We start from the raw sequence: 57215 nt of genomic DNA, 5'->3' as shown, positions 1-57215 counted from the left end.
CGGAGAGCCGCACCACGACCTCGGCCCGCAGGATCGCCCGCGCGAACTGCGCCGCCCGCTCCTCCCAGAAGCCCGGCAGGTCGAACTCCTCGTCCCGCGCGAACCGCTCCTCACCGGCCTCCACCGCGGTGAACCGGTCGATGCGGTACACGCGGTACGCCCCGGAGTCGGGCACCCGCGCGCACAAGTACCAGACGCCCGCCTTGAGCACGAGACCGTACGGCTCCAGCTCCCGCTCCACCTCGGTCTCCTGGCGGCGGTAGCGGGCGGTCACGCACCGGTCGTCCCAGACCGCGTCCGCCACCGCGGGCAGCAGCTCCGGGGCGGGCGTCTCCTGGAACCAGCCCGGCGCGTCCAGATGGAACCGCTGCGAGGCGCTCTGCGGGGCGTCCCGCAGCGACGGCATGAGCGCCGCCGACACCTTGAGCCGGGCCGCGGACGCCGCGTCCGCGAGCCCCATCTCCCGCAGCGCGCCCGGCACCCCGGACAGGAACAGCGCCTCGGCCTCGCTGCGGCCGAGCCCGGTGAGACGGGTGCGGTAGCCGCCGATCAGCCGGTAGCCGCCGGTGCGGCCCCGGTCGGCGTAGACGGGCACGCCCGCCTCGGACAGCGCCTGCGCGTCGCGCGTGATGGTCCGCTCGGACACCTCCAGCTCGGCGGCGAGCTCGGCGGCGGTCATGGAGGGCCGTGCCTGGAGCAGGAGCACCATCTTGATGAGGCGGGCAGCGCGCATGGCCCCATGATGCCGGTGCGGACATACGGGTGCGGCCCCCGCCGTCAGGCAGGGGCCGCACCCGTATGTCGAGCCGGAGACTCACAGGCCGTACTTGGCCCGGGCCTCCTTCACCGCGGACGCGGGCACCTCGCCACGGCGGGCGAGCTGCGCCAGCGCGGCGACGACGATCGACTCGGCGTCGACACCGAAGTGGCGGCGCGCGGCCTCACGCGTGTCGGAGAGGCCGAAGCCGTCCGCACCGAGCGAGGAGTAGTCCTGCTCGACCCACTGCGCGATCTGGTCGGGGACCTGACGCATGTAGTCGGAGACGGCGAGCACGGGGCCCTGCGCACCCTCAAGCGCCTTGCGCACGTAGGGAGTGCGCTCCTCGCCGCGCAGCAGCGCCTCGTCCGCCTCCAGGGCGTCACGGCGCAGCTCCGTCCAGGAGGTGGCGGACCACACGTCGGCGGCCACGCCCCACTCCTCGGCGAGCATCTTCTGGGCCTTCAGGGTCCAGTGGATGGCCGTGCCGGAGCCGAGCAGCTGGATGCGCGCGGCGTTGGCAGCCGGGGAGAGGCCCGCGGACTCCGCCGTGTTGAAGCGGTAGAGGCCGCGCACGATGCCCTCGTCGACGCCCGCGGGCTTCGCGGGCTGCGGCATGGGCTCGTTGTAGACGGTGAGGTAGTAGAAGACGTTCTGGTCCTCGCCCTCGTGGGCCTCGCCGTACATGCGGCGCAGCCCCTCCTTGACGATCGCGGCGATCTCGTAGGCGAACGCCGGGTCGTAGGAGAGCGCGGCCGGGTTCGTCGCGGCGATGACCGGCGAGTGGCCGTCCGCGTGCTGCAGGCCCTCACCCGTCAGCGTCGTACGGCCCGCGGTGGCGCCGACGAGGAAGCCGCGGCCGAGCTGGTCGCCGAGCTGCCACATCTGGTCGGCCGTGCGCTGCCAGCCGAACATCGAGTAGAAGATGTAGAAGGGGATCATCGCTTCGCCGTGCGTCGCGTACGACGTGGACGCGGCGATGAAGTCCGCCATCGAACCGGCCTCGGTGATCCCCTCGTTGAGGATCTGGCCGTCCTTGGCCTCCTTGTAGTACATCAGCTGGTCGCGGTCGACCGGCTCGTACGTCTGGCCCTTGGGGGAGTAGATGCCCAGGGACGGGAAGAGGCTCTCCATGCCGAAGGTGCGCGCCTCGTCGGGGACGATCGGCACCCAGCGCTTGCCGGTCTGCTTGTCGCGTACGAGGTCCTTGACCAGGCGTACGAACGCCATGGTCGTCGCCACCGACTGCGACCCGGAGCCCTTGTCGAAGGAGGCGAACGTCTTGTCCGCGGCGGCGGGCAGCGGGGCCAGCGGCTGCGTGCGGCGGGCCGGAGCCGGGCCGCCGAGCGCGGCACGCCGCTCCTGGAGGTAGCGGACCTCGGGGGAGTCGGCGCCCGGGTGGCCGTACGGCACCTGGCCGTCGGCGAAGGCGCTGTCCGGGATCGGCAGGCCGAGCAGGTCCCGCATGTCCTTGAACTCGTCCACCGTCAGCTTCTTCATCTGGTGGTTGGCGTTCTTGGACTCGAAGCCCTTGCCGAGGGTGAAGCCCTTGACCGTCTGCGCGAGGATCACGGTCGGCGCGCCCTTGTGGGTGAGCGCCGCACGGTAGGCCGCGTACACCTTGCGGGCCTCGTGGCCGCCGCGCGAGAGGTGGAAGCACTCGCTGATCTTGTCGTCCGTGAGCAGCTTGCCCAGCTCGACGAGCGCGGGCTCGGAGCCGAAGAAGTGCTCGCGGATGTAGGCGGCGTCGCGCGTCGCGTACGTCTGGAACTGCGCGTCCGGCACCTCGCGGAGGCGGCGGACCAGGGCGCCCGTGGTGTCGAGCTGGAACAGCTCGTCCCAGGCGTTGCCCCACAGGACCTTGATGACGTTCCAGCCGGCGCCGCGGAACTGCGCCTCCAGCTCCTGCACCACGCGGAAGTTGGCGCGGACCGGGCCGTCGAGGCGCTGCAGGTTGCAGTTGATGACGTACGTGAGGTTGTCGAGACCCTCACGCGCGGCCAGTGCGAGGGCCGCCGTCGACTCGGGCTCGTCCATCTCGCCGTCACCGAGGAACGCCCACACGTGCGAGGCGGAGACGTCCTTGATGCCGCGGTTGGTGAGGTACCGGTTGAAGCGCGCCTGGTAGATGGCGGAGAGCGGGCCCAGACCCATGGAGACGGTCGGGAACTCCCACAGCCAGGGCAGGCGGCGCGGGTGCGGGTAGGAGGGCAGGCCGTTGCCGCCGGCCTCCTGGCGGAAGTTGTCGAGCTGCGCCTCGTTCAGGCGGCCGTCGAGGAAGGCGCGGGCGTAGATGCCGGGGGAGGCGTGGCCCTGGATGTAGAGCTGGTCGCCCGATCCGTCCCCCTCCTTGCCCTTGAAGAAGTGGTTGAAGCCCGTCTCGTACAGCCAGGCCGCCGACGCGAAGGTCGCTATGTGGCCGCCGACGCCGTGCTTCGAACCGCGGGTGACCATCGCGGCCGCGTTCCAGCGGTTCCACGCGGTGATCTTCCGCTCCATCTCCTCGTCACCGTCGACGGACGGCTCGGCGGAGGTGGGGATCGTGTTGACGTAGTCGGTTTCGAGGAGCTTGGGCAGCGCCAGGCCCGCGCCCTCGGCACGCTCCAGCGTGCGGCGCATCAGGTACGCGGCACGGTGCGGCCCGGCCGCCTGAGTAACGGCGTCCAGGGAGGCCTGCCATTCGGCGGTCTCCTCGGGGTCGCGGTCCGGGAGCTGGTCGAGCTCGCTCGGCTGGATTGCGGAGGGGTCGGTCATTGCGCCGCCTTCCTGAGTCGGAGGGGGTCCCCTGTTTCGGTAAGGGGTGGGGGTGCCCGATGTCTTTGGCAGGACAGGGCGTGAGGCTCTGGTGAGAGCCATCGACGACTGTAAGCCCGTGATCGATGATCGATCAAAGCGTTGAGCGAAAAACTTCCCCAGATTGCGAAAGTCGGCATCCGGTGCCAGTAAAACGGGCACGCGGTGCCTTCGATTTGAAGGGTTTACGCAGGTGGGAGCACGTCTGCCGGCACGTCTGCGGGCCCACGGACACGGATGAGCGCGGGATCAGGCCCGCGGCGCGCAGCCCAGGACGTGCGCCTTCACCAGGTCGGCGATGGCGGGGTCGCGGCGGCGGAAGGCGGAGACCAGGGCCTCGTGCTCCTCCGCGTACGACTGCTGGACCGTGCCGAGCCAGCGGATGGACAGCGCCGTGAAGACCTCGATGCCGAGGCCCTCCCAGGTGTGCAGGAGGACGGAGTTGTCCGCGGCCCGCACCAGCTCCCGGTGGAAGCCGACGGTGTGCCGCACCTGCCCGGTGCCGTCCGACGCGCGGTCCGCCTCGTACAGGGCCGCGACATGGGGCTCAAGGGCCGAGCAGTCCGCGGCGAGCCGCTCCGCGGCCAGCTCGGCCGCGATGGCCTCCAGACCGGCCCGGACGGGGTAGCTCTCCTCCAGGTCGGCGGCCGTCAAGTTGCGTACGCGTACACCCTTGTTGGGCGCGGATTCGATGAGCCGCAGCGTCTCCAGCTCGCGCAGCGCCTCGCGGACCGGGGTCTGGGAGACCTCAAGCTCGACGGCGATCCGGCGCTCCACGATGCGCTCGCCCGGCTTCCAGCGCCCGCTGACGATCCCCTCCACGATGTGCTCGCGGATCTGTTCGCGCAGCGAGTGAACGACGGGCGCGGTCATGAGAGCTCCTCCGGCAGGGGCTGCGGACCCCAAGGGCGTGTGACCCCTAGACAATACGGCGACGCCCCCGCCCGGAAGACTCCGGACGGGGGCGTACGCGCTGATGAGACGAGTGTTACAGCCTCACGCAAGGGGCGGACTACAGGCCGAGCTCGACCTCGAACTCGCCCGCCTCCAGGATCGCCTTGACCGCGGTCAGGTAGCGGGCGGCGTCCGCGCCGTCCACCAGACGGTGGTCGTAGGAGAGCGACAGGTACGTCATGTCACGGACGGCGATGGTCTCGCCGAGGTCCGGGTGGTTGATGACGACCGGGCGCTTCACCGTGGCACCGATGCCGAGGATCGCGGCCTGGTTCGGCGGCACGATGACCGTGTCGAACAGGGCGCCGCGCGAACCGGTGTTGGAGATCGTGAAGGTGGCGCCGGACATGTCGTCCGGGGTGAGGCCACCGCCACGGGCCTTGCCGGCCAGCTCGGCGGTCTTCTTGGAGATACCGGCGATGTTCAGGTCGCCCGCACCCTTGATGACCGGCGTCATCAGACCCTTCTCGGCGTCCACGGCGATGCCGATGTTCTCCGAGTCGAAGTACGTGATGGTGCCTTCGTCGTCGTTGATCCGGGCGTTGATGACCGGGTGGGCCTTCAGCGCCTGGGCGGCGGCCTTGACGAAGAACGGCATCGGCGAGAGCTTGACGCCCTCGCGGGCCGCGAAGGAGTCCTTCGCCTTGGCGCGCAGCTTCATCAGCTTGGTGATGTCGACCTCGACGACCGAGGTCAGCTGGGCCTGCGAGTGCAGCGCCTTCATCATGTTGTCGCCGATGACCTTGCGCATGCGGGTCATCTTGACGGTCTGGCCGCGGAGGGGGGAGGCCTCCAGGGCCGGAGCCTTCGACGACGCGGCCGGCGCGGCGGCGGCCGGCGCGGGGGCCGACTTCTTGGCCTCGGCGGCGGCGATGACGTCCTGCTTGCGGATGCGGCCGCCGACACCGGAACCGGTGACCTCGGAGAGGTTCACGCCGTTCTCGGACGCGAGCTTGCGGACCAGCGGGGTGACGTAGGCACCGTCGTCGGCCGGGGTGGCCTGCGCCGGGGCGGCCGGAGCGGCGGGCTGCGCCGGAGCCGGGGCCTGAGCCGCGGGCCGGGCCGGAGCGGCCGGGGCCTGGGCGGCGGGCTGCGCGGGAGCCGGGGCGGCCTCCTGCTGGGGAGCCTCCTGCTTCGGGGCCTCCTGCTGCGCGGGGGCGGCCGGGGCCGGAGCCGGGGCCTCGGCCTGCGCCGGAGCGGCACCGGGCGCACCGATGACGGCGAGCTTGGCGCCGACCTCGGCGGTCTCGTCCTCACCGACGACGATTTCGAGCAGTACGCCCGCGACCGGCGACGGGATCTCGGTGTCGACCTTGTCCGTCGAGACCTCCAGGAGGGGCTCGTCGGCCGCGACCTCCTCGCCGACCTCCTTCAGCCAGCGGGTGACGGTGCCCTCGGTGACGGACTCGCCGAGCGCGGGCAGGGTGACCTCGGTGCCCTCGGCGGAGCCGCCGGACTGGGCCGGGGCCGCCTGCTGCTGGGGGGCCTCCTCCTGCGCGGGGGCGGCCGGGGCCTCCTCCTGTGCGGGGGCGGCGGGGGCCTCGGCCTGCGCCGGGGCGGCCGAGCCGCCCGCGTCGCCCGAGCCGTCGTCGATGACGGCGAGCTCGGCGCCGACCTCGACGGTCTCGTCCTCGGCGACCTTGATGGAGGCCAGGATGCCCGCGGCGGGGGAGGGGATCTCGGTGTCGACCTTGTCGGTCGAGACCTCCAGCAGCGGCTCGTCGGCCTCGACGCGCTCGCCCTCGGCCTTCAGCCAACGGGTGACAGTGCCCTCGGTGACGCTCTCGCCGAGCGCCGGAAGGGATACGGAAACCGCCATGGTTTCAGTTGCTCCTTACGAAAATTGCGGAAAGTCTGGTCGTCGCGCCCGTGTGACTGGGTCAGTCGTGGGAGTGCAGCGGCTTGCCCGCCAGTGCCAGGTGGGCCTCGCCGAGCGCCTCGTTCTGCGTCGGGTGGGCGTGGATGAGCTGGGCGACCTCGGCCGGCAGCGCCTCCCAGTTGTAGATCAGCTGGGCTTCGCCGACCTGCTCACCCATGCGGTCGCCGACCATGTGGACGCCGACCACGGCACCGTCCTTGACCTGGACGAGCTTGATCTCGCCCGCGGTCTTCAGGATCTTGCTCTTGCCGTTGCCCGCGAGGTTGTACTTGAGGGCGACGACCTTGTCCGCGCCGTAGATCTCCTTGGCCTTGGCCTCGGTGATGCCCACGGAGGCGACCTCGGGGTGGCAGTACGTCACCCGGGGCACGCCGTCGTAGTCGACCGGGACGGTCTTGAGGCCGGCCAGGCGCTCCGCCACCAGCATGCCCTCGGCGAAGCCGACGTGCGCGAGCTGGAGGGTCGGCACCAGGTCGCCCACGGCCGAGACGGTCGGGACGTTGGTCTGCATGTACTCGTCGACGAGGACGTAGCCGCGGTCCATCGCGACGCCCTGCTCCTCGTAGCCGAGGCCCTGCGAGACCGGGCCGCGGCCGATGGCGACCAGGAGGACCTCGGCCTCGAAGGTCTTGCCGTCCGCGAGGGTGACGCGCACGCCGTTCTCGGTGTACTCGGCCTTGTCGAAGAAGGTGCCGAGGTTGAACTTGATGCCGCGCTTGCGGAACGCGCGCTCAAGAAGCTTGGAGCTGTTCTCGTCCTCGACGGGCACGAGGTGCTTGAGGCCCTCGATGACCGTGACGTCGGTCCCGAAGGACTTCCACGCCGAGGCGAACTCGACGCCGATGACGCCGCCGCCCAGGATGATCGCGGACTCCGGGACGCGGTCCAGGGTCAGCGCGTGGTCCGAGGAGATGATGCGGTTGCCGTCGATCTCCAGGCCCGGCAGCGACTTCGGCACGGAGCCGGTCGCGAGGAGGACGTGGCGGCCCTGGACACGCTGCCCGTTCACGTCCACGGAGGTCGGCGACGAGAGCTTGCCCTCGCCCTCGATGTACGTCACCTTGCGGGAGGCGATGAGTCCCTGCAGGCCCTTGTAGAGGCCGGAGATCACGTCGTCCTTGTACTTGTGGACGGCCGCCATGTCGATGCCCTCGAAGGTGGCCTTCACGCCGAACTGGTCGGCCTCGCGCGCCTGGTCGGCGATCTCGCCGGCGTGCAGCAGCGCCTTCGTGGGGATGCAGCCGTTGTGCAGGCAGGTGCCGCCGACCTTGCCCTTCTCGATCAGGGCGACGTCCAGGCCCAGCTGCGCTCCGCGCAGCGCCGCGGCGTAACCGCCGCTACCGCCGCCGAGGATCACTAGGTCGAAAACGGTGCTGGCGTCGTTCGCCACGTCACGTCCTCCATGCATGTGCGCCGTACGCCGGACCCCTTTTCGCGGGGGACGACCGGTCGGTCGGCTGGTATTCGGCCGCTCTTGTTTCGGCCCTTTGGTGGGGGCCCTGTCCTGCCGAGAACCCATCTTCGCACTTGTCGCCGGGAGACGGGACGCCGGGCCAGGCTGTGAGACGTTCGATCGACCGTCTCCAGGGCCTTGTGTTGCGTACGAACGTACGGATTTCGTCGAGGGCGAAATCACGCAGGGGCCCCGGACACCAGACGGGTCCGGGGCCCCTGTGCGCGTACGTGGATCAGCCGAGGTCGCCCGCGGCGGTGTGCTCGGCGAGCCGGACCAGGGTGCGGACGGCGGAGCCGGTGCCGCCCTTGGGGGTGTAGCCGTAGGGGGCGCCCTCGTGGAAGGCCGGGCCCGCGATGTCCAGGTGGGCCCAGGTGATGCCCTCGCCCACGAACTCCTGGAGGAAGAGACCGGCGACCAGGCCGCCGCCCATGCGCTCGCCCATGTTGGCGATGTCGGCGGTGGGGGAGTCCATGCCCTTGCGCAGGTCGGCGGGGAGCGGCATCGGCCAGGACGGCTCGCCGACCTCCTCGGCGATCTCGTGGACCGACGTACGGAAGGCGTCGTCGTTCGACATGATGCCGAAGGTGCGGTTGCCGAGCGCCATCATCATGGCGCCGGTCAGCGTCGCCACGTCGACGATGGCGTCGGGCTCGTCCTCGGAGGCCTTGGCGATCGCGTCGGCAAGGACCAGGCGGCCCTCGGCGTCGGTGTTGAGGACCTCGACGGTCTTGCCGCTGTACATGCGCAGGACGTCGCCGGGGCGGGTCGCGGAGCCGGACGGCATGTTCTCGGCGAGCGCCAGCCAGCCGGTGACGTTCACTTCGAGGCCGAGGCGCGCGGCGGCGACGACGGCGGCGAAGACCGCGGCGGCGCCGGCCATGTCGCACTTCATGGTCTCGTTGTGACCGGCGGGCTTCAGCGAGATGCCGCCCGAGTCGTACGTGATGCCCTTGCCGACGTAGGCGAGGTGCTTCTTCGCCTTGGAGTGCGTGTACGACAGCTTCACCAGGCGCGGCGGGGCGTCCGAGCCGGCGCCGACGCCGAGGATGCCGCCGAAGCCGCCCTTGGCGAGAGCCTTCTCGTCGAGCACCTGGACCTTGATGCCGTGCTCCTTGGCCGCGGCCTGGGCGACGGCGGCGAAGGCCTCGGGGCTGAGGTCGTTCGGCGGGGTGTTGACCAGGTCGCGGGCGCGGTTCAGTTCCTGGGCGACGGCGGTGGCGCGCTCGACGGCGGCCTTGTACGCCTTGTCGCGGGGCTTGGCGCCGAGCAGCACGGCCTCGGCCAGCGGGGCCTTGGCGTCCTTGCCGTTCTTCTTCGTGGCCTTGGTGTCGGCCTGGTCCTTGTACGCGTCGAAGGAGTACGCGCCGAGCAGGGCACCCTCCACGATGGCACCGGCGTCGTCGGCGTCCTCGACGGGCAGCGCGAACGCGGCCTTCTTCGCACCGGTCAGCGCGCGGGCGGCGGCGCCGGCGGCGCGGCGCAGCGCGTCCGTGCCGTACGTCTCGTCCTTCTCCGGGACCCCGCCGAGACCGACCGCGACGACGACCGGCGCCTTGAAGCCGGACGGCGCGGGGAGCTTCGTCACCTCGCCCTCACCGCCCGAGGCGCCGAGGGTCTCCAGGACGGACGCGAGCTTGCCGTCGTACGCCTTGTCCACGGCCTCGGCGCCGGGGGCGACGACCAGGCCCCCCTTGGATCCAGCGCCCTTCGCGACACCGACGACGATCGCGTCGGCGCGCAGGCCGGTCGCGGCGGCGGTGCTGAGAGTCAGAGCAGTCACGGTGGTGAGGTCCTCTTTCAGTGAGTTTCGTCGGGCTGTGGGGTGGTGAGCCCGTCGCGAGCCTACGCCCGTGAGCGCTGCGGTGCGCCTCACTGTGTGTGTTCGGCGCGGTGTCAGCCCAGGGCGAGCACGATCAGGGCACCGGTCGCCGACGTCTCCGCCAGGGCGCCGAAGACGTCTCCGGTGACCCCGCCGAACCGTCGTACGCAGTGCCACAGCAGCAACTCCGCGGCGCCGAGCGCGAGGACGACGGCCGCCGTGCCCCGCACGGCGTCGGCCGCCCCGAGCGGCAGTCCGACGGCCGCCGCCCCGCACACCACGACGGCGGCGACGGCCCACGCGCGGCCGCGCGGCACCACCCCGGCGACGGCGGCGCCGAGCCCCTCGGGGCGGGCCGGCGGCACCCCGTCGCGGGCGGCCAGAGTGAGGGCGAGGCGCGCGACGGTCGCCGAGACGACGGCGGCGACGGCGCCGCGGGCCCACGACGCCTCGTACAGCTGGCAGAACACGGCCACCTGGGCGAGCAGCACGAAGAGCAGGGTGATGACGCCGAAGGGGCCGATGTCGGACTGCTTCATGATGCGCAGCGCGTCGTCGGCAGGCTTGGCGCTGCCGAGGCCGTCGGCGGTGTCGGCGAGGCCGTCGAGGTGCAGGCCGCGGGTGAGGGCGGCGGGCGTCGCGGCGGTCGCGGTGGCGGCGAGGAGCGGCCCCGCGCCGAGCGCCGTCAGGACGCCGCCGGCGCCCGCCGCGCAGACGCCGATCACCAGACCGGCGAGGGGCGCGCACTGCATGCCGCCGCGCGCGGCCTCGCGGTCCCAGCGGGTGACCCGGACGGGGAGCGCGGTGAGGGTGCCGAAGGCGAAGCGGATGCCGTCGGACGAGGGGGTTCTTGGCACCGGCGAAGGTTACCCGGGGCCGGTGCCCCGCCGGTCGGCACCCGGGTGCGGTGCGTCCGGCCGCCGCCGAGGATGGGGGCATGAACGACTGGTGGTACCGGAACGTCGTCGAGCCGGGGAAGCTGCCGCTGCTGCTCGCGCTGCTCTCCTTCGTGGCGTCGTTCGTCGTCACCAGGACCATCACGCGGCTGATCCGGGCGGGCAGGGGGCCGTTCCGGAACATCCGCACGGGCGACGTGCACGTCCACCACGTCGTGCCGGGGATCTTCCTCATGCTGGTCGGCGGGTTCTGGGCGGTGGCCGCGGGACGGCACGGCGCCGGGCCGCTGTACGCCGCCGTCATCTTCGGGCTCGGCGCGGGACTCGTGCTCGACGAGTTCGCGCTGATCCTCCATCTCGACGACGTGTACTGGAGCGAGCAGGGCCGCAAGAGCGTGGAGGTCGTGATGCTCACCGCCGCCCTGGTCGTCCTCGTGCTCACCGGCTTCACGCCGCTCGGCGTCAACGACCTGACGCCCGTCGAGCGGCAGAACCGCGCCCTGTTCGCCCTGAACGTCGGTGTCAACTGTGCCTTCGCCCTGATCGCGCTCCTCAAGGGCAAGCTGCGCACGGCCCTGATCGGCATGGTGATCCCGTTCGTCGCGCTGGTCGGCGCCGTCCGGCTCGCCCGGCCGGGATCGGCGTGGGCGCGGCGCTTCTACCGCAACCGGCACCGGGCACGCGCGCGTGCCGGGCTGCGGGCCTTCCACCACGACCGCCGCTGGACCGGTCCGCGCCGCAGGCTTCAGGACTGGATCGGCGGCTTCACGCCGGGCCCCTCGCCCTCCGAGCCCGACCCTTCGGAGCGTGTGCCGCCGCGCCGGTGACGTACCGCAGAGAGCACGCACAGCACGAGCACGGCGGCGATGGCGGCCAGGTGCTCCTTGCCGGCGAGATTGTCCTTGACCAGCACCTCGACGACCATCAGGGCGGTGACCAGGGCGGCGGTGAAGTACGCCCGGTAGCGCCAGCACACGAAGACGGCGAGGCCGACGACGGCCGCCGACGGGCCGGTGTCGACGACCTGGGCGTCGGACGCGGGGAGCCCGAAGGGGTTCCCGGGACCCCACTCGATGCCCACGCGCGCGTAGAGCGTGCCGGCGAGTGTGGCCGCGTACGCGATGAGGAGCGTCCGCCACCGGCCCAGGCAGATCTCCGCGATCCCGAAGACGATCAGGAGCTGGACGAGCGCGCCCCACACCGGCAGGTCGAGGGCGGGCACGAAGAGGGAGAGCGGGGTGCGGAGCAGGGCGAGCCGGAGCGGGTCCTCGGCCCGCACGCAGCCGATGTTCTGGACGAACTGGAAGCCCCACGGCTGGTTCTGCACGTACTGGAAGAGCGCCGTGAGGCAGACCGCCGCCAGCGTCATGGGCACGGCCCGCCACCGCCGGGCGGCCAGCGCGTCGCGCACGGTGGAGAAGAGCGGCCCCCACTCGGCGCGTGCGGAGCGGGCCAGGGCTCTCATCGTCTCGACTCCAGATGTCTGCGGTGCAGCCACTTCGGCAGGCCCGGCGCTTCCAGGAAGCCCTCCGCGCGGGCGGCCGCGATGCCGATGCGCGGCAGGTCGACGCTCTTCTCGAAGAGGAGGAAGCGGGGTTCCCAGATCGGCCGGTACTTGGCGTTGGCGCGGTAGAGGGACTCGATCTGCCACCACCGGGAGAAGAAGCTGAGCAGCGACCGCCACAGGCGGAGGACCGGGCCCGCGCCGAGCCGCGAGCCACGTTCGAAGACCGACCTGAACATCGCGAAGTTCAGTGACACCTGAGTGATCTTGATCTCGGGGGCGTGCTGCAGGAGTTCGATGACCATGAACTCCATCAGGCCGTTCTCGGAGTCGCGGTCACGCCGCATCAGGTCCAGGGAGAGCCCGTGCGGCCCCCACGGGACGAAGGAGAGCACCGCCCGCAACACGCCGTCGCCGTCCCGGCATTCGAGCATCACGCACCGCCCGTCCGCCGGATCGCCCAGCCGGCCGAGCGCCATGGAGAAGCCGCGCTCGGTCGCTCCGTCGCGCCAGTCGTCCGCGCGCTCCAAGAGGGTCGCCATCTCGTCGGCGGGGACGTCCTCGTGGCGGCGGATGCGGACCGTGTAGCCGGCGCGCTTCACCCGGTTGTACGCCTGCCGGACGGTACGCATGGCCCGCCCCTCCAGCGTGAACTCGGCCGTGTCGACGATCGCTTCGTCGCCCAGTTCGAGGGCGTCCAGGCCGTGCCGCGCGTAGATGGTGCCCGCCTCCTCGCTCGCGCCCATCACGGCGGGGATCCAGCCGTGTTCGCGCGCCTCGGCGAGCCACGGCTCGATCGCGCCGGGCCAGGCCTCCGGGTCGCCGATGGGGTCGCCGGAGGCCAGCGAGACGCCGCCGACGACGCGGTATGCGACCGCCGCCTTGCCGGTCGGTGACCACACGACGCTCTTCTCGCGGCGCAGCGAGAAGTACCCGAGGGAGTCACGGTCGCCGTGCCGGTCGAGCAGCGCGCGCAGCCTCTCCTCGTCGTCCTCGGTGAGCGGGTCCACGGCCCGGCGGGAGCGGAACGCCGCGTACAGCACCGCGCAGACCAGCAGCGCGCTGAGGACGTTGATGACGACATCGACCCAGCCGGGTGTGGCGATGCCCTCGAAGCGCTGGTCGTCGGCGGCCAGCGAGACGAGGCGCATGGTGCCGTAGCGCCAGCGCTCCAGGAAGGTCGAACGGTGGCCGTCGTGGGCGTTGTTGGTGGCGGTGACCAGCAGCGCCGCGAGCAGCGAGGTCACCAGGAGCCCGCCGACGGCGACGGCCGACGCCAGCTTCGGGTTGGCGCGGTCGCCCTTGGCGTAGAACTCGCGGCGGCCGGCGACCAGGGCCGCGACGAACGCGGCGGTCAGGGCCAGGGAGATCCAGTTCTGCGCGTGCGCGCGGATCTCCGGGAAGACCATCGCGAAGGCGAAGAGCAGCAGGAAGAGGCCGCCGAGCACGAGGTTGAGGATCCACGCGGCGCGCTTGCGGCGCCGCATGGTGATCGCGAGGAACAGCGTGAACGCCCCGGAGGCGAAGCCCGCGGTCAGCATGTACGGCGTGAAGTAGTTCTCCGTGTTGTGCTGCCGCAGGTCCTGCCCGAGGGAGAACCAGACCGCGCTCAGGAAGTTGACGAAGGCGACGGCCCGGAGATACCAGACCGTGAACCCCGCGGCGCGGCGCTGTATGACGGTGCGTGTTTCCTGTCGCCCGGCGACGACCTGCTCATCTCCCATGAAAAGGGATCATATGGGTCTTGGCCCATGGGGAATGATCAGGGATGATCCGGGGCTTCTGTGGCTTCTGTCCCCTGGGCGGCGGCCCGCTCGGGCAGCTCCGCCGAGAGCGCCGCCGCGGCCTGCACCAGCGGCAGGGCGAGCAGCGCTCCGGCACCCTCGCCGACCTTGACCCCGTGCGTCAGGAGCGGTTCCAGCGCCATCCGGTCGAGCGCCTTGGCCTGGGCCGGCTCCCCGCTGTCGTGCCCCGCGAGCCACCAGTCGGGCGCCCGGAAGGCGACCCGCTGGGCGACCAGCGCGGCGGCCGACGCCACCACGCCGTCGAGGATCACCGGCGTACGCCGTACCGCGCACTGCAGCAGGAAACCCGTCATCGCGGCGACGTCGGCGCCACCCACTGCGGCGAGCAGCTCAAGCTGGTCGCCGAGCACAGGGCGCGCCCGCCGCAGCGCGTCCCGCACCGCCGCGCACTTGCGCATCCACGCCAGGTCGTCGATGGGCTCCCCGCCCCGCCCCGTCACCACCGACGCGTCGGTCCCGCACAGGGCGGCGACCAGCGTCGCCGCGGGCGTCGTGCCGCCCACGCTCACATCGCCGAGCACGACCAGATCGGTGCCGGAGTCCGCCTCCTCGTCGGCGACGGCCATGCCCGCGCGCAGCGCCTGCTCCGCCTCTTCGGCGGTCAGCGCGTCCTCGATGTCGATACGCCCCGAACCGCGCCGCACCCGGTGCCCCGCGACCTCGGCGGGCAGTTCGTCCGGCGCGCAGTCGAGCGCCATGTCGACGACGCGGACGGGCACGTCGAGGCGGCGGGCGAGGACGGCCGCCGGGCTCTCGCCGGCCAGCACGGAACGCACGAGATCGGCGGCGCTCCCCGCGGGGCGCGCCGAGACGCCGAGTTCGGCCACCCCGTGGTCGCCCGCGAACAGCACCACGCGCGGCCGCTCGACCGGCCGCACCGGCACCGACGACTGGGCCGCCGCGAGCCACTCGCCGAGTTCGTCGAGTCGGCCCAGCGAGCCGGGCGGCACGGTCTGCCGCTCCCTGCGTTCCTCGGCGTCGCGGCGGACCCCGCCGTCGGGCCGCTCGATCAGGTCGGTGAAGTCGTCGAGATTCAGCGAGCTCATTCGCCGAACAGTACCGGGAGCGAGGGCGCCGCCGCTCGAACGCCCCTGCGGCCGGCGCCATGCGTAGCGTCACTACTTGTGGGGGAGTGTCCCTTTACGTTCCCGTTTGTATCGGCTTCCTCCAGGAGTACGCCCATGACCACGGACGCCGCCCGACAGGTCGCCGCCCGGCGCCCCGCCTACCTCGCCGAACTCGCCCAGGGCACCGAGCGGTTCCACGAGCCCCGCCGCACCGACTGCCCCTGGTGCGGCTCCGGGCGGCTGCGGACCAGGCTGCGCACCACCGACCTGGTCCAGCGCAAGCCGGGCAGCTTCCGGGTCGACCGGTGCGCGGATTGCGGCCACTGCTTCCAGAACCCCCGCCTCACCGCCGAAGGCCGGGACTTCTACCGCAGGGACCCGCGCTTCGGGCAGCTGTTCGGCGCGGCCGCGCGGGCGGGCACGAAGCGCCGGCTCGCCGGCGTCCGCGCGGTGCGGGCCTTCGACGAGCCCGAGTGCTGGCTCGACGTCGACACCGGCGCCGCGCACTTCCCCGCCCTGGCCAAGCAGGTCCTGCCCTACACGTCCTTCGACGGCACCGACCGGGGCCGCGGCGTCGCGGAGGGCGTGCGGCGCGGCCGCATCGAGGAAGGCCACCGCGGCACTCTCACGGGGCTCGCCGGCTCCCTCGCCGGCCGCTACGACGCGCTGAGCATGTTCCACTGCCTGCAACGCGGCCCGGACCCCCGCGCGGAACTCAGAGCCGCGAGAACCGTGCTGCGCCCCGGCGGCCACCTCCTCATCGAGGCCCCCGACCCCGAGTGCCGCTACGCCGGACTGCTCGGCAGATGGTGGCTCTCGTACCACCAGCCGCAGCACCTGCACCTCCTGCCGCTCGCCAACCTCCGCGCGGAACTGGAGCGGCTCGGCTTCACGGTCGTCGGCGTCGAGCGGCGCGCGGCACACGTACCGGTCGACCTGAGCGCGGCGGTCGCCCTCTTCCTCAACGCCCGCACCCCCGGACCCGACGTCCCCTGGCGCGCCAGGCCCGCCTCCCCGCTCCAGCTGACGCTGCGGCGGGCCGCACGGTGGGCGTCCGTCCCGCCGGTGGCACTCGCCCGCGCCCTCGACGTACTCCTGTCGCCCCTGCTCACCCGCGTCGGCTTCGCCAACACCTACCGTGTCGTCGCGCGCCGGGGCCCGGCGTAGGCAGCCCGGGCGGCGGCCCGGCCGCGGAGCCCGGGTCAGCCGCGCAACGTCAGGGCCTGGCCCGCCACCACGAGCAGCACGTGCTCGCACTCGGCGGCGAACGCCGTGTTCAGACGGCCCAGTTCGTCGCGGTAACGGCGGCCCGACGCGGTCGCGGGGACGATCCCGGAACCGACCTCGTTCGAGACGGCGACGACCGTACGCCGGGTGGCCCGCACCGCCCCCGCGAGCTCGGCGACACGGTCCCGCAACGCTCGCTCCCCGCCGCCCGCCCACTCGGCGTCGTCCCACGCCTTCACCTCGTCCATGACGTGGGTCAGCCACAGCGACAGGCAGTCGATGAGCAGCGGCGGCCCGCCCTGCGCGAGCAGCGGCACCAGGTCGCAGGTCTCGGCGGTCCGCCAGGAGCCGGGGCGCCGCTCCCGGTGCAGGCTGACCCGCTGGGCCCACTCGGTGTCACCGTTCCTGGTCCCGCCGGTCGCCACGTACAGCACGTCGGGGAAGGCCTCCAGGCGCCGCTCGGCCTCCACCGACTTGCCCGACCGCGCGCCGCCCAGGACGAGGGTGCGGCGCGGCACGTCCGGTACGTCCTCGTAGGCGCCGACCACCAGCGTCGACCCGTCCGGCACGGCCCGCGCCCCCACGGCGGCGAGCCGGCGCGTCAGCTCCCCGCCGGGCGGCGCCTCGTGGCCGATGTGCACCGCGAGCACGTCGGTGGTCGGCCCGACGGCCCCGGCCGCACGCAGCCGGGCGAGCCCGTCGGGCCGCCCGAGGACGTCACCGACGACCATCTCGTACGTCACCTGCCCGCCGTTCCCGTCGGCGAGCCCCGCGGGAGCCCCGCCCGGCGGCAGATACAGCAGCCGCTCCCCGTCCGGCCCCGTCACCTCGTACCCGGTGCCCGGCGCGTCCAGCGCCACCGCACGCACCCGGTGCCCGGTCAGCAGCGCCAACTCCCGCCCGTCCGCGACCCGCCCGGGCTGCGGCAGCCCCGCCGGGACCTCGACGGGCGGCCCGTCGTGCGGATGGGAGAGCAGCACCTGGCGGACTCCGCTCAGCGAGTGCCCGGCACGGGCGGCAGCGAAGGCCGCCCCGGGGGTGAGGTCGAGGAGCAGGACGCCGTCCACGAGAAGCGCGGTCGCGGCACGCGCCGCGTCACCGAGGGCGGTCGCGCAGACCGCGCAGGGGCAGTCGGGGAGGGGCAGCCCACCGGGGGCGCCGGTGCCGAGCAGAGTCAGTTCCACACGAAGATCCTCCCGCGTCGGGTCGAGCGCCGCGCGCCCGGCTAGGCTTCAAGCGGATTCAGGCGGATACCACACCGCCACGGGACCTCGGGAGGCTGACATGGCGGCATGGACGTGGCTGTTCGAGAAGGCGGACGGGACGGAGGTCCGGCCCGCGGTACAGCCCGAGGAGTTCACCACGCAGGGCGACGCGGAGTCCTGGGTCGGCGAGTACTGGAAGGAACTCGCCGAGGGCGGCGCCGACCAGGTGACCCTCTTCGAGGACACGAACAAGATCTACGGCCCGATGAGCCTGCACATGGAGGCCGCGGGGGAGGACGCCGAGGCTCCGGCTTAGGAGTGGGAGGCGCCCGCACCGCGGGCGCCTCCCCGTCGCGACCGCCGCTCTACATCTCCCCGAGCGTGACGTCCGCCGTCTTCTCGGCGTCGTCGCGCACGTACGTGACCCGCCTCTTCTGGCCGGGCTCGGCCGGAGCGAGGGCCTCGCTGAGCGAGTTGATGGTGGTGATCTCGTCGTCGCCGAGCCGCGTGATGATGTCCCCGGCCGTCAGCCCCGCCTTCGCCGCCGCGCCGCCCTCCTGGGTCTCGACGACGGCCACGCCCGCGGGCCGGTAGTCGTCACCGAGGACGGTACGGCCGGTGATGCCGAGTGCGGCCCGGCCCGAGTCGGTGACCCTGCCGCTCTCGATGATCTGGTCGGCGACGGTCTTCACCATCGAGGACGGGATCGCGAAGCCGATGCCGGGTGCGGCGCTGTCGCCCATCTGCGGATCGCTCGCGGCGAGCGTGGGGATGCCGATGACCTTCCCGTCGAGGTCGACGAGCGCGCCGCCGCTGTTGCCCGGATTGATCGCGGCTGAGGTCTGCACCATGTTGGCGATGGTGGCCCCGGTCCCGCCGCCCGAGCGGCCCTCGCTGACCGTCCGCCCGGTCGCCGACACGATGCCCTGCGTCACGCTGGACGACAGACCGAGCGGAGAACCCATGGCCAGCACGATCTGGCCGACCTCCGCCTTCGTGGAGTCGCCGAACTCCGCGGCCTTCAGCCCCTTGGGCACGTCACCCAGCTTGATGACGGCGAGGTCCTGCTCCGGATAGGCGGCCACCAGCTCGGCGGTCAGGGCCTCTTCGCCGGTCGCGGTCGTCACCTTGAAACGCTGCCCCTTGCCCACGACGTGGGCGTTGGTGACGATGTGCCCCTTGGTGTCGTAGACGACTCCGGAGCCGAGACCGTCGTCGGCGTCGATCTGGACGACGGACGGCAGAACGTTCTTGATCACCTTCTGGTAGTCCTCCTGCAGATCGTTCGCGGCGGCGGGCGCGGCCTGCGTGGTGGATCTGCCGGAGTCACCGGAGCTGGACCCGGACCCGGAACCGGACCCGGACCCCGATGAGCAGCCGCCGACGAGCGAGACGGCAGTGAGAACGGCGAGGAGGGACAGGGCGGCGGCGGACGGCACGGCACGCGTACGAGAGACACTCATGCCCCGAGTGTCGGTTTCGCCGAACGGCGTCGCCCTGACTTAGGGGGCCGAACAGGCGGCGCTCCCCAGGCTCCGGCCCCGCCTGGTCCCGCACCCAGGCTCCGCCTAGTCCCGCACCCCGCACAGATGCAGCAGCGCGGCGACCCGCCGATACGGATCGGTCCGCCCCGCACGCTCCTCCGCGGCGAGCAGCGCCTCCAGCTCCCGGTCCGGGGGGAGCGCCGCTCCGTCGGCCACGGTGTCCGTGAAGACCCGCACCCCGTACCAGGCCTGGAGCGGCGCGGCGAGCCCCGCCAGGGAGGAGGTCAGCGCGTCGAGCCGGTCCGCGCGGGCGTCGATCCCGAGCCGGTTGCGGTACGTGACGGAGTCGAAGGCGGCGAGCGCCCCCGCCCAGTCACCGGCGATGCCGGGCCGCATGGCCAGCGCCTCCGCGTTGCGCACGAGGAGCGAGAGCAGCCCTCCGGGTGCCAGCATCCGGGCGAGCCCGGCGAGGAGCGCGTCGGGCTCCTCCACGTACATCAGAACGCCGTGGCACAGCACCACGTCGAAGCTGCCGGGCATGAAGTGCACCCCGGTCTGGTGCCCGTCGCCCTCGACGATCCGCACCCGCCCCTGGATGCCCTCGGGCTCCTCGGCGAGCGCCGCGCGGGCGGCGGCGATCATGGCGGGGTCCTGCTCGACACCCGTCACCTTGTGCCCGGCACGGGCGAGCCGCAGCGCCTGCGTGCCCTGCCCCATGCCGACGTCGAGCACCCGCAGCCGCTGCCCCACGGGGAAGCGCCCCGCTATCTGCTCGTCGAGCTGCCGGGCCACCAGCTCCTGTCGCACGGCGTTGCGCAGGCCGCCCAGCTTCTCCAGCCAGGCCCCGGCGCCGCCGGTGAATCCGGTCAGGGCCGCTCTCCGCGCTTGACCTGCGGCTTGGGCAGCCGGAGACGGCGCATCTGGAGCGTGCGCATCAGGGCGTACGCGACGGCGCCCTTCGTGTTCTCACCCGGGAAGCGCTCCTTGAGGCGCTTCTTCAGGCGGAACGCGGTGGCGACCGAGTCCACGACGATCAGCACGATCACGACCAGCCAGAGCAGCAGCGAGATGTTCTGCAGCTGGGGGATCTGCACGATGCTCATGACCAGGATGATCACGGCGATCGGCAGGAAGAACTCGGCGACGCAGAAACGCGAGTCCACGAAGTCGCGCGCGAACTTGCGCACGGGACCCTTGTCACGGGCGGGCAGGAACCGCTCGTCACCGCTCGCCAGCGCCTCGCGCTGCTTCGCCATCTGGGCGCGGCGCTCGTCGCGCTGCCGCTTGGCGGCCTCCTTGCGCGACGTCGGCGTGTTCGTCACGCTGCGACGCTGCGACTGCGCCATGGCGCGCTTGGGGGTGGGGCGGCCCTTCGGGGCCTGCGGGTCACGGGGCTGGTTGGAGTCGGTCACCGGCGCCTGCGCGGCCGGGGCCTTCTCTTCCTTGGATCGGCTACGGAACACAAAAGCCAAGGGTACGGGGTGCGGGGGCATGGACGTCGGCCAGGCCGGGAACGATCCGGCAACACCGAGCGTCTTGATTTATGTGCCTAAGGGGACGTAGTAGGCGGTATGCGGCCGGTTCGGCGTCTGCCGCCCCTGACGGCCTCGGGGTCGGTTCACAGGGGTGCACCTACTCCTTACGCCGGAGCGGTGCCGGAGGCAGTCGTCCTTGGGGATGAGCGCATCCGCCCGCGAACAGTGCGGTAATGGATGCAGGGCCCGTACTGTGGGTTCTGAGCAGTACCTGGAGCTGGAAGTCCGTCAGAAGGGGGCGCGCGAAGCCCATGAGCGGTGTCATGAAGCGTATGGGGATGATCTTCCGCGCGAAGGCGAACAAGGCCCTTGACCGGGCCGAGGACCCGCGCGAAACCCTCGATTACTCGTACCAGAAGCAGTTGGAGCTGCTGCAGAAGGTGCGCCGCGGCGTTGCCGACGTGGCGACCTCCCGCAAGCGCCTCGAACTGCAGCTCACCCAGCTCCAGAAGCAGTCGTCCACCCTGGAGGACCAGGGCCGCAAGGCGCTGGCCCTCGGCCGCGAGGACCTGGCCCGCGAGGCCCTGTCCCGCCGCGCCGCGCTCCAGCAGCAGGTCACGGACCTGGAGACGCAGCACCAGACCCTCCAGGGCGAGGAGGAGAAGCTCACCCTCGCGGCGCAGCGCCTCCAGGCCAAGGTCGACGCCTTCCGCACCAAGAAGGAGACGATCAAGGCCACGTACACCGCGGCCCAGGCGCAGACCCGCATCGGCGAGGCCTTCTCCGGCATCTCCGAGGAGATGGGCGACGTCGGCATGGCGATCCAGCGCGCCGAGGACAAGACCGCGCAGCTCCAGGCGCGGGCCGGCGCGATCGACGAACTGCTCGCCTCCGGGGCCCTCGACGACTCCTCCGGACTGGCCAAGGACGACATCCAGACCGAGCTCGACCGCCTCTCCGGTGGTACAGATGTAGAGCTGGAACTGCAGCGCATGAAGGCGGAGCTCGCCGGGGGCACCGGCGGCGGACAGCAGGCGATCGAGGGCGGCCAGGGCCGGCCGCAGTCGCAGCAGCAGCCGCAGGACACCCCGCGCTTCGACAAGCAGTAGCAAGCAGTAGAAGCAGGAGCAACAGCCCTACGTACGTCCGAGGAGGGCGACATGATCGTACGGATCATGGGGGAGGGGCAGGTGAAGCTGGCCGACAGCCACTTCGCCGAACTCAACAAGCTGGACGACGAGCTGCTTGAGGAGATGGAGGGCGGCGACTCCGCCGGCTTCCGCCAGACACTGCACGAGCTCCTGGACAAGGTCCGGGAGCTCGGCGACCCCCTCCCGGACGACGCCCTGGAACCCTCCGAGCTGATCCTCCCGTCCCCGGACGCCACCTTGGACGAGGTCCGCACCATGCTGAACGACGACGGCCTGATCCCCGGCTAGTACGCATGGGCGCCCGGCAGGGGCGCCCTCCAGGGGCGCGGGGAACTGCGCGCCCAGCCACAACGCGCCCGCAGCCGACCCAGAACCCCGATGCCCGAGTTCTGGTCAGGGCCCCCGGCCAGCCCCCGTACCGTTTAGCGGGTGACCACTCTCGTACGAGGCCGCGGCTGGGCCAGAACACACCCGCTGGCGGTGGACGCGGTGCTCGCCTCCGCCGTCCTCGTCTGCATGGTCGTCGGCTCCTTCGCCGAGCCCTATGGAGAGCACGGCCCCACCTGGGGCACCCGCACCCCCGACATCCCGAGCGTCCTCCTGATGACGCTCGGCGCGCTCGCCCTCGTCTTCCGCCGCCGCGCCCCCTGGTCCGTACTGGCCGCGACCTGCGCCGCCTCCCTCGTCGAACTGCTCACCGGCGAGCCCCGCGCGCCCGTCGTGATGTGCGCCGTCATCGCGCTGTTCACCGTCGCCGCCAACACGGACCGCTCCACGACGTGGCGGATCGGCCTCGTCACCATGACGGGCCTCACCGGCGTCGCGATGCTCTCGGGCCCCCTGCCCTGGTACGCGCAGGAAAACCTCGGCATCTTCGCCTGGACCGGGATGGCCGCCGCCGCGGGCGACGCGGTGCGCAGCCGTCGCGCCTTCGTGGACGCCATAAGGGAGCGCGCCGAGCGGGCGGAGCGCACCCGGGAGGAGGAGGCCAGGCGCCGCGTAGCCGAGGAGCGGCTGCGCATCGCCCGGGATCTGCACGACGTGGTCGCCCACCACATCGCCCTGGTCAACGTGCAGGCCGGGGTCGCCGCGCACGTCATGGACAAGCGGCCCGACCAGGCCAAGGAGGCCCTCTCGCACGTACGGGACGCCAGCCGCTCCGCGCTCAACGAACTCCGCGCCACCGTCGGCCTGTTGCGGCAGACCGGCGACCCCGAGGCACCCACCGAGCCGGCGCCCGGCCTGCACCGCCTCGATGAGCTCGTCGAGACGTTCCGCAACGCAGGACTGCCCGTGGAGGTGGCCCTCGGCCAGGTCGGCCTCGACCTGGCGGCCGCCGTCGACCTTGCCGCGTTCCGCATCATCCAGGAGGCGCTGACCAACGTGCAGAAGCACGCGGGGAAGGACGCCAAGGCGGAGGTGAGCGTGGTCCGCGTCGGCCCGAACGTGGAGGTCACCGTCATCGACGACGGCCCGGGCCCCGGCAAGGGCGACGCGCAGAACACCGACGGCGGCGGCCACGGCCTGCTCGGCATGCGCGAACGCGTCACCGCCCTCGGCGGCAGCTGCTCGGCGGGACCCCGCTACGGCGGCGGCTTCCGCGTCCATGCGATCCTGCCCGTCACCACGGCAAAGGGAGGGACCGCGTGACGATCCGCGTACTGCTCGCCGACGACCAGGCGTTGCTGCGCAGCGCGTTCAAGGTGCTCGTCGACTCCGAACCCGACATGGAGGTGGTCGGCGAGGCGTCCGACGGCGCGGAGGCGGTCGAGCTCGCCAGGTCGGAGCGGGCCGACGTGGTCCTGATGGACATCCGGATGCCCGGCACGGACGGACTGGCCGCCACCCGCCTGATCAGCGCCGATCCCGCGCTGACGCATGTGCGCGTGGTGATGCTGACGACGTTCGAGGTCGACGAGTACGTGGTGCAGTCGCTGCGCGCCGGCGCCTCCGGGTTCCTCGGCAAGGGCGCGGAGCCCGACGAGCTGCTCGGCGCCATCCGGATCGCGGCGGCCGGCGAGGCGCTGCTCTCCCCGGTGGCCACCAAGGGGCTGATCGCCAAGTTCCTCGCGCAGGGCGAGGGCCTGGACGGTGACGCGCCGGTGGGCGGCGAGCGGCTCGACGCGCTCACCGGACGCGAGCGCGAAGTCCTCGTGCAGGTCGCGGGCGGCCATTCGAACGACGAGATCGCCGAGCGCCTGGAAGTCAGCCCGCTCACCGTGAAGACCCATGTGAACCGGGCGATGGCGAAGCTCGGCGCCCGCGACCGGGCCCAACTCGTCGTCATCGCGTACGAGTCGGGCCTGGTGCGGCCGCGGGTGGAGTAGGACCGAGGGCGGAGTAGGACCGAGGGCTACGGAAGCGCCAGCATCCGCTCCAGCGCCAGCTTCGCGAACTGCTCGGTCTCCCGGTCCACCTCGATCTGGTTGACGAGGTTGCCCTCGGCGAGGGACTCCAGGGTCCAGACCAGGTGCGGCAGGTCGATGCGGTTCATGGTCGAGCAGAAGCAGACCGTCTTGTCGAGGAAGACGATCTCCTTGTCCTCGGCGGCGAAACGGTTCGCCAGGCGGCGTACGAGATTCAGCTCGGTGCCGATGGCCCACTTGGAGCCGGCCGGTGCCGCCTCCAGGGTCTTGATGATGTGCTCGGTGGAGCCCACGTAGTCCGCCGCGGCGACGACCTCGTGCTTGCACTCCGGGTGCACCAGGACGTTCACACCGGGGATGCGGGCGCGCACGTCCTCGACGCTCTCCAGCGAGAAGCGTCCGTGCACCGAGCAGTGGCCGCGCCACAGGATCATCTTCGCGTCGCGCAGCTGCTCGGCGGTCAGCCCGCCGTTCGGCTTGTGCGGGTTGTAGACGACGCAGTCGTCCAGGGGCATCCCCATGTCGCGCACGGCGGTGTTGCGGCCCAGGTGCTGGTCGGGCAGGAAGAGCACCTTCTCCCCCTGCTCGAAGGCCCACTCCAGGGCGCGCTTAGCGTTCGACGACGTGCAGATCGTGCCGCCGTGCTTGCCGGTGAACGCCTTGATGTCCGCCGAGGAGTTCATGTACGAGACGGGGACGACCTGCTCGGCTATCCCGGCCTCCGTCAGCACGTCCCAGCACTCGGCGACCTGCTCGGCGGTGGCCATGTCGGCCATCGAGCAGCCGGCGGCCAGGTCGGGGAGCACGACCTTCTGGTCGTCCGTCGTCAGGATGTCCGCGGACTCGGCCATGAAGTGCACACCGCAGAAGACGATGTACTCGGCGTCCGGCCGGGCGGCGGCGTCGCGCGCCAGCTTGAAGGAGTCGCCGGTGACGTCCGCGAACTGGATGACCTCGTCGCGCTGGTAGTGGTGGCCCAGCACGAAGACCTTGTCGCCGAGCTTCTCCTTGGCGGCGCGGGCCCGCTCCACCAGGTCCGGGTCGGAGGGGGACGGCAGGTCGCCGGGGCACTCCACGCCGCGCTCGCTCTTCGGGTCGGCCTCGCGGCCGAGCAGCAGCAGCGCGAGGGGCGTGGGCTGGACGTCGAGGTCCACGAGGTTCGCGGGGGACTGGGCGGTGGTCACGGCACGCACCTTTTCTGATCTGACAGACGAACCTTTTCGTCTAATTGACGTTATCTATCATAACCGCTTCACGTCAGTTTGACGATGGCCATAGTGTCGATGTGACGCATTCGCCGTTCCCCGCTCCGCCCTCTCCCCGGGCGGCATGTGCGAGCATGAAGGGGTAAGGACGTAAGCGCTCGGCCCGGAATGAATCCGCGGCCCCGCCGGTTGCAACCGTCGGCAAGCAGTCTCCGTACAACCCGGGAGAGAAGCAGATGTCCGTATCGGACGAGACCACCACCGTGAGCGACGGCATCCTCCTGTCGGACGCCGCCGCGGCCAAGGTGAAGGGCCTCCTTGAGCAGGAGGGCCGGGACGACCTGGCGCTGCGCGTCGCCGTTCAGCCCGGCGGCTGCTCGGGCCTGCGCTACCAGCTGTTCTTCGACGAGCGCTCGCTCGACGGCGACGTCGTCAAGGACTTCGACGGCGTGAAGGTCGTCACCGACCGGATGAGCGCTCCTTACCTGGGCGGCGCCTCCATCGACTTCGTGGACACCATCGAGAAGCAGGGCTTCACGATCGACAACCCGAACGCCACCGGTTCCTGCGCCTGCGGCGACTCCTTCAGCTGAGCCTGTAGGCAGCACCCACGTACGAAGGCGGCGGCCCCCTGGATTCCAGGGGGCCGCCGCCTTCGCGCATGCGCGCTACTTCCGCCGCACCGTCCCGCCCGCGGCGTCGACGACCTCGCGGTCGCCCAGCGGCTCGTCGAGGGTGACCGTCTCCTTGAGCTCCTTGGCCACCATGATGCAGACGTCGCCCTTGCGCCCGGTCTCGGTCACCGTGACCGTCACGCGGTCGCCGTCCTCCCGGGCGGACGCGGCGTACTCACTGCACGCGCCGCCCCAGAAGTGCACGGTCAGCGACGTCCCGTCGGCGCTGTAGGACTCGACGCGCGCCTTGTCCGTGCCGCTCCTGTCGCCCTTGCCCGGCTTCTCGGTGGGCGTGGGCGTGCCCGGAGTGCTCGGCGACGTCAGGTACTTGGGCGCGACCGCCGGGTGCGTCACCGTGAAGGTGTCCCGCGCGCCCTGCGGCTTCATGTCGAACAGCCAGGACGGTACGAGGGTCTGCCTGCCGGCCACGAAGTGCGTCGCGAGGCCGAAGGTGGCGCCCTCGACGGCGACCGGCCGCGGCTTCGCAGGCGTCGATGACGGCTCGCACGGCGCCTGCTTCGAACCGCCGCCGCCCTCCGTCTTCGTGCTGTCGTCCATGTGCGGCACCGGGGTCGCACAGCCGCCGATGCCGACGCGGCCGTGGCCGTCGCTCGACGTGTTCAGCCGGTCCAGGGCCTCCCGGGCGCCGATCACCGGATACGTCGCACCCTTGACCGGCGCCTTCAACTGGCCGCTGCCGCCGACCACTTCGCCGTCCGTGCCGACCTGGATGCCGGTCGACCAGCCGTAGGTCGGCAGGCCGTCGATCCTCGGGTCGGCGTTCACGACGCGTACGGCACCCATGAGCTGGCGTGCGTCCAGCTTCGCGTCGTCCTGCCCGAGCGCCTTCAGGACCGGGGCGGCGGCGTCCTTGGCGGCCTTCTCGCCCACCGCGTCGCCCAGCTCGCCGTTGGGTGCGGTGCTGGAACAGGGCTTGCCCTTCGGGCAGTTGTCGGTGCCGCCGATGCCGTGCCTGGCGTAGGTCCAGGTGCCGGGCGCCTGCTTGTTCACCTGCAGCGAGGGCCCCGACCCGTCCTTGCCCTGGCCGACCCGCCAGGCGCCGTCCCGCGACGTCGGCGCCCCGGTCACCCCGAGCGCCTCGGCCAGCTCGATCACTTCGCTCCGGGTGACCTCACCGCGCGCGTGGTACACGGCGGCCGACTCCGGCCCCTCGGGCAGCTCGCCGGTCGCCCGGTACGTGGCGCCGCTCGGGTCGGGCTCGCCCGGCGCGATGCCGCCGGTGCCGCCTGTGCCGCTCCCGCCGTCGTTCTGCCGGTCGCCGGCCGGGTAGCCGTCCAGCGCGAGCGGCGGCGGGTCGCCGCCGTCCGCCGCGGGGGCGCCCTCGGTGCCGCCACCGCCGGACGCGCCCGACGCGAGGTACGCGCCACCGCCGCCGACCAGCAGCACGGTGGCCGCGACCGAGACGACGGCCAGCCGGGACCGTCGCCGCTGCGGCTCGGCCGCCTCATGAACGGATCGCTCGGTGCTCACCGCATCGCTCCTTCGACTGTGCTGCTGCTGTCCCAGGAATCCCACAGGTGGTTTCCACCGGCGGGCTTGTCGTATCCCGGTTCCCCTTTACGGGGGACGGCGATGGGACGCAGCGGGGGAGCGCACGGTTCCCTCGCGCGCGCCGGAGCTCCGGAGCCGGCCTCCGTCAGTCCCCGTACTCGGAGTCAGTCCCCGTACTCGGACATCTCGGAGAGCAGGTGGGCGGAGGCGGGCGGGACGCTGACCCCGTGGATCAGCGAGGGCGGCACGGGCGCGGCCGCGGCGACGGCGGGCACCACCCAGTGCGGCGCCATGCGGGCACAGTCCCCGCGCAGCGTCTCCATGCTCTCCGGGGCCTCCGCCGTGCGTGCGACGCGACGGTGCAGGACGACATCCTTCGGGATAACGGTCATAACGGCACCGTAGGCATGCGACCGCCCACGAAAAAAGCCCTACTATCGGGTAGTTTTGCCACTTCAGGGACGGTGCCTCTCCGGCACCTCGACCCGGTAGCGTGAACTGTCAATCCCCGCCTCTCCTCCACAGGAGCATCCAGCCGTGCGTATTGCAGTCACCGGCTCCATCGCCACCGACCACCTGATGACCTTCCCCGGCCGCTTCGCCGACCAGCTGGTCGCCGATCAGTTGCACACGGTCTCCCTCTCCTTCCTCGTCGACGCCCTCGACGTCCGCAGGGGCGGCGTCGCCGCCAACATCACCTTCGGCATGGGGCAGCTCGGCACCCACCCGATCCTGGTCGGCGCCGCCGGCTCCGACTTCGACGAGTACCGGGCCTGGCTCGACCGGCACGGCGTGGACACCGCATCGGTCCGGATCTCCGAGACCCTGCACACCGCGCGCTTCGTCTGCACCACGGACGCCGACCACAACCAGATCGGCTCCTTCTACACGGGCGCGATGAGCGAGGCCCGCCTCATCGAGCTGAAGACGGTGGCCGACCGCGTCGGCGGCCTCGACCTCGTCCTGATCGGCGCCGACGACCCCGAGGCGATGCTCCGCCACACCGAGGAGTGCCGTACCCGCGAGATCCCCTTCGCCGCCGACTTCTCCCAGCAGATCGCACGCATGGAGGGCGAGGAGATCCGCACGCTCCTCGACGGCGCGACGTACCTCTTCTCGAACGAGTACGAGAAGGGGCTCATCGAGTCCAAGACGGGCTGGACCGACGCCGAGATCCTCTCCAGGGTCGGCCACCGCGTGACGACCCTCGGCTCGCGGGGCGTCCGCATAGAGTCCGTCGGCCAGGACCCGATCGAGGTCGGCGTCCCGGAGGAGGAGGCGAAGGTCGAGCCGACCGGCGTCGGCGACGCGTTCCGCGCGGGCTTCCTCTCCGGCCTCGCCTGGGGCGTCTCCCACGAGCGCGCGGCGCAGGTCGGCTGCATGCTCGCCACCCTCGTCATCGAGACCGTCGGCACGCAGGAGTACGAGCTGCGCCGCAGCAACTTCATGGACCGCTTCACCAAGGCGTACGGCCACGCGGCCGCCGCGGAGGTCCAGCCGCACCTCGTTTGACGCTCACGAGCTCCGGCGGACCACGTACGCGACACCGCGGTCCGCCGGCCGCTCGCCCACGTACTCCTGCCCCTGCGTCCAGCACCACGCCGGGATGTCGACCGCCGCGACCTCGTCGTCGGCGAGCACGGTGACGGTGCCGCCCACCCGCACCCCGCCGATCGCCTTGGCCAGCTCGATGACCGGCAGCGGGCAGCTCATCCCGAGCGCGTCGACCGTCACGGCCTCCGCCTCCCCGCTCCCGCCCCCCACCGGCGCCCCCAGGGTCTCCCGCACCCCGCGCACCACCCCGGGCAGCACATCGAGGAACCGCTCGACGTCCGCCTCCTCCGCCCCGAGCGGCAGCGAGACCCGTACGTTCCCCTCACTGACCACCCCCATGGCGCGCAGCACATGGCTCGGCGTCAGCGTCGAACTCGTGCACGACGACCCCGACGACACGGAGAAACCGGCCCGGTCGAGCTCGTGCAGCAGGGTCTCCCCGTCGACATAGAGACAGGAGAAGGTGACGAGGTGCGGAAGGCGCCGCACCGGATCGCCCACCACCTCCACCTCCGGCACGAGCCCGGGCACCCGCGCCCGGATCCGCTCCGTCAGCTCCCGCAGCCGCGCCCCCTCGGCGACGGCCTCGGCCCGCACCGCCCGCAGCGAAGCCGCCGCCGCCACGATGGCCGGGATGTTCTCGAACCCCGCGGCGCGCCCGGACTCCCGCTCGTCGACGGGACCCCGCACGGCGAACCGCACCCCTTTACGTACGACAAGAAGCCCGACACCCGCGGGACCGCCCCACTTGTGGGCACTCCCGGTCAGCAGCGACCAGTCCCCGTCGACGGTCCCCCACGCCAGCGACTGCGCGGCGTCCACGAGCAGCGGCACCCCGGCGGCCCGGCAGACCGCCGCCACCTTCGCGACCGGCTGCTCGGTGCCGACCTCGTGGTTGGCGGACTGCAGACAGGCGAGCGCGGTGTCCGCGCGCAGCGCGGCGGCGTACGCGTCCGGGCTCACCGCGCCGCCCCGGTCCACCGCCACCTCGGTCACTGCCCCACCGTCGGACGCGTGGGCCTCCGCCGAATGGAGCACCGACGAGTGTTCGACGGCCGACACGATCAGGTGGCGTCCGACGCGCCGACGGCCGGCGAGCGCCCCCGCGATCCCCGCGTGCACGGCACGGGTCCCGGACGAGGTGAAGACGAGCTCGTCGGGCCGACACCCCACGGCCTCGGCGGCCGCCTCCCGCGCGGCATCCAGCAGCAGCCGCGCCCGCCGCCCCTCGCGATACAGCCGCGCCGGATCGGCCCACCCCTCGTCCAGGGACGCGTGCAGCGCCTGCCGTGCGACGGGATGAAGAGGAGCGGAGGAAGCAACATCGAAGTAGGCCACACGCCAACGCTAAGACGTCAGCTCACCGAGACACTCCGGGGGAGCGCCCGAGGGAGCCGCCCCGCAAGGGGCGCTCCCCAGGGGCGCGGGGAACTGCGCGACAAGCCCCCACCGGCCCGCACCCGCGGACCAACAGATTCCGCCGAGCCGGTGGGCGCCCCAAAGCCCCGTCAGAAAGCCTCCGACGGGGGCCCGTCCCACCCTTCGGAGTGACCCGCGGCGCGTTAGGCACCCTCCCCGCGCGACCCCAAATAGCGTCCAGTAGGGTTTGGTCCGCATAAACATCCAAACCCCTGCCCGACGCAGGGCGGCGACCTACCAGCGTGAAGGCCGCAGCCGACCGCGCGGGCGAGACTCTCGGGAAGGCGCTACGTGAGTCCCAACGGCTCCGACCGCTCGTCGCGGCGCCCGATGCGGCGGAAGCTGCCGCAGGTGCTGACTGCGGGCCTGATCCTGGCGACCGCCACCGGTTGCACATACAAGGATTTCCCCCGCCTTGGAATGCCCACCCCGGTAACGGAAGAGGCTCCGCGGATTCTCTCCCTCTGGCAGGGCTCGTGGGCGGCAGCGCTCGCCACGGGCGTCCTGGTCTGGGGCCTGATCCTGTGGAGCGTCATCTTCCACCGGCGCAGCCGCACCAAGGTGGAAGTACCGGCGCAGACGCGTTACAACATGCCCATCGAGGCGCTGTACACCGTGGTGCCTCTCATCATCGTCTCGGTGCTCTTCTACTTCACGGCACGTGACGAGTCGAAGCTCCTCAAGCTCGAAGACAAGCCGGCCCACACGGTCAACGTGGTCGGCTATCAGTGGAGCTGGGGCTTCAACTACATCGAGGACGTTCCGGGTTCCGACAAGGACGACGCCAAGACGTCCAAGGACCTGGAAGCCATTCCGGACCGTTTCCGCAAGGACTTCCCGGCCAACGCCGGCGGTGTCTACGAGGTCGGCACGCCCGGCGAGCGGAACCCCCAGAACGGCAACCCCGGCCCGACCCTCTGGCTCCCCAAGGGCGAGAAGGTCCGTTTCGTTCTGACTTCGCGTGACGTCATCCACTCCTTCTGGGTGGTGCCGTTCCTCATGAAGCAGGACGTCATCCCGGGTCACACCAACGCCTTCGAGGTGACTCCGAACAAGGAGGGCACCTTCATGGGCAAGTGCGCCGAGCTCTGCGGCGTCGACCACTCCCGGATGCTCTTCAACGTCAAGGTCGTCTCTCCCGAGCGCTACAAGCAGCACCTCGAGGACCTCGCGAAGAAGAACCAGACCGGTTACATCCCGGCCGGCATCGAGCAGACGGGCCACGAGAAGAACCGGGAGACGAACAACCTGTGAGCATCCTCAACGAACCCCAGGGTGCCGCGGCAGCACCAACCGACTCATACGAGAACGAGCTGCCGGTTCGGCGCAAGCAGCCGGGAAACGTCGTCATCAAGTGGCTGACCACCACTGACCACAAGACGATCGGCACGCTCTATCTGGTCACGTCGTTCGCGTTCTTCTGCATCGGCGGTGTGATGGCGCTCTTCATGCGCGCCGAGCTCGCCCGCCCGGGTACGCAGATCATGTCGAACGAGCAGTTCAACCAGGCGTTCACGATGCACGGCACGATCATGCTGCTGATGTTCGCGACGCCGCTGTTCGCCGGTTTCGCGAACTGGATCATGCCGCTGCAGATCGGTGCGCCCGATGTGGCCTTCCCGCGGCTGAACATGTTCGCCTACTGGCTGTACCTGTTCGGCTCGCTGATCGCGGTCGGCGGGTTCCTCACCCCGCAGGGCGCGGCCGACTTCGGCTGGTTCGCCTACAGCCCGCTCTCGGACGCGGTCCGCTCGCCGGGCATCGGCGCGGACATGTGGATCATGGGTCTGGCGTTCTCCGGCTTCGGCACGATCCTGGGCTCGGTCAACTTCATCACCACCATCATCTGCATGCGCGCGCCGGGCATGACGATGTTCCGCATGCCGATCTTCGTGTGGAACGTGCTGCTGACCGCGGTGCTGGTGCTGCTGGCCTTCCCGGTCCTGGCCGCCGCGCTGTTCGCCCTGGAGGCGGACCGCAAGTTCGGTGCGCATATCTTCGACGCGGCCAACGGCGGCGCGTTGCTGTGGCAACACCTCTTCTGGTTCTTCGGCCATCCAGAGGTGTACATCATCGCCCTGCCGTTCTTCGGCATCATCTCCGAAGTCATTCCGGTCTTCTCCCGCAAGCCGATGTTCGGCTACATGGGTCTGATCGGCGCGACCATCGCGATCGCGGGTCTGTCGGTGACGGTGTGGGCCCACCACATGTATGTCACCGGTGGCGTGCTGTTGCCGTTCTTCTCCTTCATGACGTTCCTCATCGCCGTGCCAACGGGTGTGAAGTTCTTCAACTGGATCGGCACGATGTGGAAGGGGTCCCTGAGTTTCGAGACCCCGATGCTGTGGGCGGTCGGCTTCCTGATCACCTTCACCTTCGGCGGTCTGACGGGCGTCATCCTGGCCTCGCCGCCGATGGACTTCCACGTCTCGGACTCGTACTTCGTGGTGGCGCACTTCCACTACGTGGTGTTCGGCACCGTCGTCTTCGCGATGTTCTCCGGCTTCCACTTCTGGTGGCCGAAGTTCACCGGCAAGATGCTCGACGAGCGCCTGGGCAAGATCACCTTCTGGACGCTGTTCGTCGGCTTCCACGGCACCTTCCTCGTCCAGCACTGGCTGGGTGCCGAGGGCATGCCGCGCCGGTACGCGGACTACCTCCACGCCGACGGCTTCACCGCGCTGAACACGATCTCGACGATCTGCTCGTTCCTGCTCGGCCTGTCGATCCTGCCGTTCTTCTACAACGTCTGGAAGACGGCCAAGTACGGCAAGAAGATCGAGGTCGACGACCCGTGGGGCTACGGCCGTTCGCTGGAGTGGGCGACGTCCTGCCCGCCCCCGCGGCACAACTTCATCACCCTGCCGCGCATCCGCTCGGAATCGCCGGCGTTCGACCTGCACCACCCTGAGATCGCGGCGCTCGGCCACATCGAGAACGACGGGCAGAAGGACACCGCGCTGTTCGGCGGCGACAAGGAGGCCGCGAAGTGAAGATCCAGGGCAAGATGTTCATCTGGCTGAGCGTCTTCGTCCTCGCCATGGCGATCGTCTATGGCGTGTGGTCGAAGGAGCCGGCCGGTACCACGGCGCTCTTCCTGGCCTTCGGCCTGTGCATCATGATCGGCTACTACCTGGCCTTCACGGCCCGGCGGGTCGACGCCTCCGCACAGGACAACAAGGAGGCCGACGTCGCGGACGAGGCCGGCGAGGTGGGCTTCTTCAGCCCGCACAGCTGGCAGCCGCTCTCCCTGGCCGTCGGTGGCGCGCTCGCCTTCATGGGCGTCGTCTTCGGCTGGTGGCTGCTGTACTTCTCGGCCCCGATCATCCTGATCGGCCTGTGGGGCTGGGTGTTCGAGTACTACCGCGGCGAGAACCAGACCCAGTGAGTCTGTAGTTCGCGCTCCGCATCCGAAGGGCCCGGACACTCCGAGAGGAGCGTCCGGGCCCTTCGGCGTACGCGACACTCCCTCGAACGGGTCAACTCGGCGCGCCGAACCTGATGAACCTTCATACCGTGTGTTTATGAGCCACTCTCCGCGAATCCGCACGGTACTGAGCTGCACGATGCTGGTCACCGCCCTCGGCGCGGGAGTCACGGCATGCGGTACCTCCGACGGCCACCCGCTCTCGGCGCAGCCGTACGACGCGGCCGGCCAGATCGCCTTCAACGGCCCGGTGGGCAGTAAGAAGGCGGACCCGGACAAGCCCTTGGAGGTCACCGCCCAGGGCGAGGACGGACGCATCACCGATGTGACGGCCACCGACGCCATGGGGCGGTACGTGGCGGGTGAACTCTCGGCGGACGGCGCCCGGTGGCACAGCACCACCCCACTGGCGGCAGGGGCCCACTACACCGTGCGGGTGAGCACGGAGGACGACGAGGGGTCGCCGGGCCGCAAGGTCCTCACCTTCGCCACCGACACGCCCGACAAGAAGAAGCGGCTGAACGTCACCTTCGGCCCCGAGTCGGGCAAGTACGGCGTCGGCCAGCCGGTCACGGCCACTCTCAGCGCCCCGGTGAAGGGCAAGGAGGCCAGAGCGACCGTCGAACGCGCCCTCAAGGTCCGCTCGGTACCCGCCACGGAGGGAGCCTGGCACTGGGTGGACAGCGAGACGCTGCACTACCGCCCGAAGGAGTACTGGCCCACGGGCGCGACCGTCCACGTCTCCAGCAACCTCGAAGGCCTCAAGGTCAAGGACAAGCTCTGGGGCGGCGAGGCCAAGCCGCTCAAACTGACCATCGGCGACCGCATCGAGGCCGTGACGGACGCCTCCTCGCACTACATGACGGTCTACCGCAACGGCGAGCAGATCAACTCCATCCCGGTGACCACCGGAAAGCCCGGCTACTCCACGCGCAACGGCGTCAAGGTGGTGCTGGGCAAGGAGTACTCCGTACGCATGACCAGCGCCAGCATCGGCGCGTCGGACTTCTACGACAAGATGGTCTACTACGCGACACGGGTGACCGACTCCGGCGAGTACGTGCACGCCGCGCCCTGGTCGGTGGGTTCGCAGGGCGCCGCGAACACCAGCCACGGCTGCACCGGCATGAGCACGGGGAACGCCGCCTGGTTCTACGAGACCGTCCGGCAGGGCGACCTCGTCACGGTCATCAACAGCAACGGCGAGGACATGCCGGCGTTCGGCAACGGCCTCGGCGACTGGAACATGGGCTGGAAGAAGTGGCGCGAGGGCAGCGCGCTGCTCACGGGGGCCAAGGAAGGCCCCGCGGCGGCCGACGCGGCCAGGCTGCGGCCGCGGGTCTGACGGCCCGGCAGAGAGCCCCTCAGAGGCGCACGAGAAGGGCCCGCGCCGTGGCGCGGGCCCTTCTCACGGATCATCGGTGGCCCCTCAGGCCTCCACGGGCGTCCTGGTGCGCAGCAGGGCGGCCAGGGCCTGCGCGAACTCCACCGGATCGACCGGCAGGGTCACCGCGGCCTCGGCCCGGCTCCAGGTGGCCAGCCAGGCGTCCTGCGGGCGCCCGATGAGCAGCAGCACGGGCGGCGACTGGAAGACCTCGTCCTTGATCTGGCGGCAGACACCCATGCCGCCGGGCGCCGACTCGCCGTCCAGCACACAGACGTCGACGCCGCCCCGGTCGAGCTCCTTGATGACCGCGTGCGGCGTCGCGCACTCGATGAACTGGACCTGGGGAACGTCGGCGGCCGGCCTGCGGCCGGTGGCCGACCGGACTTGCTCGCGGGTGCTCGCGTTGTCGCTGTAGACCAGCACCGTGGCGGTCGGCTGCATTGTTCCTCCGCATCGTTGAGGGCATTCGGCCGGGAACCGATGGGCGGATGCTACTCCTCCCGACACCCCGTCAACACCGGTTCGGAGAGGCCTCCGATGGGCCATCCGGGCAGGACACGGACCGCAGACACTCCGAACGGCACCCCCCGGGGTGAGGGCGGGATAAGCGACCGACATAATGTCGGTCGTGGCGACAGCAACGACAGTAGATACCGGGCACGCGCACCCGCCGGTCAATCGACCGAACCTCACCAGCGTCGGAACCATCATCTGGTTGAGTTCCGAGCTGATGTTCTTCGCGGCCCTCTTCGCGATGTACTTCACCCTGCGATCGGTGACAGGTCCTGATCACTGGAAGGAAATGGCTTCGGCCCTGAACTTCCCGTTCTCGGCGACGAACACCACGATCCTGGTGCTCTCCTCCCTCACGTGTCAGCTGGGCGTGTTCGCAGCTGAACGCGGTGACGTGAAGAAGCTCCGGATGTGGTTCATCGTCACCTTCATCATGGGTGCGATCTTCATCGGCGGTCAGGTGTACGAATACACCGAGCTGGTCAAGCACGAGGGCCTCTCGCTCTCGTCCGACCCGTACGGCTCGGTCTTCTACCTGACCACCGGCTTCCACGGACTGCACGTGACAGGCGGCCTGATCGCCTTCCTGCTGGTCCTTGGGCGCACCTATGCGGCCAGGAGGTTCACCCACGAACAGGCGACCGCAGCCATCGTCGTGTCCTACTACTGGCACTTCGTCGATGTGGTCTGGATCGGCCTCTTCGCCACGATCTACATGATCAAGTAAGCGGCAGGTCGCTCACGCGACGCATTCGAAACATTCCAGAAGCATCGACGCAGAAGATCCTGACACCGGGGTAATCCGTGAAAAAGCTCTCCGCACGACGACGCCATCCGCTGGCGGCGGTCGTCGTCCTACTCCTCGCGCTGGCGGCCACCGGGGGGCTGTACGCCGCGTTCGCGCCGGCGGACAAGGCGCAGGCCGATGACACCGCCCAGTCCCTCGCCATCGACGAGGGCAAGAAGCTCTACGCCGTGGGCTGCTCCAGCTGCCACGGAACCGGCGGTCAGGGCTCCTCCGACGGTCCGAGCCTGGTGGGCGTCGGCGCCGCCGCTGTCGACTTCCAGGTCGGCACCGGACGTATGCCGCTCCAGCAGCCGGGTGCCCAGGCGCCCAAGAAGAAGGTCATCTACAACCAGGCCCAGATCGACCAGCTCGCGGCGTACATCTCGTCGCTGGGTGCCGGTCCTTCGGTTCCGACCGAGAAGCAGTACAGCCCGGACGGAGCGGACATCGCCAAGGGCGGTGAGCTGTTCCGCACCAACTGTGCCCAGTGCCACAACTTCACCGGTGAAGGTGGCGCGCTGACGCACGGCAAGTTCGCGCCGTCGCTCGAAGGTGTCTCCCCGAAGCACATCTACGAGGCCATGCAGACCGGCCCGCAGAACATGCCGTCCTTCCCCGACACCACGATGCCGGAGAAGAGCAAGAAGGACATCATCGCGTACCTCGACGCGGTCAACGGCGAGAAGACCGAGAGCCCTGGCGGTCTGAAGCTGGGTGGTCTGGGTCCGGTCAGTGAAGGCCTCTTCGGCTGGATCTTCGGTCTCGGCTCGCTGATCGCGGTCGCCGTGTGGGTCGCCGCTCGGACCGCAAAGGCCAAGAAGTCATGAGTAGCCAAGAGATTCCAGAAGAGAACCTGCCCAGCAAGCAGGAGACCGAGCACGGCTCGGTGGCGACCGCGGAGGACAATCCGTTCGCCGACCCGGGGCTGCCGCCCCACGAGCACCGTGTCCAGGACATCGACGAGCGGGCCGCCCGGCGTTCCGAGCGAGTCGTGGCGTTCCTGTTCACGCTGTCGATGATCGCGACCGTCGGCTTCATCGCCTCGTACGTGGCGATCCCGGCCGACAAGAGCGTCTTCATCTGGCCGATCGGACACATCAGCGGCCTCAACTTCGCCCTGGGCACGACCCTCGGCGTGGCGCTGTTCTGCATCGGCGCGGGCGCGGTCCACTGGGCCCGCACCCTGATGTCCGACGTCGAGATGACCGACGAGCGGCACGAGATCGCGGCCGAGCCCGAGGTCCGTGCCAAGGTCATGGCGGACTTCAAGCAGGGCGCCGCGGAGTCGGGTTTCGGTCGGCGCAAGCTGATCCGCAACACGATGTTCGGCGCGCTGGCCCTGGTCCCGCTCTCCGGTGTCGTCCTGCTGCGTGACCTCGGGCCGCTGCCCGAGGACAAGCTCCGGCACACCAAGTGGGCCAAGGGCAAGATGCTCGTGAACATGAACACCCACGAGCCGCTGCGTCCGTCGGACGTGCAGGTCGGGTCGCTGACCTTCGCCATGCCCGAGGGCATGTCGGAGCACGACCACGACTTCCAGACCCAGATCGCCAAGGCCGCCCTGATGATCGTCCGGATTCAGCCGGAGAACATCAAGGACAAGCGCGAGCTGGAGTGGTCGCACGAAGGCATCGTGGCGTACTCCAAGATCTGCACCCACGTGGGCTGCCCGATCTCCCTGTACGAGCAGCAGACGCACCACGTCCTCTGCCCGTGCCACCAGTCCACCTTCGACCTCTCCGACGGTGCCCGAGTCATCTTCGGCCCGGCCGGTCACGCCCTGCCGCAGCTGCGCATCGGCGTGAACGAAAAGGGCTACCTGGAGGCGCTCGGCGACTTCGAAGAGCCCGTCGGTCCTGCCTTCTGGGAGCGCGGATGAGCACCACCACCACTTCCTCCAAAGAACAGCGCAAGCAAGCGCCCGCCGGCGAGCGCGTCGCCGACTGGGCCGACGGCCGGCTGGGGATCTACTCCCTCGCCAAGGCCAACATGCGCAAGATCTTTCCGGACCACTGGTCCTTCATGCTCGGCGAGATCTGCCTGTACAGCTTCATCATCATCATCCTCACGGGTGTGTACCTGACGCTGTTCTTCCACCCGTCGATGAACGAGGTGGAGTACCACGGCAGCTACATCCCGATGCAGGGACAGCTGATGTCGGAGGCGTTCAACTCGACCATGCACATCTCCTTCGATGTGCGCGGTGGTCTGCTGATCCGGCAGATCCACCACTGGGCGGCGCTGATCTTCCTCGCCGGCATGTTCGTGCACATGATGCGCGTGTTCTTCACGGGTGCGTTCCGCAAGCCGCGTGAGGTCAACTGGCTCTTCGGCTTCCTGCTGTTCGTCCTCGGCATGTTCACCGGTTTCACCGGTTACTCGCTCCCGGACGACCTGCTCTCCGGCACCGGTGTCCGCTTCATGCAGGGCGCGATCCTGTCGGTGCCGATCGTCGGCACGTACCTGTCGATGTTCCTGTTCGGCGGCGAGTTCCCCGGCGGCGACTTCGTGGCCCGGTTCTACTCGGTCCACATCCTGCTGCTGCCGGGCATCATGCTCGGCCTCGTGGTGGCGCACCTGATCCTGGTCTTCTACCACAAGCACACGCAGTTCGCGGGCCCCGGCAAGAGCAACAAGAACGTCGTCGGCATGCCGCTGCTGCCCGTCTACATGGCCAAGGCCGGAGGCTTCTTCTTCCTGGTCTTCGGTGTCATCGCGGTCATCGCGGCGGTCGCCTCGATCAACCCGATCTGGGCCATCGGCCCGTACCGTCCGGACCAGGTGTCCACCGGCGCCCAGCCCGACTGGTACATGGGCTTCGCCGAGGGTCTGATCCGTGTCATGCCGGGCTGGGAGATCAACCTCTGGGGTCACACGCTCGTCCTGGGTGTGTTCATCCCGCTGGTCATCGTCTTCCCGCTGGTCCTGGTGGCCATCGCCGTCTACCCGTTCATCGAGTCCTGGGTCACCGGCGACAAGCGCGAGCACCACATCCTGGACCGCCCGCGCAACGCCCCGACCCGCACGGCCTTCGGTGTCGCGTGGATCACGGCGTACATGGTCATGCTGGTCGGTGGTGGCAACGACCTGTGGGCCACGCACTTCCACCTGTCGCTGAACGCGATCACCTGGTTCGTCCGGATCGCCTTCTTCGTCGGACCGGTCATCGCCTTCATCGTGACCAAGCGGATCTGCCTGGGTCTGCAGCGGCGCGACAGGGACAAGGTGCTGCACGGCCGCGAGTCGGGCATCATCAAGCGGCTGCCGCACGGTGAGTTCATCGAGGTCCACGAGCCGCTCAGCAAGGAGCAGCTGCACACGCTCACCGCGCATGAGCAGTACAAGCCGGTCGAGCTCGGCCCGGCGGTCGACGAGAACGGCGTCAAGCGCAAGGTGTCCGGTTCGCAGAAGCTGCGGGCCAAGCTCTCCAAGGGCTACTTCGGGGAAGAGGGTCAGATCCCCAAGCCCACCGCCGACGAGTACAAGGAGATCACGAGCGGCCACGGCCACCACTGATCAACTGAAGCTCTGAAGCTCTGACCTCTCCAAGGTCGCCACGGTAAGAGCCCCGTCCATTGCATGGACGGGGCTCTTTGCCGTCCCGGAGGCTGGATAGGGTGGTCCCACCCCCATGTGCCGGGGTGTTTCCCCACATACGCATACGCAGACGAAAACCCAGGAGCGGCTATGAACGCTGTGACCCCCGCAGGAGGCGACACCGCGGCGGGCCGTTCCTGGCCCGACGTACTGAACGGCCTGCTGGAAGGCCGTGACCAGAGCGCCGACGACACGGCCTGGGCCATGGACCGCATCATGCGCGGCGAGGCCACCGACGCGCAGATCGCGGGCTTCGTGGTCGCGCTGCGGGCCAAGGGCGAGACCGTCGAGGAGATCTCCGGTCTGGTGCGCGCCATGTACGCGCACGCCAACGTCATCGACGTGCCGGGTCCGAGCGTCGACATCGTGGGCACCGGCGGCGACGGCGCCAAGACCGTCAACATCTCGACCATGTCCGCGATCGTCGTCGCGGGAGCGGGCGCGAAGGTCGTCAAGCACGGCAACCGTGCCGCCTCCAGCGCGTCCGGCGCCTCCGACGTGCTGGAGAAGCTCGGCGTCAACCTCGACCTCGCCCCGCAGCGGGTGGTCGAGGTCGCCGAAGAGGCGGGCATCACGTTCTGCTTTGCCGTGAAGTTCCACCCGGCGCTGCGCCACGCGGGTGCCGCCCGCAGCCAGCTGGGCATCCGGACCGTCTTCAATCTCCTCGGCCCGCTCACCAATCCGGCCAAGGTGCGGGCCCAGGCGGTCGGGGTCGCCGACCCCCGGATGGCGCCCATCGTGGCGGGCGTCTTCGCCGAGCGGGGGCACTCGTCCCTCGTCTTCCGCGGTGACGACGGGCTCGACGAGCTGACGACGACGTCCACCTCCCGGGTCTGGGTGGTGCGGGACGGCGCCGTGCGCGAGGAGGCCTTCGACCCCCGGGACGTCGGGCTCGACCTGGTGCCCGTCGAGGCGCTGCGGGGCGCCGACGCCTCGTACAACGCCGAGGTCGCGCTGCGGCTGCTCGACGGGGAGAGCGGACCCGTGCGGGACGCGGTGCTGCTGAACTCGGCGGCGGCGCTGGCCGCCCTGACGCCCACCGACGAGCCGCTGGCCGTGCAGATCAGCGCCGGCATGGCGCGGGCGGCGCGGGCGATCGACTCGGGGGCCGCGAAGAAGGCCCTGGAGCGCTGGGTGGCCGCGAGCAACCGCTGAGAACCCCTCTCGGGCACGACGATGTGACGCAGGGCGCAGTCCGGATGCTGGACTGCGCCTTGCGCGTCGAAGATCGTGTGGCAGGATGCTGCACAGGTCATGAGTGACAGCGACTACGGCCCCGGCCCGCTGTCCGGCAACCCTCCGTCCGTGGCGGGGTGCCCCGGGTGAAGACCAGGTCGTACGCAGCAAGGCGTATGGCAAGCGCGGACCCCTGGACATCGGTGGATGTCACAGCCCTGGGGTCCTGGTCCTCAAGGGAGCAGTCTCGTGAGCAAGCGAATGTGCTAGGGCCTTCCGGCCCCTTTCCGCGCACCTTTTCTCTTCATCACTGCACCGCCCTGTCTCTGTCGTACGGGCGTCGACGCAGTGAACTCACTTGCCTCTTACGGGAGTTCGCCATGTCTGTTTCCGCTGTCGCCGTCGACGCCGCCGTCTGTGCCCCGCTGCCGGTCCTCGGCAGGGACGTCACCGTTCCGCTGGTCACCGGCGGCGAGGTGAGCTACGCCGCGCTCGACTACGCGGCGAGCGCGCCGGCCCTGCAGCGGGTGTGGGACGACGTGGCCGCGTACGCGCCGTACTACGGCAGCGTGCACCGCGGCGCCGGGTACCTGTCGCAGCTCTCCACCGACCTGTTCGAGAACAGCCGGGTCGCCGTCGCCGAGTTCCTCGGCTGCCGCGAGGACGACCAGGTCGTCTTCACCCGCTCCACCACCGACTCGCTGAACCTCCTCGCGGCCGCCCTGCCCGCCGACTGCCAGGTCTTCGTCTTCGAGACCGAGCACCACGCCTCGCTCCTGCCGTGGCGGGACGCCCGCGTCACCTACCTGAACGCGCCGCGCACCCCCGACGAGGCCGTCCAGACCCTGGAGCGGGCCCTCGCCGACCGTGACCCCTACGGGCCCGCCCTGGTGTGCGTCACCGGCGCCTCGAACGTCACCGGTGAGCTGTGGCCGGTGCGGGAGCTGGCCGCCGCCGCGCACGCGCACGGCGCCCGGATCGTGCTCGACGCCGCACAGCTCGCCCCCCACCACCCCCTCTCCATCGGCGGGTTGGACGTCGACTGGGTCGCCTTCTCCGGACACAAGCTGTACGCGCCGTTCGGCTCCGGTGTCCTCGCGGGCCGCGCCGACTGGCTGCGGGAGGCCGAGCCGTACCTCGCGGGCGGCGGGGCCTCGCGCAAGGTGGCGCGCCGCGCTGACGGGGGCGTGGACGTGGAGTGGCACGACACCGCGGCCCGCCACGAGGCCGGTTCGCCGAACGTCATCGGCGTCTACTCGATCGCCGCCGCCTGCAAGGCGCTCACCGAGGCGGGCTTCGACCAGCTCGTCGCCCGTGAGCAGTACCTGATCGCGAAGGTGCGCGAGGGGCTCGCCGAGGTGCCCGCCGTGCGCGTGCTCTCGCTCTTCGGGGACGACGCGCCGCGCGTGGGCGTCATCTCCTTCGTCGTCGACGGCTGGAACAGTTCGCACTTCGCCGCCGCGCTCTCCGCCGAGTACGGCATCGGTGTACGGGACGGCCTGTTCTGCGCCCACCCGCTGGTGCGCACCCTGCTCGGCAGCGAGCCCGACGAGCCCGGCGAGTGCGGCGCCCCCGAGGCCGCCCCCGGCGAGAAGTCGCTGAACGCCATCCGGGTGAGCTTCGGCGCGGGCACCCCCGACGAGCACGTCGAGCGTTTCGTGCGCGCCGTCAAGGAGCTGGTGTCGGACGGCGCGCGGTGGAACTACCGCACCGAGGACGGGCGTTGCGTGCCGGACACCAGCGCCGCCGCCTGACCCGCGGGCACCCGGCCCCCGGGCAGCCGTGAGCCGAGCTGGATCATCCGCAGGGCCCGCTCCGTCGCGTCGGTGAGGAATTCGCCGCCCCGGCCGAGCGCCTCCGTCAGCGAGACGGGAGCGGGCAGGATCGCGCTGTACGCGTCCACGCCCACGCGGCGGACGGTGTGCGCGCCGTCCCCGATCGTGCCCGCGAGGACCAGGACCGGGCGTCCGGACCGCTTCGCGCGGCGGGCCACCTCGGCGGGGACCTTGCCGCGCAGGGTCTGGTGGTCCAGGGCGCCCTCCGCGGTGATGACCAGGTCGGCGCGGGCCAGCCGTTCGTCGAGGTCGAGCCGTTCGAGCAGCACGTCGAAGCGGGGGAGCAGTGCGGCGCCGAGGGCGGCGAGACCGGCGCCGAGGCCGCCCGACGCGCCCGTGCCCGGCCCCTCGAAGAGGTCCGTCCGCACGGGCAGGTCCCGGGTGAGGAGGTGCGCCCAGTGCTCCAGGGCGGCCGCGAGGTGCTCGACCTGCTGCGGTGTCGCGCCCTTCTGGGGGCCGAAGACGCGGGCGACGCCGCGCTCGCCGCACAGGACGTTGAAGGGGTTGCAGGCGACGCGGATCTCGGTCTCCGCGAGGCGCGGGTCGAGGCCGCTCGGGTCGATGCGGCTCAGCCGCGCCAACTCCCTCCCGCCGTGCGGCAGTTCCCAGCCGTCCGCGTCGACGAGGCGGGCGCCGAGGGCCTGGAGGGCGCCCGCGCCGCCGTCCGACGTGCCCGAGTCGCCGCAGCCGACGAGGATGCGGCGGGCGCCCACGTCGAGTGCGGCACGGATCAGCTCGCCCACGCCGTACGTCGTGGTGGCACCCGGGTCCCGCAGATCGCGGGGGACCAGCGAGAGCCCCGCCACGGCCGCCATCTCCACAACCGCCGTGCCGTCGGGCAGCAGGGCGAAGTGCGTGCCGATCGGCTGGCCCACGGGGCCGGTCGCGGGCAGCGCGACGAGCCGCCCGCCACCCGCGGCGGCCAGCGCGCGGGCGGTGCCCTCGCCGCCGTCCACCAGCGGGATCAGATCGGTCTCGGCGTGCGGGACGACGCGGCGTACACCCGCGGCGATGGCCTCGGCCGCGGAGCTCGCGGACAGGGACTCCTTGAAGCCGCTGGGGGCGATGGCGAATCGGGTCAGCACGAGGGTCTCCAGAGTGGTTCAAGGGCGATCAAGGGCGGGGTCAGCGGACCGGGACGCCGAGCAGCGGCCAGAGCGTCACGGCGAAGAGCAGGACGAGCGCGGCGGTCAGCGGGGCGAGGACCGCGGAGAGACGCAGCAGGTCGCGCGGGGTGTAGGTGGGGGTGTCCGGGATCTCGGCGAAGAGGGTGACGGGCTTCGCGGAGGCGGGCAGCGTGTGGCAGAAGCCGGCCGCGGCCGTGGAGGCGAGCGCGGCGGCGACCGGGTTGACGCCCGCGCCGGCGGCCGCCGCGACGACCAGCGGGACCAGGACCGAGGAGCGCGCCGAGCGGGACTGCAGCACGAGGTGGGCGGCCGTGCTGACCGCGACCACCACGGTGAGGAAGAGCCACGGGGACAGGTCGAGGGGCAGCCCGGACACCAGCCACCTCGCCGCCCCCGAGTCGGCGAGCGCGACGCCCATCGCCATCGTCGCCGCCATGAAGAGGAGCAGCGACCAGGGCACCGTCCTGAGGGCGTCCTTGAGGCGGACCGTGCCGAGGGCGGGTGAGGAGGCCACGACCGCGCCGATCAGCGCGACGACGGCGGGCGGCACCTGGTGCAGCGGCTCGCTGCACCACAGGACGACGACGGTGGCGAGCAGCAGGGCGCAGCGCGTCTCGGCCGGCTCCCAGGGGCCGGTGACGGGCTGTTCGCTGTGCTCCTGGAGCTGGTCGAGGGTGATGTGGACCGGGCCGCGGCGGTCGGCGCGCCGGGTGGTCGTCAACAGAACGGCCTCCGCCGCCAGATGGGATGACGTGATGGCGAGCGGCAGGCCGAGCAGCAGCCACTGCGTGAAGCCGATCCGCTCGCCGGTCGCCTCCCAGAGCACCGACACGGTGATCAGATGTGCTCCCGCTCCGATCAGGGTGGCGACCGCGGAGAGAAGGATGACGGTCGGAAAGAGCAGTGCGAGCATCACGACCAGTCGCTTCCGGTCGGCGAGGACCTTGGCGAGCGCGAGGAAGACGGGCAGCGCGAGCGCGGCGCGCCCCGATGTCGCCGGCACCGCGAACGCCGTCACGACCAGCGCCGCCGTCGTCAGATGCGTCAACTGCCGTACGCTGCGCGCCCCGCTGACCAGAAAGGCCGCCGCCCGCCCGGCGAGCCCGCTGCGCGCCACGGCCGCCGCAAGCACGAAGGCGCAGATCAGCAGCCACACCGTCGCGTCGCCGAGGGTGCCGAACAGGGTGTCGCTGCTGATCACGCCGGTGGCGGTGAGCGCGAGCCCCGCGCCGAGCGCGATGTACGTGTCGTCGATCGGCGTGCCGATCCAGGCGCAGGTCGCGAGGGCGAAGACGGCGAGGGTCAGGCGGGCGTCGGCGCCGAGTCCCGGGAAGTTCCCGGGGACCGCGAGGAGGGCGCAGACGCTGAGCGCCGCGCAGAGCGTCACGGCCTGCCGCAGGTTCAGGGTCACGCGTTCAGCGTGGTGCGGCGCCGTGAGCCCTCAATGAGGCGCGGATGAAAGAAATTTCACCGAGCCGACGCCCGGTTCACTCCGGCAGCCGGTACCCCATCCCGCGCACTGTCTCCACCCGCTCCGAGCCCAGCTTCTTGCGCAGCGCGCGGACGTAGACGTCCACGATGTTGGAGCCCGGGTCGAAGTCGTACCCCCACACGTGGGAGAGGATCTGCTCCCGTGAGAGGACCTGCCCGGGATGGCGCAGGAAGAGCTCAAGCAGGACGAACTCACGCGCCGTCAGATCCACCGTCCGCTCGGCCGAACGCGCCCTGCGGGTCCGCAGGTCCAGCGTGAGCTCCCCGCTGCGCAACACCGTCACCTCGGGCGCCCCGGCCGCCGTGCGCAGCCGCAGCCGCACCCGGGCGAGCAGCTCCTCGAAGCGGAACGGCTTGGTCATCCAGTCGTCGGCGCCGCCCTCCAGACCCGCCACCGTGTCCCGCACCGAGTCCCGCGCGGTCAGCACGATGACGGGCGTGGTCACGCGGGCCTCGCGCAGCCGGCGCAGGACCGTGAAGCCGTCCTGCCCCGGCAGGCCGATGTCCAGGACGATCAGGTCGAAGCCGCCGGTCAGGGCGTAGTCGTAGGCACTCTCGCCGTCGCCGACCACGGTGGTCGTGAAGCCGTTGGCGCGCAGGCCCTTCTCGACGAAGGACGCGATGCGCTCCTCGTCCTCGACGATCAGTATGCGGTTCACTGCCGCTCCGCCCCTTCCGGCTGTCCCTGCGGGAGTACGAGTACGAAGGTGGCGCCGCCGCCGTCCGTGGGGCGCAGCTCGACGTGGCCTCCGTGGCCCTCGGCGATGGCCTTCACGATGGCGAGGCCGAGGCCCGCCCCGGTGGCGCGGGAGCCGCGCCGCGCGGTGCCGCGGCGGAACCGCTCGAAGATCACCTCGGCGTCCTGCGCCTGCACGCCGGGGCCGCTGTCGGCGACGTACAGCTCGATGCGGCCCGCGCACAGCCGCGAGCCGATGGAGATCCGCTGCCCCGGGGCGGTGTGCTGCACGGCGTTCTGCGCCAGCTGCACCATCGCCTGGGTGATGCGCTGGGGGTCGAGGCCGGTCCCGGCGTCGGCGACCTCGGCGAGGCGCCAGTCGCGGTCGCCGATCGCCCGTGCCTTGACGAAGACGTCCGCCGTCAGCTCGGCCAGCTGCACCGGCTCCGGGGTGACGAAGTCGGGGCGCTCGGCCTTGGCGAGCAGCAGCAGGTCCTCGACGATGCGGCTCATCCGGTCCAGCTCCTCCGTCACGATGCGGACGGTCTCCTCGCGTTCGCCGGGGCCGTCGCCCATCAGCTCCAGGTGGCCGCGGACGATGGTGATGGGGGTGCGCAGCTCGTGGCCCGCGTCGTCGACGAACTCGCGCTGGGCGGCGAAGGCCCCCTCAAGCCGGTCCAGCATGCCGTTGAACGTCTCGGCGAGGGCCGCGATGTCGTCCCGGCCCTGCACCGGGATGCGCCGGGTCAGGTCCTGCTCGGTGAGCTGCGCCGCGGTCGTGCGCACCAGCCGCACCGGTCTGAGGATGCGGCCCGCGACCGCCCAGCCGATGCCCGTCGTCATCAGGAGCGCCACGCCGGAGAGGGCGAGCAGCATGGCGAACACGTCGCCCGCCTTGGCCTGTTCGCGCGCCGGGTGGAAGGCCACGACGAACGCCGCGGCCGGGTGGCCGCCGCCCGCCTCGACCTCCACCTTCGCCCAGCGGACCTCGCCCCGGTCGCGGTGGAGCGTGCCGGTGGCGTCGGGCGAGTCGAAGACGGCCCGCAGCGCGGCGGGGTCCTCGGCCAGCGGGTGGTCGATCCGCGGTTCGCGGGCCTGCTCCTTCTTGGCGGGCGCCCTGCCGGTGCGGCCGACCAGACCGAGGAGCTCCTCGTCGGGGTCGGCGTACTGCCGGGACAGGAAGAGCCGCAGGAGCGGGTCGGGGGCGGTGAACCGCTCGCCGGTGTGCGGGTCGACGCCCTCCCGCGCGAGGTTGGTGAACTCGGCGGTCTCCTGGGCGAGGAGCCGGTCGATGCGGTGGTCGACGTCGCGGAGCAGGACCGAGCGGGTGGTGGCCGCCACCGCGGTGAGCGCGACGGCCATCACGACGAGCAGCCACAGCAAGATGCGGACACGAGCGGATATCCAGCGGCGCCGGGGCTCAGCCGTCGTCACCGGGGCCGTCGTCGTCGTGGTCGCCCCGGCTGTCGTCGCCGTCGTCGGTGTCGTCGCTGCCCCTGTCATCGTTCGAGGGATTCTCGCTCACCGGTGGCGGGGAGACCTTCTCGTCGCTCGGGGCGGGCCGGGGGGAGGCCGGTGCCGAGGACGGCGGGTCGCTCCGCAGCTCCACCTTGGGCGGGGCCTTGGGCTGCTCGGGATCGTCCGTCAGGACGTAGCTGGTCGCGGCGATGCCGAGCGGGATCGCGACGACGGCGGCCAGGGCGGCCATGCGGCGGGAGAAGACCATGACTGCGAGGGTGGCGGGCCCACCGCGCCGCCAGGATGAGGCGCGGATGAAGAAACCCTCATGGGAGGCCTAGGAGTCGAGGCCGATCGCGAAGGCGGCTTCCAGGTCGTGCTGCGAGTACGTGCGGAACGCCACGTGCGTGTCGGTCGCCTCGACGCCGGGGATCTTGCTGATCCGGCCGGGGATGACGTCGGCCAGGTCGTCGTGGCGCGGCACGCGCACCATCGCGATCAGGTCGTACGTACCGGTCACGGAGAAGACCTCGCTCACGGAGTCGAGCGCGGCGATCGACTCGGCGATCTCCGGAATCCGGTCCACGCTGGTCTTGATGAGCACGATCGCGGTGATCACGGCTGGCTGTCTCCCTCGATGGCCGGTGTGCTGCCTTGTCCCTGCACTCTAGCCCTCCGCACACTCCACCCCCACGCGAAGACGAACCCGAGCGAGAAGCCCACCAGATGCGCCAGATAGGCCACCCCCGTGCCCTTCCCGCCCTGCCCCGCCGCAAGCCACTGCAGCACCACCCAGAACGGCAGCACCACCCATGCAGGGAAGCGCAGCGGCAGGAAGAAGAGGAACGGGAAGAGGCTGGTGACGCGCGCCCGAGGGAAGAGATACAGGAAGGCGCCGAGGACGGCGGAGATCGCCCCGGACGCCCCCACGAGCGTCTGGTCGGAGCCCGCGTGCGCGGCCGCGTAGGCGAGCAGTGCGAAGTATCCGCAGCAGACGTAGAAGAGCGCGTACAGGAGGTGTCCCATGCGTTCCTCGACCATGGCCCCGAACACGTACAGGAACAGCATGTTCCCGAGCAGATGCAGCCAGCTGCCGTGCACGAACAGGGCGGTGAACGGTCCGAGGGCGGCGCGCGGGGCGCCGCTGAACAGTTCGACGGGGACCACGCCCCACCGCTCGAAGTAGACCTGTTGCGCGCCGAGCAACTGGTCGCCGGTGCCGTAGGCCGGGTTGAACCCGGACACCGGCGAGATGAGGAAGACCGCGCAGCAGACGGCGATCAGTCCGTACGTCACCGGGGCGGACCCTCCCGTGAGCAGCCGGCCCGCCTTCGTACCCCATGCGTGGATCATGGACAGAGCATGTCGTAACGCCAGGAACCCGTACAGACCGCCTCGCCGCCGCGAGGTGCCCCTTACAGGCCTTAGGGTTACGGGCAATACGCACCATGGAAACCGAGGGAAAGCAGCCACGATGACGGTTCCCCTGCCGACCGCCACCACCCGGTGGCGCTGCACGCTGTGCGGCAACCTCACGCGTTTCGACGTGACCCGGACCTCCAAGGTCGTCGAGTATGTGCATCTCGACCTGGCCGGAGAGGCGAACGTCGAGGAACGCGAGGTGGTCAGTGAGAGCATCGAGTCGGTGCGCTGCCGCTGGTGCAACGCGGTGGATCAGGTGGAACTCGTGGACAGGCCGGGAACCGGCTCCTGAGGGAGCGGGACCCGCACAGCTAGTGGGGTGACGGATGGTGGAGAGCGCAGGCGGGGAGCCGGACGACGGCACCGCTGAGGTGCTCGACCGTCCGCTGCCCGACGGGGTGCGCCGACGGGTCGTCCGGCTCGTCTCGGACGGCTTCGGCGGCCTCACGCTCGCCGAATTGCCCGCCCAGCTGCGGCAGTACGCGCGCTTCACGCCGACCCGGCGTGCGAAGTTCGCGGCCAACGCCATGGCCGCGGCGCTGGAAAACGACACGCTCTTCCGGCAGCGCATCGGCGAACGCCTCAGAGAGGCCCAGCCGGAGCTCGCGGACGCCCTGGACGCGGGCTCGCCGCCCCCCGCCGCCGATCCCCTGGACGTGGCGGCCGCGGCGTACGTGCTGCGTCCCGCGGGCTGGGTGAAGCTGGTCACCGCCGCGGGCGAGGAGGCCCAGCGCGCCGACGCCGAGCGGGTCGACGACGAGACGCGCGCCGAGCTGGAGCGGCTGCGCGAGGAGCTCGCCGCCGCCCGCGGCCAGACCAGGGCGGAGACAGAGCGGCTGCGCACGGAGCTCGAATCGGCGCGCAAGGAGGCCGAGTCGATGCACCGCAAGCTGCGCGGCGCGCTCAGCGACGTCAAGCGCGGCGAGGCCGCGCTGCGCAAGGCCGCCGCCGAGACCGAGGCCGTGCGCGCCGAGGGGCAGGCGCAGCTGTCCGCCGCCGAGAGCGAGACGCGGCGGCTCAAGGCGCGGCTCGCCGAGACGGAGGCGGCCCTGGAGGCCAGCCGCCGAGCGGCGCGCGAGGGGCGCAGCGTGGAGGACATGCGGCTGCGGCTGCTGCTCGACACGGTCCTGGACGCGGCGCAGGGGCTGCGGCGCGAGCTGGCGCTGCCGCCGGTGTCCGTGCGGCCCGCGGAGACCGTGGACGCCGTCGAGCCGGGGCGGATGTCGCCCAAGGACATCGCCGCCCGCGCGCTCTCCGAGAACGACCCGGCCATCCTCGACCAGCTCCTCGCCCTGCCGCAGGCGCACCTGGTCGTCGACGGCTACAACGTCACCAAGACCGGCTATCCGACCATGCCGCTGGACAAGCAGCGGCTGCGCCTGCTCGGTTCGCTCTCGCAGCTGGCGCTGCAGTCGGGCGCCGAGGTCACCTGTGTCTTCGACGGCGCGGAGCTGGCCGCGCCGGTGCTGCTCGCGCCGCCGCGCGGGGTGCGGGTGCTGTTTTCCAAGCCCGGTGTCACCGCCGACGAGTTGATCCGCCAGCTGGTGCGCGCGGAGCCGCCGGGGCGGCCCGTGGTCGTCGTCTCGACCGACCGCGAGGTGGCCGACGGGATCGCCAAGGCGGGTGCGCGGCCGGTGGCTTCGGCGGTGCTCCTGAAGCGGCTTTCGCGGGGCTAAAGGGGTACTCGGCAACTCCTGGGCCGTATGCCCGGATTGAGGACGCGCTGTGTGCGACGTAGCGTCAGAAGATCGTTACGGGCTGTGCGTTATCGGTAAAGAATGTTTCCCGCGACCGATTTTTTGATGGTGTGATTTGAACTGATCACAAGAAGGTCACTAGGGTCAGCCCTCGAACCCCCGCTCGGTTGATCACCCATCCGGGGTGGCGGCGGTGGTACCCGCCCGCCGCGTCCCGGTAGGCGGCCGGAGGAAGAAGGAGCCGCCCGCGTGGCGTCCCACCGTCGACCCAAGCAGCCGAGCCGCACCCGCGTGACCGTGCTCACCGCGACCGCCGCCGCTGCCGTGGCCCTCACCTCGCAGGGCGCCGCCCAGGCCGCGCCGAAGCCGAGCAAGGACGAGGTCAAGTCCAAGGTCGACAAGCTCTACGAAGACGCGGAGCGTGCCACCGACAAGTACAACGGGGCCAAGGAGAAGCAGGAGAAGCTGGAGAAGCAGATCGGCGACCTCCAGGACAAGGTCGCCCGCGGCCAGGAGGAGCTCAACGACCTGCGCGACGGCCTCGGTTCGATGGCCAGCGCCCAGTACCGCTCCGGCGGCATCGACCCCTCCCTGCAGCTCTTCCTCTCCTCCGACCCGGACAACTACCTCGACAAGGCCTCCACGCTGGACCAGCTGAGCAGCCAGCAGGTCGACTCGCTCAAGAAGATCCAGAAGAAGCAGCGGGACCTCGCGCAGCAGCGCAAGGAGGCCGCGGGCAAGCTCGACGACCTCGCCGCCACCCGCACCGAGCTCGGCAGGAAGAAGAAGGAAGTCCAGGGCAAGCTCGGCGAGGCGCAGAAGCTCCTCAACACCCTGAGCGCCAAGGAGAAGGCGGCCATGGCCGCCAAGGAGGAGCAGCGCGCCAGCCGCGCCGCCGACAAGCGCGCCGACCTCGGCGACGAGGCCCCCGCCTCCGGCCGCGGCGCCGCCGCCCTGAACGCCGCCGCCACCCAGCTCGGCAAGCCGTACGTCTCCGGCGGCACGGGTCCCAACTCCTTCGACTGCTCCGGGCTCACCCAGTGGGCGTACAACCAGGCCGGCGTCTCCATCACGCGGACCACCTACACGCAGCAGAACGACGGCACGCGGATCGGCCGGGGCGAGCTCAAGCCCGGCGACCTGGTGTTCTTCAACAACCTCGCGCACGTCGGCCTCTACGCGGGCAACGGCCAGGTGCTGCACGCCCCGAAGCCCGGCGCCGTCGTGCGCTACGAGGCGATGGAGTACCTCGGCAACTTCCAGTTCGGCGTCCGCGTCGCCTGACCTCGACACGGCTGCCCACACCGCCCGAACGGGCGAATTCCGGTAACTCACGCTGACCCCACGCCCCGTTGATGACCTGCGTCAGAAGCGGGGCGTCGGGCTGTCCGCGCCCTTTCCCCACCCGTACGGCTCTTTGGCCCGCCGTGTCCGCACGACTACTGTCGGCGCGCATTCCCCCGGGACAGCCGGGGGTTCGTCAGCGGAAGGGAGAGCGGCTTCCCGTGGGGTTCCATCGCCGTCCCGCACAGTCCGGTCTCGACCGGACCACACGCGTGACCGTCCTTTCAGCGGCAGCGGCCACCGCGGCGGCGGCCCTCGCCGGCGCGCCCGCAGGTGCCGCGCCGCAGGACAAGCCGTCCGACACGCGCGCCAAGGTGGACCGGCTGTACGAGCAGGCCGAGCACGCCACCGAGCTGTACAACAAGGCCGACGAACGCGCGGACAAGCTGCGCGCGCAGGTCGAGCGGGCCAAGGACAGCGTCGCGCGCGGCCAGGAGCGCATCAACCGGATGCGCGGCGCGCTCGGTTCGCTGGCCGGCGCGCAGTACCGCTCCGGCGGCATCGACCCCTCGCTGGCCCTGCTGCTCTCCTCCGACCCGGAGGGCTACCTGGAAAGGGCCTCGGTCCTGGACCGCGTCAGCGCCCGGCAGGCGGGCGAACTCGCCGACCTGCAGCGGGCCCAGCGCGGTCTCGCCCAGGAGCGCGCCGAGGCGGGCCGCAAACTGGCCGCGCTGGAGAAGAGCCGCACCCTCGTCGCCCGCCACAAGCGCACCGTCGAGCACAAACTGGCCAAGGCCAGGCAGCTCCTCAACTCGCTGCCCGGCGACGAGCGCGACGCGTACGACAGGTCCTCGCGCACCGGCGGGCGCGGCGAGCTGCCGGAGCTAGGGGGCGCCCCGTCCTCCTCACGGGCCGCCGCCGCCATCGCCGCCGCCCGGTCCGCCATCGGCCGCCCCTATGTGTGGGGCGCCAACGGGCCGTCCGGCTTCGACTGTTCGGGCCTCATGCAGTGGTCCTACGCCCAGGCCGGGGTCGGTCTGCCGCGCACCTCGCAGGCCCAGCGGAACGCGGGCCGCCAGGTCTCCCTGTCCGAGGCCCAGCCCGGTGACCTGGTGACCTACCGCGCCGACGCCAGCCACATCGGGATGTACATGGGCAACGGCCAGGTGGTGCACGCCCCGTACCCCGGAGCCCCGGTCCGCTACGACCCCGTCGGCATGATGCCGGTGTCCGCCGTGACGCGGATCTGACCGGCGGCCCGCCGCCCGCACCCCGTCCCACCGCCCGCACACCGTACGATCGGGAAGGTGGCTGGTCACAGGCGTGGGTCGTGGATGGTGGCGCTGTGCGTCGCGCTCTGCCTCGCCCTGCTGGCCTGCTGCGGCCGCGACCCGGTGCCGGACGCCGCCGCCGGCGAGGTGCGCGCCCTCCTGGAGCGGCGGGCGCGGGCCGTCCTCGCCGGGGACGAGAAGGCGTACGACAGGACCGAGCGGCCCGCGAAGGGCGCGCGAGACCTCTTCGAACACGTCAGCGGCGTCCCACTGGAGTCCTGGGAGTACCGGCTGACCCGCCTCCACCGCACCGGCGCCGAGGCCACCGCGACCGCCGAACTCCACTACCGCGTCAAGGGCTACGACCGCGCGCCGGTCACCGCCGAACGCACCCTTTCGCTGAAGCGCGACGGCGGCCGGTGGTACGTCACCGCCGAGCGGCCCGCGGAGAAGGCCGGCGAACAGCTCTGGGACCAGGGCCGCGTGACGGCCGAGCGCGGCAGGCGCAGCCTCGTCCTCGGCATCGGCCAGAGCCCCGCGGAGCTGCGCGCCCACCGCGAGCTCGCCGACCGGGCGGTGCCCGCGGTACGGGACGCCTGGCCGGGGAAGTGGCCGGAGCGGATCGTCGTCCTCGTGCCCCGGTCCCTGGACGGCATGGCGGGGCTGCTCAACGCGCCCGCCTCCGGATACCGGGGGATCGCGGCGGTCACCACGGGCGAGACGGGCGGCTCGGGGCGGGCGCCCGCCGACCGGATCATCCTCAACCCCGAGGCGTACGGCGTCCTCGGCACGTTCGGCAAACAGGTCGTCCTCACCCACGAGGCCACCCACGTCGCGACCCGCACGCGGACCTCCGCGGCCACCCCGCTGTGGCTCTCCGAAGGCTTCGCCGACTGGGTGGGATACCGCGACACGGGGCGCACCCCGGCGCAGGCCGCGCCCGAACTGCGGCGCGCGGTGCAGCGCGGGCAGCTGCCCGGCGCGCTCCCCGAGGACAAGGACTTCGGCTTCGGAGGGGACGCCGCGAAGCTCGCGGGGGCGTACGAAGGCGCCTGGCTGGCCTGCCGGATGATCGCGGAGCAGTGGGGCGAGAGGAAGCTGACGGACTTCTACCGGGCGGTGGGCGACCGCCCGAAGCGGGCGGGCGCGGTCGAGGACGCGCTGCGGGACGTCCTGGACACGACGCCCGGGGACTTCACGGCGCGCTGGCGTACGTATCTGCGTGCGGAGCTCGGCTGACCTGCCCGGGCACCGGCTGCGGCTCCCCGCGCGGTTCCGACACGGTCTGCCGCCACAGGTTCCGGCAGGCCAGCAGGGCGGCGGCGGCCAGCAGGCCGTTCCGGACGAGCAGCAGGGACACGCCCAGCGGATCGCTGACGACCACGTGCGAGAACCACACGGGGAACTCCAGGAACGTCACGAACGTGGCGCCGAGGACCAGGCGGGCGGGCACCTCCATCCGGCTCCCGCGGAACACCAGGCAGACGGCGGCGACCCCGACCAGCCAGAGCATGTACTGCGGGCTGATCACCCGGCTCGTGGCGGTGAACAGCAGCACCGCCACGAACGCCGCGTCCGCGGGCGTGCTCGCCGACCGGCCCCGGGCACGCAGCCGCCACACCAGGAGCCAGCAGAAGGCCGCCACCGACAGGGCCTGCGCCACCGTGCTCACCAGCGGCACGTACGGGCCGAGGAATTCCACCGAGCCGTAGTTGAGCCGCACCTCGCCCCGCCAGCCGACGTACCGTCCGACGTGGAAGACGAGGGCGCCGAGCGACTCCACCTCCGTGCCGCGGTCGCGCTGGAAGGTGAGGAACGCCAGCGCGCCCGGCATCGCCACCAGGAACCCCAGCGCGAGGACGGCGGCCGTGCCCGCGGCCGCGCCCCAGGCCCGCAGGGTCGCCCGCCCGCGCGGCGTGCCCACGAGCAGCAGCACCGGCCACACCTTGAGCAGCGCCCCGAACCCCGCGAGCACCCCCAGGAGCCGCGGGTGCCGCGCCCCGGCCAGCAGCGCGGCGACCGCGACGGCCGCCACCAGCACGTCGTAGCGGGCGTACACGGTGGGGCCGAGCAGGGCCACGCCCACGACCCACACCCAGGCGCCCCGCGGCGACTTGCCGGGCCGCCGTCCCGCGCACAGGAGCAGCGCGCACACCGCCGCGTCGCAGAGGAGGGCGAGGACGAAGAAGGCCGACGCGTAGTCGAGGAAGGGCAGCAGCGCCGGGGAGAGGACGGCGAGGGCGGCGGCGGGCGGGTACTGCCAGGTGACGTCGTCGAGCGGAAAGGTCCCGGTGCGCAGCACCTCGTACCAGCCCTGGTAGATGACGGTGACGTCGCTGGTCACGTCCGGGCCCGGGGGCGTGAGCACGTGGAAGACGCAGAGCAGCAGGATGGTCCTGGTCAGGACCCAGACGGTCAGGATGCGCCCCATGAACGCCCTCGCCCCTTTTCTGATACTTCATCGCGATTCGGGGAGTCATGATGCCGGGCGGGACCGGGGGAAGACGAAGAGGCCGGGCCGTTCGGTACTGTCGTGCGCGATGCACAAGACCCTGATCGTCACGAACGACTTCCCGCCCAGGCCCGGTGGCATCCAGGCGTTCCTGCACAACATGGCGCTGCGCCTGGACCCCGAGCAGCTCGTCGTCTACGCCTCCACCTGGAAGCGCGGCCGCGAGGGCGCCGAGGCGACGGCCGCCTTCGACGCCGAGCAGCCCTTCGAGGTCGTACGCGACCCCACGACGATGCTCCTGCCGACACCGCGGGTCACCCGGCGCGCGGTCTCGCTCCTGCGCGAAAACGGCTGTACGTCGGTGTGGTTCGGGGCGGCCGCCCCGCTGGGCCTCATGGCGCCCGCGCTGCGGAAGGCCGGGGCGGAGCGGCTCGTCGCCACGACGCACGGCCACGAGGCCGGCTGGGCCCAGCTGCCCGCCTCGCGCCAACTCCTGCGCCGGATCGGCGAGTCGACGGACACGATCACCTACCTCGGTGAGTACACGCGCTCGCGGATCGCGGCCGCGCTGACGCCCGCGGCCGCCGGGCGGATGGTCCAACTGCCGCCCGGCGTCGACGAGAAGACGTTCCACCCGGGGTCCGGCGGCGACGCGGTGCGGGCGCGGCTCGGGCTGACGGACCGGCCCGTGGTGGTCTGCGTCTCCCGGCTCGTGCCGCGCAAGGGCCAGGACACGCTGATCCTCGCCATGCCGAGGATTCTCTCCGCGGAGCCGGACGCGGTGCTCCTGGTGGTCGGGGGCGGGCCGTACGAGGACGACCTGCGCAAGCTCGCGGCCGAGACGGGTGTCGCGGACTCCGTCCGCTTCACGGGGGCGGTTCCCTGGGCGGAACTCCCCGCCCACTACGGCGCGGGGGACGTCTTCGCCATGCCCTGCCGGACCCGGCGCGGGGGCCTCGACGTGGAGGGCCTCGGCATCGTCTACCTGGAGGCGTCCGCGACGGGGCTGCCGGTCGTCGCCGGCGACTCCGGAGGGGCGCCGGACGCGGTCCTCGACGGGGAGACGGGCTGGGTCGTCCGGGGCGGCGCCCCCGAGGAGGCGGCGGACCGGATCACCGCCTTGCTGGCGGACGCGGAGTTGCGGGCCCGCATGGGGGAGCGGGGCCGCGCCTGGATCGAGGAGAAGTGGCGCTGGGACCTCCTCGCGGAGCGCCTCAAGGAACTCCTGTAGCACCTATTGCCCTGCCGACCGCCGCAGGTTGCTCGCGCAGTTCCCCGCGCCCCTGAAAGCCCGGGCTGCGCCCGCTTTCGGCTGGCGCCGCGGGGCTGCCGCCTGGGCTTTGCTTGCGACTTTCCGCCCGCGTCGGCTGGTCGCGCAGTTCCCCGCGCCCCTGAAAAGCCGGCTGCGCCACT

Annotated in this window: 52 protein-coding genes and 1 riboswitch (1 of these 53 running past the window's edge); of the genes, 25 read left to right on the top strand and 27 right to left on the bottom strand. The window is 71.4% G+C overall.

Features of this window, described 5'->3' with window-relative positions; all coding sequences use genetic code 11:
* From AB0H82_RS28690 to AB0H82_RS28660, 7 genes are all read right to left on the bottom strand, one after another.
* A protein-coding gene (locus AB0H82_RS28690) for a WYL domain-containing protein (RefSeq protein ID WP_362997722.1) crosses the window boundary here: on the bottom strand, positions 1–733 show its 5' portion. 239 nt of this gene lie to the left of the window's left edge; 733 of the gene's 972 nt are visible here — the first part of the coding sequence; the start codon lies at positions 731–733; its stop codon lies beyond the left edge, outside the window.
* Between the two features lie 81 nt (positions 734–814).
* The gene (gene aceE / locus AB0H82_RS28685; protein WP_362997720.1) at positions 815–3511 is read right to left on the bottom strand and encodes a pyruvate dehydrogenase (acetyl-transferring), homodimeric type; all 2697 of its coding nucleotides are present in this window, start codon (positions 3509–3511) and stop codon (positions 815–817) included.
* Between the two features lie 288 nt (positions 3512–3799).
* Positions 3800–4423, bottom strand: coding sequence for a GntR family transcriptional regulator (locus tag AB0H82_RS28680; RefSeq protein WP_362997716.1), 624 nt, complete (start codon positions 4421–4423; stop codon positions 3800–3802).
* 139 nt (positions 4424–4562) lie between these two features.
* Positions 4563–6323, bottom strand: coding sequence for a 2-oxoglutarate dehydrogenase, E2 component, dihydrolipoamide succinyltransferase (gene sucB, locus AB0H82_RS28675; RefSeq protein WP_362997714.1), 1761 nt, complete (start codon positions 6321–6323; stop codon positions 4563–4565).
* 61 nt (positions 6324–6384) lie between these two features.
* A complete protein-coding gene (lpdA, locus tag AB0H82_RS28670) occupies positions 6385–7773 on the bottom strand; it encodes a dihydrolipoyl dehydrogenase (protein WP_362997712.1) in 1389 nt (462 codons plus the stop codon).
* A 298-nt stretch (positions 7774–8071) separates the two neighbouring features.
* Positions 8072–9619, bottom strand: coding sequence for a leucyl aminopeptidase (locus AB0H82_RS28665; RefSeq protein ID WP_362997710.1), 1548 nt, complete (start codon positions 9617–9619; stop codon positions 8072–8074).
* Positions 9620–9732: 113 nt separating this feature from the next.
* Positions 9733–10515, bottom strand: coding sequence for an adenosylcobinamide-GDP ribazoletransferase (locus tag AB0H82_RS28660; RefSeq protein WP_362997708.1), 783 nt, complete (start codon positions 10513–10515; stop codon positions 9733–9735).
* A gap of 80 nt (positions 10516–10595) precedes the next feature.
* On the opposite strand from AB0H82_RS28660, the gene AB0H82_RS28655 reads away from it, so the two are divergent.
* A complete protein-coding gene (locus tag AB0H82_RS28655) occupies positions 10596–11381 on the top strand; it encodes a hypothetical protein (protein WP_362997706.1) in 786 nt (261 codons plus the stop codon).
* Here the strand turns inward: AB0H82_RS28655 and AB0H82_RS28650 are convergent.
* The 3 genes from AB0H82_RS28650 to cobT are packed head-to-tail and all read right to left on the bottom strand — an operon-like array spanning position 11300 to position 14909.
* The gene (locus AB0H82_RS28650; protein WP_362997704.1) at positions 11300–12019 is read right to left on the bottom strand and encodes a hypothetical protein; all 720 of its coding nucleotides are present in this window, start codon (positions 12017–12019) and stop codon (positions 11300–11302) included. The genes AB0H82_RS28655 and AB0H82_RS28650 overlap by 82 nt on opposite strands.
* The gene (locus tag AB0H82_RS28645; protein ID WP_362997702.1) at positions 12016–13782 is read right to left on the bottom strand and encodes a phosphatidylglycerol lysyltransferase domain-containing protein; all 1767 of its coding nucleotides are present in this window, start codon (positions 13780–13782) and stop codon (positions 12016–12018) included. The genes AB0H82_RS28650 and AB0H82_RS28645 overlap by 4 nt, the downstream gene beginning before the upstream one ends.
* 38 nt (positions 13783–13820) lie before the next feature.
* Complete coding sequence (gene cobT, locus AB0H82_RS28640) at positions 13821–14909, bottom strand: nicotinate-nucleotide--dimethylbenzimidazole phosphoribosyltransferase (protein ID WP_362997700.1); 1089 nt, start codon at positions 14907–14909, stop codon at positions 13821–13823.
* A gap of 135 nt (positions 14910–15044) precedes the next feature.
* On the opposite strand from cobT, the gene AB0H82_RS28635 reads away from it, so the two are divergent.
* Positions 15045–16097, top strand: coding sequence for a class I SAM-dependent methyltransferase (locus AB0H82_RS28635; protein WP_362997698.1), 1053 nt, complete (start codon positions 15045–15047; stop codon positions 16095–16097).
* A 35-nt stretch (positions 16098–16132) separates the two neighbouring features.
* On the opposite strand, the gene AB0H82_RS28630 is transcribed toward AB0H82_RS28635, so the two are convergent.
* Complete coding sequence (locus tag AB0H82_RS28630) at positions 16133–17341, bottom strand: bifunctional adenosylcobinamide kinase/adenosylcobinamide-phosphate guanylyltransferase (RefSeq protein ID WP_362997696.1); 1209 nt, start codon at positions 17339–17341, stop codon at positions 16133–16135.
* A 100-nt stretch (positions 17342–17441) separates the two neighbouring features.
* On the opposite strand from AB0H82_RS28630, the gene AB0H82_RS28625 reads away from it, so the two are divergent.
* On the top strand, positions 17442–17678 hold the full coding sequence (locus AB0H82_RS28625; RefSeq protein WP_362997694.1) for a hypothetical protein: 237 nt from the start codon (positions 17442–17444) through the stop codon (positions 17676–17678).
* Between the two features lie 49 nt (positions 17679–17727).
* On the opposite strand, the gene AB0H82_RS28620 is transcribed toward AB0H82_RS28625, so the two are convergent.
* From AB0H82_RS28620 to AB0H82_RS28610, 3 genes are all read right to left on the bottom strand, one after another.
* Positions 17728–18825 carry a trypsin-like peptidase domain-containing protein gene (locus AB0H82_RS28620; protein ID WP_362997692.1) on the bottom strand — a complete coding sequence of 366 codons (1098 nt, stop codon included), beginning with the start codon at positions 18823–18825 and terminating at the stop codon, positions 17728–17730.
* Positions 18826–18930: 105 nt separating this feature from the next.
* Positions 18931–19638, bottom strand: coding sequence for a class I SAM-dependent methyltransferase (locus AB0H82_RS28615; protein ID WP_362997789.1), 708 nt, complete (start codon positions 19636–19638; stop codon positions 18931–18933).
* 74 nt (positions 19639–19712) lie between these two features.
* Positions 19713–20339, bottom strand: a complete 627-nt coding sequence (locus AB0H82_RS28610; protein ID WP_362997690.1) for a DUF3043 domain-containing protein — start codon at positions 20337–20339, stop codon at positions 19713–19715.
* A gap of 293 nt (positions 20340–20632) precedes the next feature.
* Between AB0H82_RS28610 and AB0H82_RS28605 the strand changes: the two genes are divergently transcribed.
* The 4 genes from AB0H82_RS28605 to AB0H82_RS28590 all read left to right on the top strand — a co-directional run bounded on the left by AB0H82_RS28605 (position 20633) and on the right by AB0H82_RS28590 (position 23799).
* On the top strand, positions 20633–21430 hold the full coding sequence (locus AB0H82_RS28605) for a PspA/IM30 family protein (protein ID WP_362997688.1): 798 nt from the start codon (positions 20633–20635) through the stop codon (positions 21428–21430).
* 51 nt (positions 21431–21481) lie between these two features.
* Positions 21482–21760 carry a hypothetical protein gene (locus tag AB0H82_RS28600; protein ID WP_362997686.1) on the top strand — a complete coding sequence of 93 codons (279 nt, stop codon included), beginning with the start codon at positions 21482–21484 and terminating at the stop codon, positions 21758–21760.
* Between the two features lie 141 nt (positions 21761–21901).
* Entirely contained in the window at positions 21902–23122 is a 1221-nt protein-coding gene (locus tag AB0H82_RS28595) for a histidine kinase (protein ID WP_362997684.1), read from the top strand.
* On the top strand, positions 23119–23799 hold the full coding sequence (locus AB0H82_RS28590) for a response regulator transcription factor (protein ID WP_362997682.1): 681 nt from the start codon (positions 23119–23121) through the stop codon (positions 23797–23799). Before AB0H82_RS28595 ends, AB0H82_RS28590 begins: the two co-directional genes overlap by 4 nt.
* Before the next feature lie 26 nt (positions 23800–23825).
* Here AB0H82_RS28590 and nadA read toward each other — a convergent pair whose 3' ends face one another.
* Entirely contained in the window at positions 23826–25022 is a 1197-nt protein-coding gene (nadA, locus tag AB0H82_RS28585; protein ID WP_362997680.1) for a quinolinate synthase NadA, read from the bottom strand.
* Positions 25023–25279: 257 nt separating this feature from the next.
* Here nadA and AB0H82_RS28580 point away from each other — a divergent pair, with 257 nt between their 5' ends.
* Positions 25280–25636 carry an iron-sulfur cluster assembly accessory protein gene (locus tag AB0H82_RS28580; RefSeq protein WP_030933606.1) on the top strand — a complete coding sequence of 119 codons (357 nt, stop codon included), beginning with the start codon at positions 25280–25282 and terminating at the stop codon, positions 25634–25636.
* A 75-nt stretch (positions 25637–25711) separates the two neighbouring features.
* On the opposite strand, the gene AB0H82_RS28575 is transcribed toward AB0H82_RS28580, so the two are convergent.
* A complete protein-coding gene (locus tag AB0H82_RS28575) occupies positions 25712–27208 on the bottom strand; it encodes a hypothetical protein (RefSeq protein ID WP_362997678.1) in 1497 nt (498 codons plus the stop codon).
* Between the two features lie 185 nt (positions 27209–27393).
* Complete coding sequence (locus tag AB0H82_RS28570; RefSeq protein ID WP_362997797.1) at positions 27394–27621, bottom strand: hypothetical protein; 228 nt, start codon at positions 27619–27621, stop codon at positions 27394–27396.
* Between the two features lie 145 nt (positions 27622–27766).
* On the opposite strand from AB0H82_RS28570, the gene AB0H82_RS28565 reads away from it, so the two are divergent.
* Entirely contained in the window at positions 27767–28741 is a 975-nt protein-coding gene (locus AB0H82_RS28565) for a carbohydrate kinase family protein (RefSeq protein WP_362997676.1), read from the top strand.
* Between the two features lie 3 nt (positions 28742–28744).
* Here the strand turns inward: AB0H82_RS28565 and AB0H82_RS28560 are convergent, their stop codons facing one another.
* Positions 28745–30121, bottom strand: coding sequence for an aminotransferase class V-fold PLP-dependent enzyme (locus AB0H82_RS28560; RefSeq protein WP_362997674.1), 1377 nt, complete (start codon positions 30119–30121; stop codon positions 28745–28747).
* A gap of 372 nt (positions 30122–30493) precedes the next feature.
* Between AB0H82_RS28560 and coxB the strand changes: the two genes are divergently transcribed.
* The 4 genes from coxB (at position 30494) to AB0H82_RS28540 (ending at position 34974) form a co-directional block, all read left to right on the top strand.
* Complete coding sequence (gene coxB, locus AB0H82_RS28555) at positions 30494–31456, top strand: cytochrome c oxidase subunit II (RefSeq protein ID WP_362997672.1); 963 nt, start codon at positions 30494–30496, stop codon at positions 31454–31456.
* Positions 31453–33195 carry a cytochrome c oxidase subunit I gene (gene ctaD, locus AB0H82_RS28550; RefSeq protein ID WP_362997670.1) on the top strand — a complete coding sequence of 581 codons (1743 nt, stop codon included), beginning with the start codon at positions 31453–31455 and terminating at the stop codon, positions 33193–33195. The genes coxB and ctaD overlap by 4 nt, the downstream gene beginning before the upstream one ends.
* The gene (locus AB0H82_RS28545; protein ID WP_055566237.1) at positions 33192–33590 is read left to right on the top strand and encodes a cytochrome c oxidase subunit 4; all 399 of its coding nucleotides are present in this window, start codon (positions 33192–33194) and stop codon (positions 33588–33590) included. Before ctaD ends, AB0H82_RS28545 begins: the two co-directional genes overlap by 4 nt.
* Positions 33591–33726: 136 nt before the next feature.
* Positions 33727–34974 (top strand): Ig-like domain-containing protein, encoded by a 1248-nt coding sequence (locus AB0H82_RS28540; protein ID WP_362997668.1) that lies wholly within the window; start codon positions 33727–33729, stop codon positions 34972–34974.
* A gap of 84 nt (positions 34975–35058) precedes the next feature.
* On the opposite strand, the gene AB0H82_RS28535 is transcribed toward AB0H82_RS28540, so the two are convergent.
* Entirely contained in the window at positions 35059–35457 is a 399-nt protein-coding gene (locus AB0H82_RS28535) for a hypothetical protein (protein WP_362997666.1), read from the bottom strand.
* Between the two features lie 178 nt (positions 35458–35635).
* Between AB0H82_RS28535 and AB0H82_RS28530 the strand changes: the two genes are divergently transcribed.
* From AB0H82_RS28530 to AB0H82_RS28505, 6 genes are all read left to right on the top strand, one after another.
* Positions 35636–36256: a heme-copper oxidase subunit III gene (locus AB0H82_RS28530; protein WP_055566234.1), complete on the top strand. Its 621-nt coding sequence runs from the start codon at positions 35636–35638 to the stop codon at positions 36254–36256.
* A gap of 77 nt (positions 36257–36333) precedes the next feature.
* Positions 36334–37143 (top strand): c-type cytochrome, encoded by an 810-nt coding sequence (locus AB0H82_RS28525; RefSeq protein WP_362997664.1) that lies wholly within the window; start codon positions 36334–36336, stop codon positions 37141–37143.
* Positions 37140–38195, top strand: coding sequence for a Rieske 2Fe-2S domain-containing protein (locus tag AB0H82_RS28520; RefSeq protein ID WP_362997662.1), 1056 nt, complete (start codon positions 37140–37142; stop codon positions 38193–38195). The genes AB0H82_RS28525 and AB0H82_RS28520 overlap by 4 nt, the downstream gene beginning before the upstream one ends.
* Positions 38192–39832, top strand: a complete 1641-nt coding sequence (locus AB0H82_RS28515; protein ID WP_362997660.1) for a cytochrome bc complex cytochrome b subunit — start codon at positions 38192–38194, stop codon at positions 39830–39832. The genes AB0H82_RS28520 and AB0H82_RS28515 overlap by 4 nt, the downstream gene beginning before the upstream one ends.
* Positions 39833–40003: 171 nt before the next feature.
* Positions 40004–41068 (top strand): anthranilate phosphoribosyltransferase, encoded by a 1065-nt coding sequence (trpD, locus tag AB0H82_RS28510; protein WP_362997658.1) that lies wholly within the window; start codon positions 40004–40006, stop codon positions 41066–41068.
* Positions 41069–41163: 95 nt separating this feature from the next.
* Positions 41164–41281: riboswitch (SAM riboswitch) on the top strand.
* A gap of 188 nt (positions 41282–41469) precedes the next feature.
* On the top strand, positions 41470–42843 hold the full coding sequence (locus AB0H82_RS28505) for an aminotransferase class V-fold PLP-dependent enzyme (protein WP_362997657.1): 1374 nt from the start codon (positions 41470–41472) through the stop codon (positions 42841–42843).
* Here AB0H82_RS28505 and AB0H82_RS28500 read toward each other — a convergent pair.
* The 7 genes from AB0H82_RS28500 to AB0H82_RS28470 form a co-directional block, all read right to left on the bottom strand.
* Positions 42792–44009: a glycerate kinase gene (locus tag AB0H82_RS28500; protein ID WP_362997655.1), complete on the bottom strand. Its 1218-nt coding sequence runs from the start codon at positions 44007–44009 to the stop codon at positions 42792–42794. The two genes, AB0H82_RS28505 and AB0H82_RS28500, sit on opposite strands and share 52 nt — an antisense overlap.
* 40 nt (positions 44010–44049) lie before the next feature.
* A complete protein-coding gene (locus AB0H82_RS28495; protein ID WP_362997653.1) occupies positions 44050–45462 on the bottom strand; it encodes an SLC13 family permease in 1413 nt (470 codons plus the stop codon).
* A 76-nt stretch (positions 45463–45538) separates the two neighbouring features.
* A complete protein-coding gene (locus tag AB0H82_RS28490) occupies positions 45539–46201 on the bottom strand; it encodes a response regulator transcription factor (RefSeq protein WP_362997651.1) in 663 nt (220 codons plus the stop codon).
* Entirely contained in the window at positions 46198–47652 is a 1455-nt protein-coding gene (locus AB0H82_RS28485; RefSeq protein ID WP_362997649.1) for a HAMP domain-containing sensor histidine kinase, read from the bottom strand. Before AB0H82_RS28485 ends, AB0H82_RS28490 begins: the two co-directional genes overlap by 4 nt.
* Positions 47639–47944: a small secreted hydrophilic protein gene (locus AB0H82_RS28480; protein WP_362997647.1), complete on the bottom strand. Its 306-nt coding sequence runs from the start codon at positions 47942–47944 to the stop codon at positions 47639–47641. Before AB0H82_RS28480 ends, AB0H82_RS28485 begins: the two co-directional genes overlap by 14 nt.
* 69 nt (positions 47945–48013) lie before the next feature.
* On the bottom strand, positions 48014–48295 hold the full coding sequence (locus AB0H82_RS28475; protein ID WP_125512351.1) for an Lrp/AsnC ligand binding domain-containing protein: 282 nt from the start codon (positions 48293–48295) through the stop codon (positions 48014–48016).
* On the bottom strand, positions 48292–49029 hold the full coding sequence (locus tag AB0H82_RS28470) for a rhomboid family intramembrane serine protease (protein WP_362997645.1): 738 nt from the start codon (positions 49027–49029) through the stop codon (positions 48292–48294). The genes AB0H82_RS28475 and AB0H82_RS28470 overlap by 4 nt, the downstream gene beginning before the upstream one ends.
* A 121-nt stretch (positions 49030–49150) precedes the next feature.
* Here AB0H82_RS28470 and AB0H82_RS28465 point away from each other — a divergent pair, with 121 nt between their 5' ends.
* The 5 genes from AB0H82_RS28465 to AB0H82_RS28445 all read left to right on the top strand — a co-directional run bounded on the left by AB0H82_RS28465 (position 49151) and on the right by AB0H82_RS28445 (position 54589).
* Positions 49151–49390 (top strand): hypothetical protein, encoded by a 240-nt coding sequence (locus AB0H82_RS28465; RefSeq protein WP_362997643.1) that lies wholly within the window; start codon positions 49151–49153, stop codon positions 49388–49390.
* A 34-nt stretch (positions 49391–49424) separates the two neighbouring features.
* Positions 49425–50774 (top strand): NYN domain-containing protein, encoded by a 1350-nt coding sequence (locus AB0H82_RS28460; RefSeq protein WP_362997641.1) that lies wholly within the window; start codon positions 49425–49427, stop codon positions 50772–50774.
* Between the two features lie 270 nt (positions 50775–51044).
* Positions 51045–52079: an NlpC/P60 family protein gene (locus AB0H82_RS28455; RefSeq protein ID WP_362997639.1), complete on the top strand. Its 1035-nt coding sequence runs from the start codon at positions 51045–51047 to the stop codon at positions 52077–52079.
* A gap of 221 nt (positions 52080–52300) precedes the next feature.
* Entirely contained in the window at positions 52301–53329 is a 1029-nt protein-coding gene (locus AB0H82_RS28450; RefSeq protein ID WP_362997637.1) for an NlpC/P60 family protein, read from the top strand.
* A gap of 57 nt (positions 53330–53386) precedes the next feature.
* Positions 53387–54589 (top strand): hypothetical protein, encoded by a 1203-nt coding sequence (locus tag AB0H82_RS28445; protein WP_362997635.1) that lies wholly within the window; start codon positions 53387–53389, stop codon positions 54587–54589.
* On the opposite strand, the gene AB0H82_RS28440 is transcribed toward AB0H82_RS28445, so the two are convergent.
* Positions 54546–55781 (bottom strand): glycosyltransferase family 87 protein, encoded by a 1236-nt coding sequence (locus AB0H82_RS28440; protein ID WP_362997633.1) that lies wholly within the window; start codon positions 55779–55781, stop codon positions 54546–54548. The genes AB0H82_RS28445 and AB0H82_RS28440 overlap by 44 nt on opposite strands.
* Positions 55782–55890: 109 nt before the next feature.
* Here AB0H82_RS28440 and AB0H82_RS28435 point away from each other — a divergent pair, with 109 nt between their 5' ends.
* Positions 55891–57033: a glycosyltransferase family 4 protein gene (locus AB0H82_RS28435; protein WP_362997631.1), complete on the top strand. Its 1143-nt coding sequence runs from the start codon at positions 55891–55893 to the stop codon at positions 57031–57033.
* Positions 57034–57215: the final 182 nt, after the last annotated feature.

This window comes from Streptomyces sp. NPDC050732, assembly GCF_040654255.1.
Taxonomy (GTDB): Bacteria; Actinomycetota; Actinomycetes; order Streptomycetales; family Streptomycetaceae; genus Streptomyces.
This window is presented reverse-complemented; position numbering and strand designations above follow the sequence as displayed.

Coding starts and splice junctions, on each gene's coding strand:
- aceE (WP_362997720.1), bottom strand. CDS start 3,511: ATGACCGACCCCTCCGCAATCCAGCCGAGCGAGCTCGACCAGCTCCCG.
- AB0H82_RS28680 (WP_362997716.1), bottom strand. CDS start 4,423: ATGACCGCGCCCGTCGTTCACTCGCTGCGCGAACAGATCCGCGAGCAC.
- sucB (WP_362997714.1), bottom strand. CDS start 6,323: ATGGCGGTTTCCGTATCCCTTCCGGCGCTCGGCGAGAGCGTCACCGAG.
- AB0H82_RS28655 (WP_362997706.1), top strand. CDS start 10,596: ATGAACGACTGGTGGTACCGGAACGTCGTCGAGCCGGGGAAGCTGCCG.
- AB0H82_RS28650 (WP_362997704.1), bottom strand. CDS start 12,019: ATGAGAGCCCTGGCCCGCTCCGCACGCGCCGAGTGGGGGCCGCTCTTC.
- AB0H82_RS28645 (WP_362997702.1), bottom strand. CDS start 13,782: ATGGGAGATGAGCAGGTCGTCGCCGGGCGACAGGAAACACGCACCGTC.
- cobT (WP_362997700.1), bottom strand. CDS start 14,909: ATGAGCTCGCTGAATCTCGACGACTTCACCGACCTGATCGAGCGGCCC.
- AB0H82_RS28635 (WP_362997698.1), top strand. CDS start 15,045: ATGACCACGGACGCCGCCCGACAGGTCGCCGCCCGGCGCCCCGCCTAC.
- AB0H82_RS28625 (WP_362997694.1), top strand. CDS start 17,442: ATGGCGGCATGGACGTGGCTGTTCGAGAAGGCGGACGGGACGGAGGTC.
- AB0H82_RS28620 (WP_362997692.1), bottom strand. CDS start 18,825: ATGAGTGTCTCTCGTACGCGTGCCGTGCCGTCCGCCGCCGCCCTGTCC.
- AB0H82_RS28610 (WP_362997690.1), bottom strand. CDS start 20,339: ATGCCCCCGCACCCCGTACCCTTGGCTTTTGTGTTCCGTAGCCGATCC.
- AB0H82_RS28605 (WP_362997688.1), top strand. CDS start 20,633: ATGAGCGGTGTCATGAAGCGTATGGGGATGATCTTCCGCGCGAAGGCG.
- AB0H82_RS28600 (WP_362997686.1), top strand. CDS start 21,482: ATGATCGTACGGATCATGGGGGAGGGGCAGGTGAAGCTGGCCGACAGC.
- AB0H82_RS28580 (WP_030933606.1), top strand. CDS start 25,280: ATGTCCGTATCGGACGAGACCACCACCGTGAGCGACGGCATCCTCCTG.
- AB0H82_RS28570 (WP_362997797.1), bottom strand. CDS start 27,621: ATGACCGTTATCCCGAAGGATGTCGTCCTGCACCGTCGCGTCGCACGC.
- AB0H82_RS28540 (WP_362997668.1), top strand. CDS start 33,727: ATGAGCCACTCTCCGCGAATCCGCACGGTACTGAGCTGCACGATGCTG.
- AB0H82_RS28535 (WP_362997666.1), bottom strand. CDS start 35,457: ATGCAGCCGACCGCCACGGTGCTGGTCTACAGCGACAACGCGAGCACC.
- AB0H82_RS28530 (WP_055566234.1), top strand. CDS start 35,636: ATGTCGGTCGTGGCGACAGCAACGACAGTAGATACCGGGCACGCGCAC.
- AB0H82_RS28520 (WP_362997662.1), top strand. CDS start 37,140: ATGAGTAGCCAAGAGATTCCAGAAGAGAACCTGCCCAGCAAGCAGGAG.
- AB0H82_RS28515 (WP_362997660.1), top strand. CDS start 38,192: ATGAGCACCACCACCACTTCCTCCAAAGAACAGCGCAAGCAAGCGCCC.
- trpD (WP_362997658.1), top strand. CDS start 40,004: ATGAACGCTGTGACCCCCGCAGGAGGCGACACCGCGGCGGGCCGTTCC.
- AB0H82_RS28505 (WP_362997657.1), top strand. CDS start 41,470: ATGTCTGTTTCCGCTGTCGCCGTCGACGCCGCCGTCTGTGCCCCGCTG.
- AB0H82_RS28480 (WP_362997647.1), bottom strand. CDS start 47,944: ATGGTCTTCTCCCGCCGCATGGCCGCCCTGGCCGCCGTCGTCGCGATC.
- AB0H82_RS28470 (WP_362997645.1), bottom strand. CDS start 49,029: ATGATCCACGCATGGGGTACGAAGGCGGGCCGGCTGCTCACGGGAGGG.
- AB0H82_RS28465 (WP_362997643.1), top strand. CDS start 49,151: ATGACGGTTCCCCTGCCGACCGCCACCACCCGGTGGCGCTGCACGCTG.
- AB0H82_RS28460 (WP_362997641.1), top strand. CDS start 49,425: ATGGTGGAGAGCGCAGGCGGGGAGCCGGACGACGGCACCGCTGAGGTG.
- AB0H82_RS28440 (WP_362997633.1), bottom strand. CDS start 55,781: ATGGGGCGCATCCTGACCGTCTGGGTCCTGACCAGGACCATCCTGCTG.
- AB0H82_RS28435 (WP_362997631.1), top strand. CDS start 55,891: ATGCACAAGACCCTGATCGTCACGAACGACTTCCCGCCCAGGCCCGGT.